General features: G+C 72.4%; 54 protein-coding genes and 1 pseudogene (2 of these 55 cut by a window edge). 41 read left to right on the top strand and 14 right to left on the bottom strand.

Annotated features, from left to right (window positions below; all coding sequences use genetic code 11):
• The 9 genes from ACWDEN_RS16810 to ACWDEN_RS16850 form a co-directional block, all read left to right on the top strand.
• Nucleotides 1-596: the 3' portion of a 6-phosphofructokinase gene (locus ACWDEN_RS16810; protein WP_351607805.1), read on the top strand. It extends 430 nt beyond the left edge of the window; only the last 596 of its 1,026 coding nucleotides appear in the window; its start codon lies beyond the left edge, outside the window; its stop codon occupies nt 594-596.
• 102 nt (nt 597-698) lie between these two features.
• Nucleotides 699-1,649, top strand: a complete 951-nt coding sequence (locus ACWDEN_RS16815; RefSeq protein WP_450859515.1) for a cytochrome c oxidase assembly protein — start codon at nt 699-701, stop codon at nt 1,647-1,649.
• An 89-nt stretch (nt 1,650-1,738) separates the two neighbouring features.
• Nucleotides 1,739-1,906, top strand: coding sequence for a hypothetical protein (locus tag ACWDEN_RS16820; protein WP_351607810.1), 168 nt, complete (start codon nt 1,739-1,741; stop codon nt 1,904-1,906).
• 36 nt (nt 1,907-1,942) lie between these two features.
• The gene (locus ACWDEN_RS16825) at nt 1,943-2,428 is read left to right on the top strand and encodes an Lrp/AsnC family transcriptional regulator (protein WP_351607813.1); all 486 of its coding nucleotides are present in this window, start codon (nt 1,943-1,945) and stop codon (nt 2,426-2,428) included.
• 153 nt (nt 2,429-2,581) lie between these two features.
• Nucleotides 2,582-3,391, top strand: a complete 810-nt coding sequence (gene ddaH, locus ACWDEN_RS16830) for a dimethylargininase (RefSeq protein ID WP_351607816.1) — start codon at nt 2,582-2,584, stop codon at nt 3,389-3,391.
• Nucleotides 3,391-4,611, top strand: a complete 1,221-nt coding sequence (rocD, locus tag ACWDEN_RS16835; RefSeq protein ID WP_351607819.1) for an ornithine--oxo-acid transaminase — start codon at nt 3,391-3,393, stop codon at nt 4,609-4,611. Before ddaH ends, rocD begins: the two co-directional genes overlap by 1 nt.
• A gap of 111 nt (nt 4,612-4,722) precedes the next feature.
• Entirely contained in the window at nt 4,723-7,197 is a 2,475-nt protein-coding gene (locus tag ACWDEN_RS16840; RefSeq protein ID WP_450859516.1) for a SpoIIE family protein phosphatase, read from the top strand.
• A gap of 443 nt (nt 7,198-7,640) precedes the next feature.
• Nucleotides 7,641-8,366: a lysophospholipid acyltransferase family protein gene (locus ACWDEN_RS16845; RefSeq protein ID WP_351607825.1), complete on the top strand. Its 726-nt coding sequence runs from the start codon at nt 7,641-7,643 to the stop codon at nt 8,364-8,366.
• A 62-nt stretch (nt 8,367-8,428) separates the two neighbouring features.
• A complete protein-coding gene (locus ACWDEN_RS16850; protein ID WP_450859517.1) occupies nt 8,429-9,463 on the top strand; it encodes an NAD-dependent epimerase/dehydratase family protein in 1,035 nt (344 codons plus the stop codon).
• Between the two features lie 63 nt (nt 9,464-9,526).
• On the opposite strand, the gene ACWDEN_RS16855 is transcribed toward ACWDEN_RS16850, so the two are convergent.
• The 8 genes from ACWDEN_RS16855 to ACWDEN_RS16890 form a co-directional block, all read right to left on the bottom strand.
• A complete protein-coding gene (locus tag ACWDEN_RS16855; protein WP_351607828.1) occupies nt 9,527-11,125 on the bottom strand; it encodes an alpha/beta hydrolase in 1,599 nt (532 codons plus the stop codon).
• 145 nt (nt 11,126-11,270) lie between these two features.
• Nucleotides 11,271-12,029 carry an urease accessory protein UreD gene (locus tag ACWDEN_RS16860; protein WP_450859518.1) on the bottom strand — a complete coding sequence of 253 codons (759 nt, stop codon included), beginning with the start codon at nt 12,027-12,029 and terminating at the stop codon, nt 11,271-11,273.
• Complete coding sequence (ureG, locus tag ACWDEN_RS16865; protein ID WP_351607832.1) at nt 12,026-12,703, bottom strand: urease accessory protein UreG; 678 nt, start codon at nt 12,701-12,703, stop codon at nt 12,026-12,028. Before ureG ends, ACWDEN_RS16860 begins: the two co-directional genes overlap by 4 nt.
• A gap of 162 nt (nt 12,704-12,865) precedes the next feature.
• Complete coding sequence (locus ACWDEN_RS16870; RefSeq protein WP_450859519.1) at nt 12,866-13,540, bottom strand: urease accessory protein UreF; 675 nt, start codon at nt 13,538-13,540, stop codon at nt 12,866-12,868.
• Nucleotides 13,541-13,550: 10 nt separating this feature from the next.
• Nucleotides 13,551-15,272: an urease subunit alpha gene (locus ACWDEN_RS16875; protein WP_450859520.1), complete on the bottom strand. Its 1,722-nt coding sequence runs from the start codon at nt 15,270-15,272 to the stop codon at nt 13,551-13,553.
• Nucleotides 15,265-15,576 carry an urease subunit beta gene (locus ACWDEN_RS16880; RefSeq protein ID WP_351607838.1) on the bottom strand — a complete coding sequence of 104 codons (312 nt, stop codon included), beginning with the start codon at nt 15,574-15,576 and terminating at the stop codon, nt 15,265-15,267. The genes ACWDEN_RS16875 and ACWDEN_RS16880 overlap by 8 nt, the downstream gene beginning before the upstream one ends.
• A gap of 10 nt (nt 15,577-15,586) precedes the next feature.
• Nucleotides 15,587-15,889, bottom strand: coding sequence for an urease subunit gamma (locus ACWDEN_RS16885; protein ID WP_093479411.1), 303 nt, complete (start codon nt 15,887-15,889; stop codon nt 15,587-15,589).
• 227 nt (nt 15,890-16,116) lie between these two features.
• Nucleotides 16,117-16,395, bottom strand: a complete 279-nt coding sequence (locus ACWDEN_RS16890; protein ID WP_351607841.1) for a type II toxin-antitoxin system Phd/YefM family antitoxin — start codon at nt 16,393-16,395, stop codon at nt 16,117-16,119.
• 92 nt (nt 16,396-16,487) lie between these two features.
• Here ACWDEN_RS16890 and ACWDEN_RS16895 point away from each other — a divergent pair, with 92 nt between their 5' ends.
• The 3 genes from ACWDEN_RS16895 to ACWDEN_RS16905 all read left to right on the top strand — a co-directional run bounded on the left by ACWDEN_RS16895 (nt 16,488) and on the right by ACWDEN_RS16905 (nt 18,486).
• On the top strand, nt 16,488-17,123 hold the full coding sequence (locus ACWDEN_RS16895; protein ID WP_450859583.1) for an ATP-dependent Clp protease proteolytic subunit: 636 nt from the start codon (nt 16,488-16,490) through the stop codon (nt 17,121-17,123).
• A gap of 7 nt (nt 17,124-17,130) precedes the next feature.
• A complete protein-coding gene (locus tag ACWDEN_RS16900; RefSeq protein ID WP_450859521.1) occupies nt 17,131-17,436 on the top strand; it encodes a hypothetical protein in 306 nt (101 codons plus the stop codon).
• A 576-nt stretch (nt 17,437-18,012) separates the two neighbouring features.
• A complete protein-coding gene (locus tag ACWDEN_RS16905; protein ID WP_351607846.1) occupies nt 18,013-18,486 on the top strand; it encodes a C40 family peptidase in 474 nt (157 codons plus the stop codon).
• 114 nt (nt 18,487-18,600) lie between these two features.
• Here the strand turns inward: ACWDEN_RS16905 and ACWDEN_RS16910 are convergent, their stop codons facing one another.
• Nucleotides 18,601-19,263: a LysE family translocator gene (locus ACWDEN_RS16910; protein WP_450859522.1), complete on the bottom strand. Its 663-nt coding sequence runs from the start codon at nt 19,261-19,263 to the stop codon at nt 18,601-18,603.
• Here ACWDEN_RS16910 and ACWDEN_RS16915 point away from each other — a divergent pair.
• Nucleotides 19,262-20,194 carry a LysR family transcriptional regulator gene (locus ACWDEN_RS16915; protein WP_450859523.1) on the top strand — a complete coding sequence of 311 codons (933 nt, stop codon included), beginning with the start codon at nt 19,262-19,264 and terminating at the stop codon, nt 20,192-20,194. The genes ACWDEN_RS16910 and ACWDEN_RS16915 overlap by 2 nt on opposite strands.
• Nucleotides 20,195-21,141: 947 nt before the next feature.
• Here the strand turns inward: ACWDEN_RS16915 and ACWDEN_RS16920 are convergent.
• On the bottom strand, nt 21,142-21,600 hold the full coding sequence (locus tag ACWDEN_RS16920; RefSeq protein ID WP_351607849.1) for an ATP-binding protein: 459 nt from the start codon (nt 21,598-21,600) through the stop codon (nt 21,142-21,144).
• A 213-nt stretch (nt 21,601-21,813) separates the two neighbouring features.
• On the opposite strand from ACWDEN_RS16920, the gene ACWDEN_RS16925 reads away from it, so the two are divergent.
• On the top strand, nt 21,814-22,674 hold the full coding sequence (locus ACWDEN_RS16925) for a helix-turn-helix domain-containing protein (RefSeq protein WP_351607851.1): 861 nt from the start codon (nt 21,814-21,816) through the stop codon (nt 22,672-22,674).
• 9 nt (nt 22,675-22,683) lie between these two features.
• Nucleotides 22,684-22,905, top strand: a complete 222-nt coding sequence (locus ACWDEN_RS16930) for a DUF397 domain-containing protein (RefSeq protein ID WP_351607854.1) — start codon at nt 22,684-22,686, stop codon at nt 22,903-22,905.
• A 42-nt stretch (nt 22,906-22,947) separates the two neighbouring features.
• Here the strand turns inward: ACWDEN_RS16930 and ACWDEN_RS16935 are convergent, their stop codons facing one another.
• Nucleotides 22,948-24,075 carry an 8-amino-7-oxononanoate synthase gene (locus ACWDEN_RS16935; protein WP_450859524.1) on the bottom strand — a complete coding sequence of 376 codons (1,128 nt, stop codon included), beginning with the start codon at nt 24,073-24,075 and terminating at the stop codon, nt 22,948-22,950.
• A 147-nt stretch (nt 24,076-24,222) separates the two neighbouring features.
• On the opposite strand from ACWDEN_RS16935, the gene bioB reads away from it, so the two are divergent.
• The 5 genes from bioB to ACWDEN_RS16960 all read left to right on the top strand — a co-directional run bounded on the left by bioB (nt 24,223) and on the right by ACWDEN_RS16960 (nt 28,657).
• The gene (gene bioB / locus ACWDEN_RS16940; protein ID WP_351607860.1) at nt 24,223-25,422 is read left to right on the top strand and encodes a biotin synthase BioB; all 1,200 of its coding nucleotides are present in this window, start codon (nt 24,223-24,225) and stop codon (nt 25,420-25,422) included.
• Nucleotides 25,415-26,704 (top strand): adenosylmethionine--8-amino-7-oxononanoate transaminase, encoded by a 1,290-nt coding sequence (locus tag ACWDEN_RS16945; protein ID WP_351607863.1) that lies wholly within the window; start codon nt 25,415-25,417, stop codon nt 26,702-26,704. Before bioB ends, ACWDEN_RS16945 begins: the two co-directional genes overlap by 8 nt.
• Nucleotide 26,705: 1 nt before the next feature.
• Entirely contained in the window at nt 26,706-27,422 is a 717-nt protein-coding gene (gene bioD / locus ACWDEN_RS16950) for a dethiobiotin synthase (protein ID WP_351607866.1), read from the top strand.
• A 100-nt stretch (nt 27,423-27,522) separates the two neighbouring features.
• Entirely contained in the window at nt 27,523-27,876 is a 354-nt protein-coding gene (locus tag ACWDEN_RS16955) for a VOC family protein (RefSeq protein ID WP_450859525.1), read from the top strand.
• Nucleotides 27,877-27,967: 91 nt separating this feature from the next.
• Entirely contained in the window at nt 27,968-28,657 is a 690-nt protein-coding gene (locus ACWDEN_RS16960) for a class I SAM-dependent methyltransferase (protein ID WP_351607871.1), read from the top strand.
• On the opposite strand, the gene ACWDEN_RS16965 is transcribed toward ACWDEN_RS16960, so the two are convergent.
• Entirely contained in the window at nt 28,658-29,032 is a 375-nt protein-coding gene (locus ACWDEN_RS16965) for a fic family toxin-antitoxin system, toxin component (protein ID WP_351607872.1), read from the bottom strand. It abuts the gene before it with no gap.
• 4 nt (nt 29,033-29,036) lie between these two features.
• Entirely contained in the window at nt 29,037-29,276 is a 240-nt protein-coding gene (locus ACWDEN_RS16970) for a toxin-antitoxin system HicB family antitoxin (protein ID WP_351607875.1), read from the bottom strand.
• 117 nt (nt 29,277-29,393) lie between these two features.
• Between ACWDEN_RS16970 and ACWDEN_RS16975 the strand changes: the two genes are divergently transcribed.
• The 19 genes from ACWDEN_RS16975 to mug all read left to right on the top strand — a co-directional run bounded on the left by ACWDEN_RS16975 (nt 29,394) and on the right by mug (nt 53,726).
• Nucleotides 29,394-30,200, top strand: a complete 807-nt coding sequence (locus tag ACWDEN_RS16975) for an ABC transporter ATP-binding protein (RefSeq protein ID WP_450859526.1) — start codon at nt 29,394-29,396, stop codon at nt 30,198-30,200.
• 4 nt (nt 30,201-30,204) lie between these two features.
• On the top strand, nt 30,205-32,775 hold the full coding sequence (locus tag ACWDEN_RS16980) for an ABC transporter permease (RefSeq protein WP_450859527.1): 2,571 nt from the start codon (nt 30,205-30,207) through the stop codon (nt 32,773-32,775).
• A gap of 89 nt (nt 32,776-32,864) precedes the next feature.
• Nucleotides 32,865-33,305, top strand: a complete 441-nt coding sequence (locus tag ACWDEN_RS16985; RefSeq protein ID WP_351607882.1) for a GNAT family N-acetyltransferase — start codon at nt 32,865-32,867, stop codon at nt 33,303-33,305.
• Between the two features lie 277 nt (nt 33,306-33,582).
• Entirely contained in the window at nt 33,583-34,281 is a 699-nt protein-coding gene (locus ACWDEN_RS16990; protein ID WP_450859528.1) for a sigma-70 family RNA polymerase sigma factor, read from the top strand.
• Between the two features lie 134 nt (nt 34,282-34,415).
• On the top strand, nt 34,416-35,183 hold the full coding sequence (locus ACWDEN_RS16995; RefSeq protein WP_450859529.1) for a hypothetical protein: 768 nt from the start codon (nt 34,416-34,418) through the stop codon (nt 35,181-35,183).
• Nucleotides 35,180-35,755, top strand: coding sequence for a hypothetical protein (locus tag ACWDEN_RS17000; protein ID WP_351613345.1), 576 nt, complete (start codon nt 35,180-35,182; stop codon nt 35,753-35,755). The genes ACWDEN_RS16995 and ACWDEN_RS17000 overlap by 4 nt, the downstream gene beginning before the upstream one ends.
• Nucleotides 35,745-37,316: a hypothetical protein gene (locus ACWDEN_RS17005; RefSeq protein WP_450859530.1), complete on the top strand. Its 1,572-nt coding sequence runs from the start codon at nt 35,745-35,747 to the stop codon at nt 37,314-37,316. The genes ACWDEN_RS17000 and ACWDEN_RS17005 overlap by 11 nt, the downstream gene beginning before the upstream one ends.
• 107 nt (nt 37,317-37,423) lie before the next feature.
• Nucleotides 37,424-39,469, top strand: coding sequence for a dynamin family protein (locus tag ACWDEN_RS17010; protein ID WP_450859531.1), 2,046 nt, complete (start codon nt 37,424-37,426; stop codon nt 39,467-39,469).
• 5 nt (nt 39,470-39,474) lie between these two features.
• On the top strand, nt 39,475-41,211 hold the full coding sequence (locus ACWDEN_RS17015) for a dynamin family protein (RefSeq protein ID WP_450859532.1): 1,737 nt from the start codon (nt 39,475-39,477) through the stop codon (nt 41,209-41,211).
• Nucleotides 41,208-42,440, top strand: coding sequence for a hypothetical protein (locus tag ACWDEN_RS17020; protein ID WP_450859533.1), 1,233 nt, complete (start codon nt 41,208-41,210; stop codon nt 42,438-42,440). Before ACWDEN_RS17015 ends, ACWDEN_RS17020 begins: the two co-directional genes overlap by 4 nt.
• 283 nt (nt 42,441-42,723) lie before the next feature.
• The gene (locus tag ACWDEN_RS17025; RefSeq protein WP_450859534.1) at nt 42,724-46,257 is read left to right on the top strand and encodes a helicase HerA domain-containing protein; all 3,534 of its coding nucleotides are present in this window, start codon (nt 42,724-42,726) and stop codon (nt 46,255-46,257) included.
• A 213-nt stretch (nt 46,258-46,470) separates the two neighbouring features.
• Nucleotides 46,471-47,004: an NTPase gene (locus tag ACWDEN_RS17030; protein ID WP_450859535.1), complete on the top strand. Its 534-nt coding sequence runs from the start codon at nt 46,471-46,473 to the stop codon at nt 47,002-47,004.
• Between the two features lie 74 nt (nt 47,005-47,078).
• Nucleotides 47,079-47,504, top strand: a complete 426-nt coding sequence (locus ACWDEN_RS17035; RefSeq protein ID WP_450859536.1) for a GNAT family N-acetyltransferase — start codon at nt 47,079-47,081, stop codon at nt 47,502-47,504.
• A gap of 151 nt (nt 47,505-47,655) precedes the next feature.
• Complete coding sequence (locus ACWDEN_RS17040) at nt 47,656-48,999, top strand: hemolysin family protein (protein ID WP_450859537.1); 1,344 nt, start codon at nt 47,656-47,658, stop codon at nt 48,997-48,999.
• Entirely contained in the window at nt 48,996-50,009 is a 1,014-nt protein-coding gene (locus ACWDEN_RS17045) for a hemolysin family protein (RefSeq protein WP_351613370.1), read from the top strand. The genes ACWDEN_RS17040 and ACWDEN_RS17045 overlap by 4 nt, the downstream gene beginning before the upstream one ends.
• A gap of 452 nt (nt 50,010-50,461) precedes the next feature.
• The gene (locus ACWDEN_RS17050) at nt 50,462-51,250 is read left to right on the top strand and encodes an SGNH/GDSL hydrolase family protein (RefSeq protein WP_351613373.1); all 789 of its coding nucleotides are present in this window, start codon (nt 50,462-50,464) and stop codon (nt 51,248-51,250) included.
• Nucleotides 51,251-51,260: 10 nt separating this feature from the next.
• Nucleotides 51,261-51,638: a DUF4326 domain-containing protein gene (locus ACWDEN_RS17055; RefSeq protein WP_351613376.1), complete on the top strand. Its 378-nt coding sequence runs from the start codon at nt 51,261-51,263 to the stop codon at nt 51,636-51,638.
• A 73-nt stretch (nt 51,639-51,711) separates the two neighbouring features.
• Nucleotides 51,712-53,157, top strand: coding sequence for an adenylosuccinate lyase (gene purB / locus ACWDEN_RS17060; protein ID WP_450859538.1), 1,446 nt, complete (start codon nt 51,712-51,714; stop codon nt 53,155-53,157).
• A gap of 47 nt (nt 53,158-53,204) precedes the next feature.
• Complete coding sequence (gene mug / locus ACWDEN_RS17065) at nt 53,205-53,726, top strand: G/U mismatch-specific DNA glycosylase (protein ID WP_450859584.1); 522 nt, start codon at nt 53,205-53,207, stop codon at nt 53,724-53,726.
• 4 nt (nt 53,727-53,730) lie between these two features.
• Here mug and ACWDEN_RS17070 read toward each other — a convergent pair whose 3' ends face one another.
• The gene (locus ACWDEN_RS17070) at nt 53,731-54,174 is read right to left on the bottom strand and encodes a hypothetical protein (RefSeq protein ID WP_450859539.1); all 444 of its coding nucleotides are present in this window, start codon (nt 54,172-54,174) and stop codon (nt 53,731-53,733) included.
• Nucleotides 54,175-54,501: 327 nt separating this feature from the next.
• Between ACWDEN_RS17070 and ACWDEN_RS17075 the strand changes: the two are divergent.
• Both ACWDEN_RS17075 and ACWDEN_RS17080 read left to right on the top strand, forming a co-directional pair.
• Nucleotides 54,502-54,945 (top strand): annotated as a pseudogene (locus tag ACWDEN_RS17075) (response regulator transcription factor); the annotation flags it as partial.
• A 92-nt stretch (nt 54,946-55,037) separates the two neighbouring features.
• A protein-coding gene (locus tag ACWDEN_RS17080) for an ROK family transcriptional regulator (protein WP_351613383.1) crosses the window boundary here: on the top strand, nt 55,038-55,897 show its 5' portion. The gene runs 295 nt beyond the window's last position; only the first 860 of its 1,155 coding nucleotides appear in the window; its start codon is at nt 55,038-55,040; the stop codon falls past the right edge of the window.

The following is a 55,897-nucleotide window of genomic DNA, read 5'->3' on the forward strand; positions in this document are numbered from 1 at the left end:
CGGTGGCGACGGAGGCCCTGGACCGGCTGAAGACCACCGCCGAGTCCCACCAGCGTGTGCTGATCGTGGAGGTCATGGGCCGGCACACCGGCTGGATCGCGCTGCACTCCGGCATGGCGGCCGGCGCCCACGCCATCGTCGTCCCGGAACGGCCCTTCGACATCGACGAGTTGACGCAGAAGGTCGGCGAGCGGTTCGAGGCGGGCAAGCGCTTCGCCATCGTGGTCGCGGCCGAGGGCGCCAAGCCGAAGCCCGGCACGATGGACTTCGACGAGGGCGGCAAGGACATCTACGGCCACGAGCGCTTCGCCGGGATCGCCCGGCAGCTGTCGGTCGAGCTGGAGCACCGGCTCGGCAAGGAGGCGCGGCCGGTGATCCTGGGTCATGTGCAGCGGGGTGGCACGCCGACGGCGTACGACCGGGTGCTGGCGACCCGCTTCGGCTGGCACGCGGTGGAGGCCGTGCACCGGGGTGAGTTCGGGCGGATGACGGCGCTGCGCGGGACCGACATCGTGATGGTGTCGCTGGCGGAGGCGGTCGAGACCCTGAAGACCGTCCCCGTGGAGCGGTACGACGAGGCGGAGTGCGTCCTGTAGTTCACCCCGGAACAACCCGCCCCCGGTCACGGCAGTGACCGGGGGCGGTTCTACTCTTGGGGCGGACAACTCGCACAACCCCCACGAATCAGGAGCCGCCGGATGGATCACAGCGGACACGGCATGATGATGGATCTGCCGCCGTTCACGCTGGGGCGGGGGCTCCAGTGGTCGGCGGATCCGTTCTTCCTCGTGGCCTGCCTGTCCGGGCTCGCCCTGTACGGCTGGGGTGTCGTACGGCTGCGGCGGCGCGGGGACGCCTGGTCCGCGGGCCGTACGGTGTCGTACGTCGTCGGTGTGCTGACCGTCGCCCTGGTGATGTGCACCAAGCTGAACGACTACGGCATGGTGATGTTCAGCGTGCACATGGTGCAGCACATGGTGATCAGCATGCTGTCGCCGATCCTGATCCTGCTCGGCGCCCCGGTCACGCTGGCGCTGCGGGCGCTGCCGACCGCCGGCCGGGGCCGCAAGGGCCCGCGCGAGCTGCTGCTGGCGCTGCTGCACAGCCGCTACACGCGGATCGTCACGCACCCGGCGTTCACGATCCCGATGTTCATCGCGAGCCTGTACGTCCTGTACTTCACCCCGCTGTTCGACTTCCTGATGGGGTCGAAGAGCGGGCACATCGCGATGATGGTGCACTTCTTCGCCGTGGGCATGGTGTTCTTCTGGCCGATCATGGGCGTCGACCCGGGTCCGTACCGCCCGGGATACGTGATGCGGATGCTGGAGCTGTTCGCGGGCATGCCGTTCCACGCGTTCTTCGGTATCGCGCTGATGATGGCCACGGAGCCGATGGTGGACACCTTCAAGCACCCGCCGGCCTCCCTGGGCATCGACGCGCTGTCCGACCAGAACGCGGCCGGCGGGATCGCCTGGGCGTTCAGCGAGATCCCGTCCGTGCTGGTGCTGATCGCGCTGCTGTTCCAGTGGTACGGCTCCGAGCAGCGGCAGGCCAGGCGCAAGGACCGGGCCGCGGACCGGGACGGCGACAAGGAGCTGGAGGCGTACAACGCCTATCTGGCCTCGCTCAACGCACGCGAGAGCTGAGCCGCACGCGAGAGCTGGGGCGGAGCCGTCCCGTCCGGGCGAGAACAGGGGCACCATGGTCATGGACGGACCAAGAGGAGGGTGTCACGATGCCCGGTTCCACGAACGGTTCCACCAAGGCGATGGGGGCTCTCACGGTCGGCGGCCTCGTCGTCGTGACCGCCTACACGGTCGCGCTCGGCAGCAACGGCTGGCTGTGGTTCGGATGGGTGGTGCTGGGACTGCTGACGCTCGCCATGATCGTCACCCAGTCGTGAGGCCGGCCGCCCGGCGCGGCTGACTACAGTGCCCGCATGAACAGCAGGACTACCTCGTTCGACGACCTCGACCGCAAGATCATCACCGCGCTGATGGCGAACGCCCGGACCAGCTTCGCCGAGATCGGCGCGGGCATCGGACTGTCCGCGACCGCGGTCAAGCGGCGGGTGGACCGGCTCCGGGAGACCGGGGTGATCACCGGGTTCACGGCGACGGTGAGGCCCTCCGCGCTCGGCTGGCGCACCGAGGCGTACGTCGAGGTGTACTGCGAGGGCGCGGCCCCGCCCCGGCGGCTGGCGGAGGTGGTGCGCAACCATCCGGAGATCACGGCGGCCATGACGGTCACCGGCGGTGCCGACGCGCTGCTGCACGTGCGGGCGCGGGACGTGGAGCACTTCGAGGAGGTGCTCGAGCGGATCCGGGTCGAGCCGTTCATCCGGAAGACGATCAGTGTGATGGTGCTCTCCCACCTCCTCCCGGAAAGCCCGGAGGCCGGCGCGACCCACGCGGCACCCGAATGAGTCGAGGCATGCGCAGGAGTCATGCGCGTACGTCCTGAAAGACGCAGCGATGCTGCGCATCTACGCAGCTTTCTTTTCTTGTCGGCCGTCTGCCTCCCTTTCTACCGTGGTGTGCACCCCAAGTGACACACAGCAAAGCGGAGGAAACCCTCTGTGTCCGAAAGCCGTGTACAGCGTCCTCGGCGCTTCCTCGTCTGCGAACCCAGACACTTCGCCGTGCAGTACGCGATCAATCCCTGGATGCACCCCGACAGGCCGGTCGACGTGGACCTCGCCCGGGAACAGTGGCAGACGCTGATCCGCGCCTACCGCGACCACGGGCACACCGTCGAGTCGGTCGAGCCGGTACCCGGCCTGCCCGACATGGTCTTCGCCGCCAACGCGGCGTTCGTGGTCGGCGGCCGGGTCTTCGGCTCCCTGTTCCACGCGCCGGAGCGGCGCCCGGAGTCGCTGCACTACGACACCTGGTTCAAGACGGCGGGCTACGACGTGTACCGCCCCGAGTCGGTGACCGAGGGCGAGGGCGACCTGGTGTGGACGGGCCGGTACGTGCTCGCCGGCACCGGGTTCCGCACCACCCGTGAGGCGCACCGGGAGGCGCAGGAGTTCCTCGGCCACCCGGTGATCGGCCTGACCCTGGTGGACCCGTACTTCTACCACCTGGACACGGCGCTGTTCGTCCTCGACGACGACAACATCTGCTACTACCCCGAGGCGTTCTCGGCCGGCAGCCGTGAGGTGCTGCGCCGGCTGTACCCGGACGCGGTGCTCGCCACCCGCGACGACGCGATGGCGTTCGGCCTGAACTCCGTCTCCGACGGACAGAACGTCTTCATAGCCCCCCAGGCCGAGGCGCTCGCCGAGCGCCTCGCCGGCCATGGTTACGCCCCCGTCCCCGTCGACCTGTCCGAGTTCCACAAGGCCGGCGGCGGCATCAAGTGCTGCACCCAGGAGATCCGCTGATGACCGCACCCGCGCGCACCCGTACGTCCGACGACCTGATCCGTGCGGAGGAGCCGGTCCTGGCGCACAACTACCACCCGCTGCCGGTGGTGGTCGCCCGCGCCGAGGGCACCTGGGTGGAGGACGTCGAGGGCCACCGCTACCTGGACATGCTCGCCGGCTACTCGGCCCTGAACTTCGGCCATCGGCACCCCGCGCTGATCGAGGCCGCACACCGCCAGCTCGACCAGCTGACGCTGACCTCCCGCGCCTTCCACAACGACCGGCTCGCCTCCTTCGCCGAGCGGCTCGCGGAGCTGACCGGCCTCGACATGGTGCTGCCGATGAACACCGGCGCGGAGGCGGTGGAGAGCGGCATCAAGGTGGCCCGCAAGTGGGCGTACGACGTGAAGGGCGTCCCCGCCGACCGGGCGACGATCGTGGTGGCGGCGGAGAACTTCCACGGCCGTACGACGACCATCGTCAGCTTCTCCACGGACGAGACGGCGCGGGCGGGCTTCGGCCCCTTCACGCCCGGCTTCCGGATCGTGCCGTACAACGACCTCGCCGCGCTGGAGGAGGCCGTCGACGAGACCACGGCGGCCGTGCTGCTCGAGCCCATCCAGGGCGAGGCGGGTGTCATCATCCCGGACCACGGCTATCTCGCCGGGGTGCGCGAGCTGACCCGCCGCAAGGGCTGTCTGTTCATCGCCGACGAGATCCAGTCGGGCCTCGGCCGCACCGGCCGCACCTTCGCCGTCGAGCACGAGGACGTCGTGCCGGACGTGCTGCTGCTCGGCAAGGCGCTGGGTGGCGGAATCGTGCCGGTGTCGGCGGTGGTGGCCCGGCGCGAGGTGCTGGGGGTGCTGCACCCGGGCGAGCACGGCTCCACGTTCGGCGGCAACCCGCTCGCGGCGGCGGTCGGCACGGCCGTGGTCGAGCTGCTGCGGACCGGTGAGTTCCAGCGCCGGGCCGCCGAACTGGGCGTGATCCTGCGGGACGGACTGACGGAGCTGGCCGGCCGGGGCGTGGTCGGCTTCCGCTCCCGTGGTCTGTGGGCGGGCGTCGACATCGACCCGGCGATCGGCACCGGCCGCGAGATCAGCGAGCGGCTGATGCGGGAGGGGGTCCTGGTGAAGGACACCCACGGTTCCACCATCCGGCTGGCACCGCCGCTGACGATCACGGCGGAGGAGCTGCGCTCCGCGCTGGCGGCACTGGAGAAGGTACTGGGTTCCTGACGCGGGTCGGGGGGTGACCGCGGGCCGCCCCCCACCCGTCACCCGGCTGCCCGAAGGGTGACGATTGAGCCAAGAGGGGGTAGACCACTCTCAGCTACAGAGAGGTCGGCCGTGGGCACTCAAGAGGAGCAGGACGTCACCCGGCAGCGGTTCGACGTGGCCGACGCCGCGCCCCTGCTGCTCGACGCGCAGGGCGTGGTGACGAGCTGGACGCGGGGCGCCCAGCGCCTGCTGGCCTACACGGCTGCCGAGGTGGTGGGCACCAGGGTGACCGGCCTGCTGTCCGCCGAGGACGCCGCGCGAGTGCCCGAACTGGCCGAGCGGTGCCGCAGGGACGGCGGCTGGGCGGGGCTGCTGACCGCACGGCGCAAGGGCGGGCAGCCGATGCGGGTGATGGTGCGGATCACTCCTGCGGTGGAACCCGGTGGCGCCCCGCACTGGCTGGTTCTCGTCTCCGACGTGGCCGGGGCGCGCGGCTGGGACATGAGCCGTGGGGTGCTGGAGCAGATGGTGTCCGACTCCCCGGTCGGCATCGCGATCGTGGACACCGATCTGCGGTGCGTGTGGTCGAACGAGGCCCTGGAGCGGTACGGCGGCGGCTCCCCGCGGGAGCGGCTGGGGCGGCGGCTGGCGGAGATCCAGCCGGGGATCGACTCCGACGGCATCGAGGCGCAGATGCGGCGCGTGCTGCAGACCGGCCGAACCGTCGTCGGCTACGAGCATGTGGGCCAACTGCGGTCGGCGCCGCACCGGGAGACGGCGCACATGATGTCGTTCACCCGCCTCGACGACGACCAGGGCCATCCCATGGGCGTGTACTACACGGTCGTCGACATCACCGAACGGCACCGCGCCCGGCAGCGCCTGGCCCTGCTCGACCGGGCCGGTGAGCAGATCGGCCGCACCCTGGACATCGTGCGGACCGCGCAGGAACTGGCGGACGTGGCCGTACAGGACTTCGCCGACTTCGTCAGCGTGGACCTGCTGGAGTCCGTGCTGCGGGGCGCGGAGCCCGAGCCGGGGCCGGTGCGGGACACGGACGAGGTGCCGCTGCGGCGGGCCGGGCACCAGTCGGTGATTCCCGGGGCTCCGGAAGCCGTCGTGGAGATCGGCGAAGTCGCCACGTACTTCGCCGGTTCGCCCCCGATCCGCAGTCTGACCACGGGCCGGTCCTGGCGCGAGGAACGGCTCGACCCGCTCGCCAAGGAGTGGGCCACCGACATCCCCGGCGGCCGGGCGGCGACGTTCCTGGAGCTCGGCCTGCACAGCGTGATGATCGTGCCCATCCGCGCCCGAGGCATCACGATGGGCGTCACCGCCTTCTTCCGGCGCCACCGTCAGGAGCCGTTCGACGAGGACGACCTGAGTCTCGCCGAGGACCTGGTGTCGCGGGCGGCGGTCTGCGTGGACAACGCCCGCCGCTACACCCGCGAGCGGGACGCGGCCCTGGTCCTGCAGCGCAACCTGCTGCCGCGCCGGCTGCCCGAGCAGGACGCGGTGGAGGTGGCCGCCTGCTACCGGCCGGCCGACGAGCTGACCGGCCTCGGCGGCGACTGGTACGACATCATCCCGCTGTCCGGTGCGCGCGTGGCCCTGATCGTGGGCGAGGTGCCGGGGCACGGGATCGACGCCGCGGCGGCCATGGGGCGGCTGCGCACCGCGGTGCACACGCTCGCGGCGCTCGATCTGCCCCCCGAGGAGGTCCTCGCGCACCTCGATGACCTGGTGTCGCGGATGGCCCGGGAAGAGGGCGTCCGTCCCGAGGACCCGGAGGCCGCCGGTGTCCAGGCCGTGGGGGCGGGCTGCGTGTACGTGGTCTACGACCCCGTCAACGGGCGGTGCACGATGGCCGCCGCGGGCCATCCCGCGCCCGCCGTCGTCCTGCCCGACGGCGTCGTCAGCTTCGTCGACCTGCCGCAGGGGCCGCCGCTCGGTGCGGGCGGTCCGCCCTTCGAGGCGGTCGAACTGACGCTGGCCGAGGGCAGCACGCTGGCCCTGCACACCGACGGGCTACTGGTCCATGGGGACGACACGGACGACGCCGGTGCCGTCGCCGTGGACCGCGACCGGCTGCGCCGCGCCCTGGAACAGCGGGCCCCCACGCTCGACGCGCGCTGCCGGGCCGTGGTGGACGCGCTGGTCCCGGCCCGGCCGTACGACGACGTGGCCCTGCTGATGGCCCGCACCAGGCTGCTCGGCGCCGACCGGGTCGCCGACTGGGAGCTGCCCGCCGACCCGGCCGTGGTCTCCGACGCCCGCAAGGAGGCCATCCGGCAGCTGAGCGAGTGGGGGCTTCAGGAACTGGCGTTCACCACGGAACTGGTCGTGAGCGAGCTGGTCACCAACGCCATCCGGCACGCGGACGGCCCCTTCCGGCTCCGGCTGATCAGGGACCGGGCCGCCGTGATCTGCGAGGTCTCCGACGGCAGCGCCACCGCGCCCCATCTGCGTCATCCGCGCGCCACGGACGAGGGCGGCCGCGGACTGCTGCTGGTCTCCCAGTTCACCGAGCGATGGGGAACCCGCTTCGCCCCCGGCGGGAAGATCATCTGGGCCGAGCAGTCCACGACGAACCGGCCGGCCTGACCGACACGGAACGTTCGGACCGCGGTGAGCGACACCCCCGCGCCGGCGTCAGCCGCTGACGAGGCGAAGGGCTCTCGCGTGAACTCGGCAGTGGCGTCAGGGACTTCGGTGGCGCGGCCTGCCGCTGCGTCCTCGCCGACGTCTCCAGGCCCCGCCCATTGCCCCGTTGCGGCCGGTGACGTAAGGATTGCGGGGGCCACGTGCACCCCGGCTGGCTCGCCCCTGCGAGCACGTCTGACCGCCGAGAGGCTGCTTGTCGACCGGCACCGCATCGACCAAGAATCTGACCTACCGTCAGGCAACTCGGCAAAAGATCAGCATGAGACCGGCAGAACCCGGCTAAGGATGACCACAGGCGCACATGAGCCAACTGCCGGGAAACCAGGGCTGACCTGGGACAGACGCCGGTTCCCGAGGGGAGCCGGTGAAGTGAGGAGTGAGCCGTGTTCTACTACCTGCTCAAGTACGTGCTGCTCGGTCCCCTGCTGAGACTGGTGTTCCGTCCCCGGATCGAGGGCCTGGAGAACGTGCCGGACTCCGGCCCCGCGATCGTCGCCGGGAACCATCTGTCCTTCTCCGACCATTTCCTGATGCCGGCGATGCTCAGGCGCCGTATCACCTTCCTCGCCAAGGCGGAGTACTTCACCGGCCCGGGGCTGAAGGGCCGGCTCACCGCCTTCTTCTTCCGCAGCGCCGGGCAGATCCCGGTGGACCGCTCGGGCAAGGACGCGGGGCAGGCGGCGATCCGCGAGGGCCTGAAGGTGCTGCGCAGGGGTGAGTTGCTGGGGATCTACCCGGAGGGCACCCGTTCGCACGACGGCAGGCTCTACAAGGGCAAGGTCGGCGTCGCGGTGATGGCGCTGAGGGCCGGGGTGCCGGTCGTGCCGTGCGCGATGATCGGCACGTTCGAGGCCCAGCCGCCGGGGAAGGTCATCCCGAGCATCCGCCCGGTCACCATCCGCTTCGGCAAGCCGCTCGACTTCTCCCGCTACGCCGGTATGGAGCAGGAGAAGGCGATCCTGCGGGCCGTCACCGACGAGATCATGTACTCCATCCTGGCGCTGTCGGAGCAGGAGTACGTCGACGAGTACGCGGCCGTCGTCAAGGAGCGGCAGGCCGCCGAGAAGGGCACGAGGGAGCGCAGGTTCCCGCGGGCGCCGCTCGGCTGAACCGCCTCTGCCGACGGCAGAAGGACCGTCGCCCGGGCGGCCCACGTGCCTAGGCTCACCGTATGAAGAGAGCTGTGGTGATCGGGGCGAGCGGGCAGATCGGCCGTCCGACGGTGGACGCGCTGGTGCGGGACGGCTGGGAGGTGACGGCCGCCTCGCGCGGCGGCCGCCGGGACCAGGGGTGGGACGACGGGGTACGGACGGTCCGGCTGGACCGCTCCGACGACACGGCACTGGCCGCGCTGATCGGCGACGGCTGCGACCTGGTGGTCGACATGGTCGCGTACGACGCCGTGCACGCACGGCAGTTGACGTCCCTGGCGGGCCGTGTCGGTTCGGCGGTCGTCATCTCCAGTGTGTCCGTGTACGACGACGGAACGGGCCGGAACTTCGACACGTCGCACGAGCCGGACGGCTTTCCGGCCTACCCGGTGCCGGTCCCCGAGAACCAGCCGACGGTGGCTCCGGGCGAGGCGTCGTACAGCACCCGCAAGGCCGCGCTGGAACACGAACTCCTCACGGCCGCCGACCGGTTGCCGGTGACCGTGCTGCGGCCGGGCGCGGTGCACGGGCCGTACAGTCCGCTGCCCCGTGAGCTGTACTTCGTCAAGCGGAACCTGGACGGCAGGCGCAGGCGGGTGCTGTCGTACAAGGGTGAGAGCCGGTTCCATCCGTCGAGCGCCCGGAACGTCGCCGAGCTGGTCCGGCTGGCGGCGGCCCGGCCCGGTACCCGGGTGCTCAACGCCTGTGACGGCGAGGCGCCGACGGTCGCCGGGATCGGAGCGGCGGTCGACGCGGTGATGGGCGTGGAGACGGAGACGGCGCTGCTCGACGGTCCTCCCGACGGTTCCGTGGGGAGCACGCCGTGGTCGGTTCCGCTGCCGGTCGTCCTCGACATGTCCGCCGCCGAGCGGGAGTTGGGCTACTGGCCGGTGGTCTCGTACGCCCAGAGCCTGCCGGATACGGTCGAATGGCTGACGGACGCCCTCGCCGGGCGGGACTGGCGGGAGAGCTTCCCGCTCCTCGCCCGGGCGTATCCGGACCTGTTCGACTACGCGGCCGAGGACGCCGAGTTCGCCGCATGGGCGGGGGCTTGAGCGAGGACATGAGCGAGGGGCGGCCGGAGAGCCCGGCCGCCCCTCGTCACCGTACGATCCCGGTCACGGCTTGGGCGTGGCGTGCGGGCCGCAGGTCACGTCCGCACCGTCCAGCTTGCCGTCGAGCAGGTAGGCGTCGACGCGCTGGTTGATGCAGGGGTTGACCAGGCCGGTCACACCGTGCGAGCCCGCGTCCTTCTCGGTGATCAGACGGGAGCCCTGGAACCGCTGGTGCAGTTCGACGGCGCCCTCGTACGGGGTGGCCGCGTCCCGGGTGGACTGCACGATCAGCACCTGCGGCAGGCCCTTGTGGGTCTTGACGTCGACCGGGGTCCGCTGCTTGACGGGCCAGGTGGCGCAGGGCAGGTTCATCCAGGCGTTGGCCCAGGTCATGAACGGGTAGTCCGCGTTGAGCCGGGTGTTGTCCCGGTCCCACTTCTTCCAGCTGGTGGGCCACTTGGCGTCGGTGCACTCGACGGCCGTGTAGACGGCGTTGCCGTTCTCGGCGGTGATGTTGCCGGCCGTGTTCGACAGGTTCGGCGCGGCGGCGTCGACCAGTGCCTTGGTGTCACCGGCGAAGTACTTGCCGAACACCGTGGCGACCGGCACCCACGAGGAGTCGTAGTACGGCGCGCTCTGGAAGAAGGAGATCAGCTCGGCCGGGCCGACGACCCCGCCGATGGGGCTCTTCTTGGCGGTGGCGCGCAGCTCGAGCCACTTGGCCTGGACGGCGTCGCGGGTGGTGCCGAGGTGGAATGCGGCGTCGTTCGCGGCGACCCAGTCCTCCCAGTCCTTCCAGCGGCCCTCGAAGGCGATGTCCTGGCCCAGGTTGGCCTGGTACCAGATGTTCTCGCGAGCGGGGTTGACCACGCTGTCCACGATCATGCGGCGCAGGTGGCCCGGGAAGAGGGTGCCGTAGACGGCGCCGAGGTAGGTGCCGTAGGAGACGCCGAGGTAGTTGAGCTTCTTCTCGCCCAGGGCGGCGCGGATGACGTCCAGGTCGCGGGCGGTGTTCGGCGTGGTCATCTGCTGGAGCATCGCGCGGCCGGTGCGGTCCAGGCAGCCGTCGGCGTACTCACGGGCCAGCTTGCGCTGGGCCGTCTTGTCCGCCTCGGTGTCCGGCACCGGGTCCATCTTCGGCGCCTTCACGAACTCCTGCGGGTCCTCGCAGGATATGGGCGCGGAGTGGCCGACGCCGCGCGGGTCGAAGCCGACGAAGTCGTAGGCCTTGGCGACGTTCGCCCAGACGGGGTTCTTGGTGGTGACCCGGCGCGGGAAGCGCAGGCCGGAGCCACCAGGACCGCCCGGGTTGTAGACGAGGGCGCCCTGGCGCTCCTCCTTGGTGCCCGTGTTGCCGATGCGGTCCACGGCGAGCTTGATCTGCTCGCCGTACGGGTGGGCGTAGTCCAGCGGCACGCTGACCCAGCCGCACTGGATGGGCTTCTCCAGCCCCCAGTCGGCCGGGCAGTCCTGCCAGTCGATGCCGGCCTTGGCGGCGCGGGCGGCGGCGATCGCGGCGCCCTGGGCCTCCCGGTCCTGGCCGGTCCGGCCGGCGGCGCTGGCCGCGGGCGCCGTGACGGCACCGGCGATCAGGGTGGCGGTGACGAGTGCTCCGGCCGAACCGAGCGCCAGCAGGCGGCTCTTCGGTCTGTTGTCCCTCAAGTGGGCCCCTCCCCCTACATCAGGATCACTGCGAGTGGTCAGTTCGGGGATCCTCTCGGCTGTGAGCCGTCCGAGAACAGGGGGCGCCCGCCATCTTTACCAATCCGATAAACGGATGGTCATGTCCGGTGGGGAGAAGCGGACTTCAGCCGAGGCGGGTCAGTGCCTCGTCCAGGACTCGACGCAGGCGCAGTGCGTCCGGTGCCACCGCGCTGACCAGGACTGCCGGGCCGGCCAGAGGCATCAGGGCCGCGCACTCGCCCAGCAGCCGGGGCTCGACCGGATGACCCGCGAACTCCGGGCGCACGACGACCAGTTGGCCCACCGCGCGGCGCCCCGCCAGCACCGCCGGTCCGTCCCAGCCCCCCGGCGCCCCGGGCCCGCAGGCCAGTTCCTGGTCCAGCACCGTACGGCCCGCGACCCGTACCGTCAGCCTGCTGGTGAGTCGCCCGGGTTCCTCTCCCGCCCGGCCGAGCACCTGCTCCTCGCGCAGCACGAGCCGGGCTCCGGCGGCGAGTTCGGCGCGGGTGGTGACGTACAGGTCGCTGCCGCGGGCCGAGATCAACTGCTCGGGGAGCCAGTGCAGTTCGGCGTCGTCGGCCACGTCGAGCCGCACGTCGTAGCGGGCCTCTTCCTTGGCCTGCCCGGGCAGGGCGAGGGTGGCGGCGGTGGAGCCGACGCGCAGCCGGGCGCCCTCGGCCACGCTCGCCGTGAGCGAGAACCGGTCGCCGCCGAGCGGGCCGCTCATCGCGCCGACGACCATGACCCTCGCCTCGCGGCCGCCGGACCGGGTCCGGCGCAGGGCCAGCGGGCCGTCGCTGTCCAGTACGGGAAGCACGGTGCCGCCCCGGCCGTCGGCCCGGGCCACGATCCGCGCGTCCGCCCGGACCCCGGTGGCCGTCATGCCGTCCACGCGGCGAGCCGCTCGCGCACCCAGGCGGCCACGGCGGCGACGCCGGGCTCGCCGCGCAACGACTGGAAGACCACCGGGAGTTCGGCCCGCTGGGCCTTGGCGTCGGCGGCCATCCGGGCGAGGTCGGATCCGACGTGGGGCGCGAGGTCGGTCTTGTTGACGACGAGCAGGTCGGCGGTGGTGACACCGGGGCCGCCCTTGCGCGGGATGTCGTCACCGCCGGCCACGTCGATCACGAAGATCTGCGCGTCCACGAGCCCCTTGGAGAAGGTCGCGGTGAGGTTGTCGCCGCCGGACTCGACGAGGATCAGGTCCAGCGGGCCGACGGCGTCCTCCAGGTCCTCCACGGCTTCGAGGTTGGCGGAGATGTCGTCGCGGATCGCGGTGTGCGGGCAGGCGCCGGTCTCCACGGCCGTGATCCGCTCGGGCGGCAGCACGGCCTCGCGGAGCAGGAACTCGGCGTCCTCACGGGTGTAGATGTCGTTGGTGACGACGGCCAGCGACAGTTCGTCGCGCAGGGCCCGGCAGAGCGCCGCGACGGTCGCGGTCTTCCCGGACCCGACGGGCCCGCCGAGCCCGATGCGCAGGGCGCGACGCGAGCCGTCGGGCCGGTGCGCGTCGGCGCTGAGGGCGGCGGGGCCGGAGTGGGTGTGGTCGAGGTGCATGGGTACGGCTCCTGTGGGGGCGAGAGGCCGGATCACGTGTGCGGGAGGGCTTGGGACCGCGAACGGTCACCCTTGAACCAGGCGATCCGGGCGGACGGGTGGACGGGCGGAGAGGGGCGGGCGGACGGGCGGACGGGCGGACGGGCGGACGGGCGGGCAAGATCATGAAGCGAACAGTCGCACCGGCCATGCGGCGTGTTCCTCCGCCATGACCTCCAGCAGCGGTGCCGAACCGGCGGGCAGCGCGTCGCTGCCCTCGGCGGCCGCCTTCCGCGCCGCCTCGACGGCCCGGTCCGCGACGCGGTCCAGCTCCGGCGCCAGCCGGGCCAGTACGCCCGTCGCGTCGAACGGGTCCAGGCTCAGCAGTCGTACCGTGGCCGTGGCCGGTCCGCTGACGCTCTCGTAGAGCGCGCAGTAGGCCGCGTCCTGCGGGGCGAGTCCGGCCGCCCGGGCGGCCATGCCGAGCACGACGGGCTGATGGGCGCCCTTGGGGAACTCCCGTGCCAGCGCGTCGAGTTCGACAGACGGCCAGCTCGCTCGGGCGGCCCGCAGCAGCTGCCGTCCCAGCCTGCGCGCAGCGGTCCGCAGTGTGGGTGACGGCGTACGGGCGTCCGCCGCCGCGTCCAGCTCGCCCGGAACCACGCCGAGTACGGCGGCCGCCGCCAGCGCGCCCGCGACCAGCCCGGCGGTGTGCAGCCGGCCCCGGCAGAAGTCCTCCAGGCCCGCGGCGGAGGTGATCCGGCCCGCCTTGACGGCGGCCTCCGCCCCGCCGGAGTGCGCGTGTCCTCCGGCGGGGAAGCGGCCGTCGGCCAGGACGAGGAGTGCCGCGCGTGACATCACGACACCGTCAGAAGAGGAAGTAGCGCTGGGCCATGGGCAGTTCGGCGGCCGGAGTCGCCTCCACCAGCTCGCCGTCGATGTGCACGGCGAAGCTGTCGGGGTCGATCCGGACGTCGGGCCGGGCGTCGTTCTCCCGCATGTCGGCCTTGGTCACCGCACGCGTGGACGCGATCGCCGTGAACCGTTTGCCGAGCCCGAGCCGCTCCGGCAGCCCGTCCTCGATCGCCAACGGGGCCACGAAGTTCACCGAGTTGGCGGCCGGGGCCCGGCCGGTCGCGCCGTACATCGGGCGGGGCAGGATCGGCTGCGGGGTGGGGATGGAGGCGTTGGCGTCGCCCATCTGCGCGTAGGCGATCTGCCCGCCCTTGAGCACGAGCTGCGGTTTGACGCCGAAGAACGCGGGCTCCCACAGCACCAGGTCGGCGAGTTTGCCGGTCTCGACCGAGCCGATCTCGGCGGCGAGACCCTGGGCGAGCGCGGGGTTGATGGTGTATTTGGCGACATAGCGACGCACGCGCTGGTTGTCCGCGCGTCCGTCACCGGGCAGCGCGCCACGCCTGCGCTTCATCACATGAGCCGTCTGCCAGGTGCGCAGGATGACCTCGCCGACGCGCCCCATGGCCTGGGAGTCGGAGGAGATGATCGAGATCGCGCCGAGGTCGTGCAGGACGTCCTCCGCGCCGATGGTGGACGGCCGGATCCGGGACTCGGCGAACGCCAGGTCCTCGGGGACGGCGGGGTTGAGGTGGTGGCACACCATCAGCATGTCGAGGTGTTCCTCGGCGGTGTTGACGGTGTAGGGCCGGGTCGGGTTGGTGGAGCTGGGCAGCACGTTGGGCTGCGAGACCACGGTCATGATGTCCGGCGCGTGCCCGCCGCCGGCACCCTCGGTGTGGTACGAGTGGATGCCCCGGCCCGCGATCGCGGCGAGGGTGTCGCCGACGAAACCGGCCTCGTTCAGGGTGTCCGTGTGGATGGCGACCTGGATGCCCGTGCGGTCCGCGACGGTCAGCGCGGCGTCGATGACGGCCGGGGTGGAGCCCCAGTCCTCGTGCAGCTTCAGGCCGGCCGCGCCGCCCCGGATCTGGGAGAGCATCGCCTCCTGGGAGACGGTGTTGCCCTTGCCGAGGAAGCCCACGTTGACCGGGTAGGCCTCCATCGCCTCGAACATCCGGGCGAGGTGCCAGGGACCGGGCGTGACGGTGGTGGCCTTGGAGCCCTCGGCGGGGCCGGTGCCGCCGCCGACCAGCGTGGTGATGCCGGAGGCCAGCGCCTCGTCGGCGATCTGGGGGCAGATGAAGTGGACGTGCGCGTCGATGGCGCCGGCGGTGAGGATCCGCCCGTTGCCGGCGATGATCTCGGTCTCGGGGCCGATGACCAGGTCGGGGTGGACGCCGTCCATGGTGTCCGGGTTGCCGGCCTTGCCGATCGCGGTGATGCGGCCGTCACGGATGCCGACATCGGCCTTGACGACGCCCCAGTGGTCGACGACGACGGCACCGGTGATCACCGTGTCGGGGGTGCCGTCGGCGCGGGTGGCGCGGGACTGGCCCATGGACTCGCGGATGACCTTGCCGCCGCCGAACACCGCCTCGTCGCCGGAGATGCCGGGTCCGCCGGAGCGGTCCTCCTCGATCTCGATCAGCAGGTCGGTGTCGGCGAGCCGGATACGGTCACCGGTGGTGGGCCCGAACAGATCGGCGTAGGCGCCACGCGAGATCTCAGGCATCGAGGGCACCTCCGGTCTCCCCGCGCAGCCCCGGCACGATCCGGGCGCCGGCGAGGGGGACGAGCTCGACGTCGACGGGGATGCCGGGCTCGAAGCGCACGGCGGTGCCCGCGGCGACGTTCAGCCGCTTGCCGCGGGCGGCGGCACGGTCGAACTCCAGGCCTGGGTTCGCCTCGGCGAAGTGGTAGTGGGAGCCGACCTGGACCGGCCGGTCGGCGGCGTTGAGGACGGTGAGGCGGGTGATCGCGCGGCCCTCGTTGACGAGGACGGGATCGTCCGCGAACAGGATCTCTCCGGGAATCATCGCGGCCCCCTCAGATGATCGGCTCGTGGACGGTGACGAGCTTGGTGCCGTCCGGGAAGGTGGCCTCGACCTGGACGTCGTGGATCATCTCGGGGACCCCGTCCATGACGTCGTCCCTGGTGAGGAGCTTGCGACCGGAGGACATGAGCTCGGCGACCGTACGGCCGTCACGCGCGCCCTCGAGGATGTGCGACGTGATGAGGGCGACCGCCTCCGGGTGGTTGAGCCTGAGCCCACGGGCCCTGCGCTTCTCGGCCACGTCGGCCGCCACGTGGATCAGCAGCCTTTCTTGCTCGTGCGGGGTCAGTTGCACGTCCCACCTCACAGTCCTTGCTCCGGACCGTGCGGGGTCCGGTTGCCGCAGCCATCGCAACGGGGATAGGTGTAACACGCAGACAAATCCCCGGATCGTCCTCAATCCGGGCAGAAAAGCCCCTGATGGCGTGGATCGGCAGGCTAGAACGCCGGAGTTTCAGCCACGTTAACCAGACCTTGATCCACCGATGACCCGCGCGACGGGATCGCCGATACGCGGCGCGGTCAGGACACGCCGGGACCGCGATGCTCGGCGGCGATCCCGAACCGCCGCTGTTCGCGCGCGGCGGAACCGGCCTCACGGATACCCGAGACCGAGCTGACGACCTGCTCCCCGGCCGGCTCCTCGAGGGCGTCCAGCCGCTCCAGGTCGGCGGCCGAGACCAGCGCGACCAGCGGCTTGCCGTGCCGCGTCACGACGACGCGCTCACCGCCGTACACGACGCGGTTGATCAGGTCGGCGAGCTCAGCCCTGGCTTGCGTCACCGGAATCTCGTAGGACATGCCCCCATCATAACGTCACGTACATCCTGTACATTTTTTACAGAAGCCGAGCCCGTCAGAGGCCGTGCGATGAGAAGGGGTGCCCTATGTCCCTGTCCCGAGCGTTCGCCCGTCACGTCCTGCCCGAGTTCACCGAGCGCACCAGCGGCGGTGTCCGCACGCTCGACCCCTACGGCAAGCTCTTCGAGGACCGGATCGTCTTCCTCGGCACCCCGCTGGACGACGCGGCCGCGAACGACGTGATGGCACAGTTCATGTACCTCGAACACGCGGCCCCGGACCGGGACATCACGCTGTACGTCAACTCCCCCGGTGGCTCGTTCAGCGCACTGACGGCGGTCTACGACACGATGCGGTACGTCAGTTGCGACGTGGCCACCTACTGCCTGGGGCAGGCCGCCTCCCACGCCGCGCTGCTGCTCGCGGCCGGCACGCCGGGCAAGCGGTTCGCCCTGCCCGGCGCGCGCATGGTCCTCTCCCAGCCCCAGCTCGCCGAGCCGGTGCAGGGCCACACCAGCGACCTGCTCATCCAGGCCGACGAGTTGGCCCGGGTCCGCGCGCTGACGGAGGAGATGCTGGTACGGCACACCGGGCGCACGGCCGAGCGGGTACGCCGCGACCTGGCGCGGGACTTGGTCCTGGACGCCCCCGCGGCGGTGGCCTACGGCCTGGTGGACGCCGTCGTTCCCGGTCGGCGGAGCACCCCCGGCGCACCGGACGCGAGGTGAGCCGCCGATGCTGCCGGACCTGCCGCCACTGCCCGCACTGACGCGGGCCGAGGGCGATCTGATCGATCGTTACCTGGAGGCCGCCGACCTGCTGGGCCGCGTCAATCCCGCGCACGGCGGGGACACCTATCGCGGGCTGCGGGCCGCCCAGGCCCTGGTGCGCAAGGCCGCAGAGCTGCGTGACGCCCTCGCGTTGATGCACCGGCGAGGCGAGACGGAGCTGCACGGGGACACGCTGGCACGGGCCTTGCGGGTGCTGGACGGTGAACGCCGTACCGCGCGCGTCGCGCTCCCGCCCGACGACGTGGGCTGATCCGGACGCCGGACCGGCCGGACGGGACCCGGATGTCGACAGGCGCCGCTCGGACCGGACTTGAAACGGCCCGAACGATGTACCGCCGACCGGTGTATATCCAGATCGTTCTCGGCGCCTTCCGAGTTGCGCTCCACGCGGGTTCGCCGTTCACGGGAAAGCGCTTCGCCCCAGGTCCGGGGCTACGTCCGGGACCTGACGATGCCTCGAACGCCACACTGTCCACCCGAACGGGTGAGTGGTGAGTAACGCCACAAATCTCCTCAGGTATTGGGATTTTCGGACCGGTGTGCGTGAAGATCCCTGACTGACGACAAGCCCCCGCCACCGCGGCGGGGCGGTCCGGGCGGACGCCGAGTCCTGCCGCCGCCCGGACGACCGGTCGACAGGAGTGGATCGGCAGGAGTGGAGGACCCGAGCAAGGCGGGTCGCCGGAACGGATGTTCGTCTGTTCGTCGCAGACGGCCGGACGTTCCGAGCAGCCCTTGGGGTGAAGCCGCGGTAACGCGGCCGGGCAACTTCGCCAGCCCGAATCCGACAGGTCATCCTTCACAGGCGGCTGACGAAGGGTTGCGCATGACTGCGCCTAATCGTGTCCCGTCGCTCATGGCCCGGGCCGGCACGGCCTCGGCCCTCACCCTCGCCGCCGTCGGCGGCTCGATCGCGGTACCCGGTCTCGCCACCGATGCCTCGGCCGCGACGCTCGCGACAAAAGCACTGCAGGTCGCGGCCTCCAAGGAGGGGTCCCCGTACCAGTACGGGGCCACCGGGCCGCGCAGGTTCGACTGCTCGGGGCTGACGCTCTACTCGTTCAAGAAGGCGGGCAAGACCCTGCCGCGTACCGCCGCCCAGCAGTACAACAAGACGCACCACATTTCCGCCGGCCAACGCAAGGCCGGTGACCTGGTGTTCTTCCACTCGGGTTCCTACGTCTACCACGTCGGCATCTACGCCGGGCACGGAAAGCTCTGGCACGCGCCGAGGACCGGGGACGTGGTGCGGCTCCAGAAGATCTGGACCAACAGCGTCTGGTACGGCCGGGTGAGCTGACCCGGTCCGCTACGGCAGGCAGGCAGGCCGGCCGGTCTGCCTGATGGCCGGCTGACCTGCTTGCTGGAACAGGTCGGCTGACTCGCCTGCCGGGACAGGCCGGCTGACTCACCGTCAGCGCAGGAGCGGCTCCAGCAGCAGGGCCGCTCCCAGTACCGTCAGAGCCACCCCGGTGCCCGCCTGGAGCCCACGGGCGGCCCGGGGCCGGCGCAGCCATCTGCCCAGCCGGTCGACCAGCAGCGCGACCACCTGGAACCACACCAGTGCCAGCGCGCACACGATGAGCGCGAGCAGCAGTGTCCGGGGCAGCACGGGACTGCCGACGGGCACGAACTGCGGCAGCAGGCTGAGGAAGGTCAGCGAGGCCTTCGGATTGAGGACGTTGGTGACGAAGCCCTGCCGGAGGGGGTGCGTCGGCTCGGCCGCCCTCTCCTCGGCCGCCCTCTCCTCGGCCGCCCTCTCCTCGGCCAGCCTCTCCTCGGGCGCCTGGACGACCCCGCGCAGTGACCACAGCCTGCGCACCCCGAGCTGCAGCACATAGGCGCCGCCCAGCAGCTGCAACGCCCGGAACGGTGCGGGCACGGCCACCGGCACGGCCGCGACACCGGCCACCGCCAGGGTGGTGTGCACCAGGAGTCCGCCCGCGATGCCGAGTGCGCAGACCGCGCCGGCCCGGCGCGAGACCAACGCGTTGCGTACGACCACGGTGAAGTCGGCGCCCGGCATGGCGACCAGTCCGGCGGCGATCCCGGTGAAGGCGATGAGCTGTCCGTCCATGCGCCAGACTGCCCCGGCCAAGCCACTGGCCGTGGTGGTGGCCGTCGCGGAGGCCGGCTCCATCACCCGGGCCGCCGACCGGCTCGGCTACACGCCGCCCGCCCTCTCCCAGCAATTGGCCGAACCGGAGCGGGAGGCCGGTACCGCACTGCTGGTCCGGCACCATCGCGGGGCCCGGCTGACCGAGGCGGGCGAGATGCTCGTGGCACGGGCCCGCCGGGTGCTGGACGAACTGGAGCGGGCCCGGCACGAGCTGGCCCGGCTGACCGGCCTCACCGGCGGCGCCCTGCGGCTCGGCACCTTCCCGACCGCCGGGGTGCATCTGCTGCCGCCGGCGCTGAGCGCGTTCCGCCGGGCGCATCCGGACGTGACACTGTCGGTCGCGGACTACGACCCGCCGACCGGGGTCACAGCCGTGGCGGCCGGCGAGGTGGACCTGGCCCTGACCCACACCTACCACCCGGCCGAGCCCTCCCCCGTACCGTCGTCGGTGCGTCTGGAGCCGGTCCTGGTGGAGGAACTGGTGCTGGTGACCGCGCCCGGACACGCCCTGAGCAGCACCTCGTCCCGGCTGCCCCTGGCGGAGCCGGCCGGCCGGCCACTGATCAGCACGGCCCCGCACCATCCGGCCCGCCGGGAGATCGAGGCCCAACTGTCCGACGCGGGCGCCACACCGGCCCTGCTGGTACCCACCCCCGGATACGCCGTGGTCTGCGCCCTCGTCAGCGCCGGGCTCGGGGTGACCGTCGTCCCCGAGATGGTGGCTCGCACGGCATCCACACCGGTCGGAGTACGCCCGTTGGAAGCGGGCCGCCTGCACCGCACCATCTCGGTGGCCTACCGCCCCGACGAGTCCACACCGGCGGCGGACGCCTTCCGCGCCCCGCTACGGGGGGCCTTCGGCCGGGCGGGACGGTCACCGGGGGCTTGAGCGCCCAGGCAGCCAGGGGCTCATGGCGTCCCACGACGGGTTTGCGTCCGGCTGGCGCGGCCCTGGGTGGCTTGATCTGCGCCAAGTCGGCCGACCCCGGGGTCTTGAGCGCGGCCACGGAGTCGGCCACTTTCCGGGCGACGAGGGGCTGAGGGCGTCAGGTGCCGGGGCTGGGCCAGTAGGTGAGGGGCGGGGCCGACGCGACTCGGGTACTTCGGGGGTGGGCGAGGCGGCCGCAGCCGAGGAGGTGCAGCGGTGCCGGGACTTCCGCGGTTCGCCCGGCGCGGCCGGCTGGAGCGGTCGCGAGGCGGCGCTCGGACGGCGTGGCGACCCGCGGCTCCCGGATGACCGCTCCGCCGGGCCGCCGGCCACAGCAGGGCCAGGTCCGGGACAGGCGGCCTCGGAGCGATTCGGCCACGCCGGCTCCCAGCCCGCCGCCACCACGCGCCCCGTCATCCCCCGCGGCCCAGCCCCCTCCGGCCCCTGGCCGCCCACGAGCCAGTCGCACCCACACCCCTCAGCCCCGTCACCCCCGCCCGACGCCCCCAACCCCGCTCCATAGCCCACCGCCCCCGACGACCCACCCAGCCCGTCATCCCCGACGACCCAGCCGCTCCGGCCCCTCGCCGCCCACGAGCTCATCGCACCCACCCACACACACCCGCACCCGACCTCCCGCCCCGTCACCCCCGCCCGACGCCCCCCGCTCCATAGCCCACCGTCCCCGACCCGTTGCTCCCAGCCCGTCGCCACCACCCGGCCCGTCATCCCGGACGCCCCGGAGACCCAGCCCCCTCCGGCTCCTCGCCGCCCAAGGTCTCGTCGCACCCACACCCCTCGCTCCCGCCTCCTTCGCCGCCCCGAGCTCTTCCGCGCCCCCGAGCTCCCGACCTGGCTCGAAGTGGCCCGGAGAGAGCACTCTCCCCACCGCACCCCCGCTGAGAGGGCTACGGTTCCTGTGGGACCGCTGCCGGGACCGGCTCGGGCGGGAGGATCCACGGGAGTTCGATGGAGACCGTCTTGCCACCCTCGCGGGTCGGGCGGACCCGGAGTTTGCCGCCGCACTCCGCGGTGAGCCAGCGGATGATGACCATGCCGCGGCCGTTGTCCTGCTGGACGGCGGCGGGCAGTCTCTTCGGAAAGCGCGGATGACTGTCCGTGACGCCGATGCGCAGATGTTCGTCACGGTCCAGCGCGATGTCGACCGTGAAGGTGGGTGACTGACCGAAGGTGTGCTGTACGGCGTTCGTGGCGAGTTCGGAGACGATGAGCCGCACGGTGTCGGCCACGTCGGTGTCCGACGGCAGGCCCCACTCCGCGAGCGTGCCCACGACATACGTGCGGGCGGCGGAGACCGAGGCGGGATCGCTCGGCAGAGTGACGGATGCTTCCAGATGGTCTGCCATGGCGAGGTCGTCCCTTTCCGGCGGGACCGCAGTCCGACACGGAGCCGGATGGTCGAGTACGGTCCCGGACTGGTGCTCGCTCGTCAGACTGCCATCACGGGACCGGTCACGGGGAGCGATCCACCAGGATATGCATATATCTGTCGCCCAAAGCGGTGAACTCTACGACGAGAGACCGTATTTGGGCGGCCCGGAAGGAGTAAGGAGGAGCCCATGCAGAACGGGCCGGCAGTGCGCCGTCGCAAACTGGGCGCCGAACTGCGCACGCTGCGTACCGGCGCTGGGCTCACGAGCGGTGAGGCGGCCCGGCTGGTCGGCTGGCACCAGTCGAAGGTCAGCCGTATCGAGACCGGTGCCAGCGGTGTGAAGCCGGCCGATGTGCGGTTACTCCTCGACGCCTACGAGGTGCGGGACGGGCAACTGCGCGAGTTGCTGCTGATGCTGGCGGGTTCCGAGGAGACGGGCGACCGGCACTGCTGGTGGCACGCCTATCGCGGGGTGCTGCCGCCCACGTACCGGGACTTCATCAGCCTGGAGTCGCAGGCGAGCACGATGCGCACCCTGGAGACCACGGTCGTACCCGGCCTGCTGCAGACGCCCGAGTACGCCCGCGCGGTGACCCGGGCGGCCGTGAAGGACCTGGACGAGGACGGCCTGGACGCGCTGGTGGAGGTGCGCCTGGCCAGGCAGGACGTGCTTCGCGTCGACCCGCCGCTGGAGCTGAGCGCGGTGCTGGACGAGGCGGTGCTGCGGCGCGAGGTCGGCGGCCCCGAGGTGATGGCCCGGCAGCTGGAGCGGCTGACGGAGGCGGCCCGGCTGCCCCAAGTCCGGATCCAGGTACTGCCGTTCACCGCGGGAGCGCATGTCGGCCTCACCGGGCCTTTCGTTATCTTCTCATTTCCGAGCACTTCTGATCTGGACGTGGTTGTTCTCGACCAGTTGACGAGTAGCCTCTACCTGGAGCGGAAAGAAGACCTCATGGCCTACTCGGAGGCCTTCGACACCCTTCGGATGCACGCCCTCTCACCCGAGGACACGTTGGACTACATCGCCGGGATAGGTGACGGCGCGTAAGGAGGCACCATGCCAGCACTGCCTCGGAACGTCCCTGCCAGTACCGACCTGCACGACGTGCGCTGGCTGCGCAGCAGCTACAGCACGGGAGCCAACAACTGCGTGGAGACGGCCCGGCCGCGCTCCGGCCCGGGGGCCGGGCTGCTCGCCGTGCGCGACTCGAAGAACCCGGCCGGACCCGCGCTGCTCGTCTCCGCCGAGAGCTGGGCCGGTTTCCTCACCGCCCTCTGACCGAAGACGACCGGGCGCGAAGCACGGCCGTGTCACGCCGACTCATGGTCGCGTTTCGCCGATCACACGTACAGCGCGTTCGATCTCGGCCCCGGACAGGTCCGCGCGGGCGGTCAGCCGCAGCCGTGAGATGCCGTCGGGCACGGAAGGAGGACGGAAACAGCCCACGGCCAGCCCCGCGGTACGGCAGTCGGCCGCCCAGCGCACCGCCTGTTCCGGGGACGGAGCCCGCACGGAGACCACCGCCGCGTCCGGACGCACTGCGTCCAGACCCGCGGCCGTCAGCCGTGCGTGCAGGTCCGCGGCCACCCCACGGGCACGCGCCGCGCGCTCCGGTTCGCGCAGGAGCAGCCGCAGTGCGGCGAGCGCCGCGCCGGCCGCCGCCGGGGCCAGCCCCGTGTCGAAGATGAAGGTCCGGGCCGCGTTGACCAGATGGTCGATCACCCGCGCCGGGCCGAGCACCACTCCGCCCTGGCTGCCCAGCGACTTGGACAGGGTGGCCGTGGCCACCACGTCCGCCGCGCCCGAGAGACCGGCGGCGTGCGGTGCGCCCCGGCCGCCGTCGCCCAGCACCCCGAGCCCGTGCGCGTCGTCCAGGACCAGTCCCGCGCCGCGCTCCCGGCACGCCTCGGCCAGCTCGGCCAGCGGGGCCTTGTCCCCGTCGACGGAGAACACGGTGTCGGACACGACGATCGCCGGCCCCTGATGGCCGGCCAGAGCCTTGCGCACCGCCTCGGGGTCGGCGTGCCCCACGACCTGCCGCGCGCCCCGGGCGAGCCGGCAGCCGTCGATGAGGGAGGCGTGGTTGCCGGCGTCGGAGACGATCAGCGAGCCGTGCGGGCCGAGCGCGGTGACCGCGGCCAGGTTGGCTGCGTAGCCGGAGGAGAAGACCAGCGCCGCCTCGAAGCCGCAGAAGGCGGCCAGCTCGCGCTCCAGCTCGGTGTGGAGCTCGGTGGTGCCGGTGACGAGCCGGGAGCCGGTCGAGCCGCCGCCCCAGGTCCGGGCGGCCCGGGCGGCCCCCTCGGTGACCTCGGGGTGGTGGGCGAGGCCCAGGTAGTCGTTGCCGGCCAGGTCCAGCAGGGGTGAGACGGCGGGGCGTGGGCGCAGGGTGCGTACGAGTCCGGCGCGGCGGCGCGCCTCGGCCTGGTCGTCGATCCAGCCGAACGCCATGGGTCCTCCGGGGCTTTTGTAGGTAGCGGACAGACCCTAGCGGCACGACCAGCCGCCCAGGGTGTGGCAATACCCACACGGTGAACCGTCTCCGTTGTGCAAACTCTCCTTGGCCCGGGGCGGTCCCGTAGGACAGGATCGGACCTCATGGACCTGCTGAACACGCTGGTGGACAAGGGGCTTCGGCGCGAGCTGCCGACCCGCGAGGAAGCGCTCGCCGTTCTGGCCACCTCCGACGACGACGTACTCGATGTGGTGGCCGCGGCCGGAAAGGTGCGCCGGCACTGGTTCGGGCGACGCGTGAAACTCAACTATCTGGTGAACCTCAAGTCGGGCCTGTGCCCGGAGGACTGCTCCTACTGTTCCCAGCGGCTCGGCTCGAAGGCCGGCATCCTGAAGTACACCTGGCTCAAGCCCGACGAGGCCTCCCGGGCGGCCGCCGCGGGCCTCGCGGGAGGCGCCAAGCGGGTCTGTCTGGTGGCCAGCGGGCGCGGTCCGACGGACCGGGACGTGGACCGGGTCTCGGAGACCATCCGGACCATCAAGGAGGAGAACGAGCACGTCGAGGTGTGCGCCTGCCTCGGGCTGCTCTCCGACGGCCAGGCCGAGCGGCTGCGCGAGGCGGGCGCGGACGCCTACAACCACAACCTCAACACGTCCGAGGGGACGTACGCGGACATCACGACCACGCACACGTACGCCGACCGGGTGGACACGGTGCAGAAGGCGCACGCGGCCGGTCTGTCCGCCTGTTCCGGTCTGATCGCGGGCATGGGCGAGAGTGACGAGGACCTGGTCGACGTGGTCTTCTCGCTGCGCGAACTGGATCCGGACTCGGTGCCGGTGAACTTCCTCATCCCGTTCGAGGGCACTCCGCTGGCCAAGGAGTGGAACCTCACCCCGCAGCGCTGTCTGCGGATCCTCGCGATGGTCCGGTTCGTCTGCCCGGACGTGGAGGTCCGTATCGCGGGCGGCCGTGAGGTCCACCTGCGCACGATGCAGCCCCTCGCGCTGCACCTCGCCAACTCCATCTTCCTCGGCGACTACCTGACCAGCGAGGGCCAGGCCGGCAAGGCCGACCTGGAGATGATCGCGGACGCCGGGTTCGAGGTGGAGGGCGCCGGCGAGGTGACGCTGCCGGAGCACCGGGTCGAGGCCGCGGCCGGCTGCGGATCGGTCTGCGGCTCGCACGAGGGCTGCGGCTCGCACGAGGGCACGGACGCGTGCGGTCACGAGGGCGGGGACGTGTGCGGCACGGCGGCCGCGCCCGTCGCGCAGGAGCCGCGCACCGACCTCGTGGCCGTGCGTCGCCGGGGCGCCGGAACGGACCTCGCGCCCAATGCCTGAGCTGCCCGGCCTGAGCGTGCCCGAGCTGCTGGAGCTGGACCGACGGCATGTGTGGCATCCGTACGGCCCGATGCCCGGACGCGCCGAACCGCTCGTCGTGGAGTCGGCGAGCGGGGTCCGGCTGCGGCTCGCCGACGGCTCGGGCGAGTTGGTGGACGGCATGTCCTCCTGGTGGTCGGCGATCCACGGCTACAACCACCCGGTCCTCAACGAGGCGGCGCACGACCAGCTCGGACGGATGAGCCATGTGATGTTCGGCGGGCTCACGCACGAGCCCGCCGTACGGCTGGCGAAGCATCTTGTCGACATGTCACCAAAGGGTCTGGAGCACGTCTTCCTGGCCGACTCCGGTTCGGTGTCGGTCGAGGTCGCGGTGAAGATGTGCCTGCAGTACTGGCGCTCGCTCGGCCGGCCCGGCAAGCAGCGGCTGCTGACCTGGCGGGGCGGCTACCACGGCGACACCTGGAACCCGATGTCCGTGTGCGACCCCGAGGGCGGGATGCACGCGCTGTGGTCGGGCGTACTGCAGCGTCAGGTCTTCGCGGACGCGCCGCCGACGGAGTACGAGGAGTCGTACGCGGAGCATCTGCGCGAACTGATCGCCCGGCACTCGGACGAGCTGGCCGCGGTGATCGTGGAGCCGGTGGTGCAGGGCGCGGGCGGGATGCGCTTCCACTCCCCCGCGTATCTCCGGGTGCTGCGCGAGGCCTGCGACGCGCACGACGTGCTGCTCGTCCTCGACGAGATCGCCACCGGCTTCGGCCGTACCGGAGCGCTGTTCGCGGCGGAGCACGCGGGCGTCACCCCGGATGTGATGTGCGTGGGCAAGGCGCTGACCGGGGGCTATCTGACGCTGGCGGCCACGCTGTGCACCGCGCGGATCGCCGACGGCATCTCGCGGGGCGAGGTGCCGGTGCTCGCGCACGGACCGACGTTCATGGGCAACCCGCTGGCGGCGGCCGTGGCCTGCGCGTCCATCGAACTCCTGCTGGGCCAGGACTGGCGGGCGGAGGTCAAGCGGATCGAGGCGGGCCTGTGGGAAGGCCTCACGCCTGCTCGTGAGCTGCCGGGCGTCCGCGATGTCCGCGTCCTCGGGGCGATCGGTGTCGTCCAGCTCGACCACGAGGTGGACATGGCCGCGGCCACCGCGGCCGCCGTCCGGGAGGGCGTCTGGCTGCGCCCCTTCCGCGACCTGGTCTACACGATGCCGCCGTACATCTCCTCGGACGAGGACGTGGCGAGGATCGCGCGTGCGGTGTGCGCCGCGGCGCGGGAGGGATGACATGCCGGTACTGGTGATCACGGGCACGGGCACGGAGGTCGGCAAGACCGTCACCACCGCCGCCGTCGCCGCCGCGGCGCTCGCGGCCGGGCGCTCGGTGGCCGTGCTGAAGGCCGCACAGACGGGTGTACGGCCGGACGAGCGCGGGGACGCCGACGAGGTCGCGCGGCTCGCGGGGCCGGTCACGACCGCCGAACTGGCCCGCTACCCCGAGCCGTTGGCGCCGGGCACGGCGGCCCGGCGGGCGGGCATGGCCCCCGTCCACCCGCACGAGGTGGCCGAGCGGGCGGCCAAGCTGGCCACCGAGCACGATCTGGTGCTGGTCGAGGGGGCGGGCGGGCTGCTCGTCCGCTTCGACGCGGCCGGCGGCACTCTGGCCGACGCTGCCGGGCTGCTCGGCGCACCGGTGCTGGTGGTCGCCCAGGCGGGCCTGGGCACCCTCAACACCACCGAGCTGACGGCACTCGAACTACGGCGCCGGAACCTGGAGTTGGCCGGTGTGGTGATCGGCAGCTGGCCCGACTCCCCCGACCTCGCCACCCGCTGCAACGTGACGGACCTGCCGGAGGTCGCCGGAGCCCCCCTCCTCGGCGCGATCCCCGCCGGGGCCGGTGCGCTGCCACCGCTCGCCTTCCGCGGGACGGCCCCCGAGTGGCTGGGTCCCCGCCTGGACGGCACATGGGACGCGGAGGCGTTCCGGGTGCGGGTGGCAGCGTAGACCGGGCCGGTGTACGGGGCCGGTGCCGGGCAGCACCGGATCCCGGCCCGTCCCCCGCCTCCGGCCGACCGCCGGATCGGTGTCCTGGCAAGATGGCGGCATGGAACGTGTGCTTGGAATCGGCGGATACTTCATGCGGGCCGCCGACCCGGCTGCCCTGAACGCGTGGTATCGCGACTGCCTGGGCCTGGACGCCGATGAGAACGGCCTGTGGCGTCAGGGAGCCGGGCCGACGGTGTTCGCGACCTTCGAGTCCGGGACCGACTACTTCGGGTCCCGCGCCCAGCAGACCATGCTCAACTTCCGGGTCCGCGACCTGGATGCGATGCTCGCGCAATTGCGCGCCAGGGGAGCGGACGTGGCCGAAGAGACGCAGGACATGGAGGGTGTCGGCCGATTCGGCTGGGTCACCGACCCCGAGGGCAATCGGGTCGAGCTGTGGCAGCCCGCCTGACCGCGTCTTCGCGCGGGGGAACGCGCGGTGGGGGTGCGGTGGCCCTCTCCGGGGGACACTCTTCCTAGGCCGTCCGTCCGGGAGGTTCGCCATGCGGCTGCTGTCCGGCTCCGACAAGGTGGCGCGGAGCCCCGTCCACCACCCCCTGTTCGCCCGTTTCTACGCCCGGTACAGCGTGAGCGCCGAGACCCGGATGGGCATGGCCGGAATACGGGAGCGGCTGCTCGCCGGGCTGTCCGGGCGGGTGATCGAGATCGGCGCGGGCAACGGACTGAACTTCGCGCACTACCCGGGCACCGTCGCCGAGGTCGTCGCGATCGAACCGGAGCCGCTGCTGCGGCAGTTGGCGCTGGAGTCGGCCCTGCGCGCCCAGGTCCCGGTCGACGTGGTGCCGGGCGCGGCGGAGGCGCTGCCGGTCAAGAGCGAGGCCTTCGACGCGGCCGTGCTGTCCCTGGTGCTGTGCAGCGTGCGGGATGTGACCCGAGCGCTGGGCGAGGTACGACGGGTGCTCAAACCCGGCGGTCAGGTGCGGTTCTTCGAGCACGGCCAGGGCGGCGGCCGCCTGATGACGCTGACCCAGGCCACCTTGGACCGGACGGTGTGGCCCACCCTGACCGGCGGCTGCCATCTGGCCCGGCAGCCGGTGGCCGCGCTGCGCGAGGCCGGGTTCACGCTCGGCCCGCAGCGGCAGGTGCTGATGCCGGAGAACGGCCCGGCACTGCCGTCCTCGTACTGCGCGCTCGGGGTCGCCTGGCGGCCGGACGAGCCGGACGCGCGCTGATCACAGACTCCAGCGGCGCAGCTCGCGCGCGATGTCGTCCACGCCGGGCGCGCCCTGCTTCACCAGCCGGGCGAGGTCCCGCACCTGCTCGGGTGAGGTGGCCACCTTCTCGCCGCTGGCGACCAGGTAGGCGTAGGCGACCGCCGAGGCGAACAGCGCGTTGGAGCGCTCCAGCGCCGGCAGGTGGATCAGCAGTTGGAGCAGGGAGGCGGCGCGGGTGTGCGGGTCGTCGTAGACGGGCACGCCGAATATCTCGGCACGGTGCCGGGCGACGGCGGCGACCAGCGCGCCCCAGTCGGTGACCTGCGGGTCCCCGGGCGTCTTCTGTTCGGCGAGCATGAGGAGCCAGGCGAGGTCGATGCTGAGCTCGTTCAAGGGATCAGCGGCCGTCCCCGGCCCCGGTGCCGCGGGTCTCGGTGAACTCCTCGGCGAACACGGACTCGTACTGCTTCATGAAGTCGGCGGCGGCCTCGACGAACGTACGGCCGGCCTCGCCGGTGTCCTGTCTGACCAGTTCTTCGATATAGCGGTTGACGCTGATACCGCGGGCCAGGGCGCGTTCGCGGGCCGCTCGGGCGGTGCCCTCGTCCACGCGCACGTTCAGCTGGGTCTTCGCCATGCCTCGACGCTAGCGCCGCCGTGCTAGCAAAGCAAGGGCGCACCGAATCGGTGCGCCGGGCCGGCTTGTCGCCTACGCTCGCCCGGGACGGGCGGTTCAGGCGACCGGGAGGCGGCCTTGTCCACACCAGCAGCGCAGCACGCGCCGGACGGCGCCGTCGCGGCCCGCGCCCGCGGACTGACCAAGGCGTACGGCTCCGGCGAGACGGCCGTCATCGCCCTGGACTCGGTGGACGTCGGCATAGCGCGCGGCCGATTCACCGCCGTGATGGGGCCCTCGGGGTCCGGGAAGTCCACGCTGATGCACTGTCTGGCGGGGCTCGACACCGTGTCGGCGGGCCAGGTGTGGCTGGGCGACACCGAGATCACCGGGCTGCGGGAACGCGAGCTGACCCGGCTCAGGCGGGACCGGGTCGGGTTCATGTTCCAGTCGTTCAACCTCATTCCGACGCTGACGGCCGCCGAGAACATCACCCTGCCCATGGACATCGCGGGCCGCAAACCCGACCCGCGCTGGCTGGACCAGGTCATCGACACGCTCGGCCTGCGCGACCGCCTCACACACCGGCCCGCCCAGCTCTCCGGCGGCCAGCAGCAGCGGGTGGCGTGCGCGCGGGCGCTGGCCTCCCGGCCGGAGCTGATCTTCGCCGACGAGCCGACCGGCAACCTCGACTCGCGAGCCGGACTCGAGGTGCTGGGCTTCCTGCGCGAGGCGGTGGACGATCTGGGGCAGACGGTGGTCATGGTCACCCACGACCCCGGCGCCGCCGCCCACTCCGATCTGGTGCTCTTCCTCGCCGACGGGCGCATCGTGGACGACATGGAACGGCCGACGGCGGACGCCGTACTGGAACGCATGAAACGGTTCGACGTGGTCCGGGGCCGGCTCGGCGACGGCTACGACGACACCGCCCGAGAGGACTGACCGGGTGCTCAAGGCGACCCTGAGGAGCTTCCTCGCGCACAAGGGGCGGCTCGCGCTGTCCGCGCTGGCCGTGATCCTGTCCGTGGCGTTCGTCGCGGGCAGTCTGATCTTCTCCGACACCGTCACGCGCACGTTCGACCGGCTGTTCGCCTCCACCGCCGCCGATGTGACGGTCCAGCCGAAACAGCTGGACCTGAGGTCGGCCCGGGTGAGCGGTTCGGTGCAGACGCTGCCGGCCGCGCTGCGGGACCGCGTGGCGAGGGTCGACGGGGTCGCGGCGGCCCGCGCCGAGGTGTCGGTGCAGAACGCCGTCGTGGTCGACGGCCGCAACCGGTCCGTCGGCCCGACCACCGGCGCGCCGACCATCGCGCTGGCCTGGTACGTCACCCAGCGCAGCCCGGTGAGACTCACCTCCGGGCACGCCCCGCACGGGGCGGGTGAGGCGCTGCTGGACGCCGACACGGCACGCAAGAAGCACGTACGGATCGGCGACACGCTGAGTGTGGAGGCCCAGCCGGGCACGTTCCGGGTGCGGGTCGTCGGCATCGCCACGTTCACCACCACCAACCCCGGCGCGGCCCTGGTCTTCCTGGACCCGGCCGTGGCGGGCCGCGAACTGCTCGGTTCCGCCGCGAAGGCGACCAGCATCGCGGTGGACGCGGCCAAGGGCGTGTCCGACGCCGAGCTCAAACGGCGAGTCGGCCGGGCGATCGACACCGGCACCTACGACCTGAAGACCGCGAACGAGCAGGCCAAGTCGGCGGCGGCCAGCCTCGGCACGTTCCTGGACGTGATCAAGTACGTGATGCTCGGCTTCGCGGGTGTCGCCCTCCTCGTCGGCGTGTTCCTCATCGTCAACACCTTCTCCATGCTGATCGCCCAGCGCACCCGCGAACTGGGCCTGCTGCGGGCGCTCGGCGCGGACCGGCGGCAGGTGCGGCGCTCGGTGCTCACCGAGGCGATGCTGCTCGGGCTGGTCGGTTCCACGCTCGGCCTCGCGGCCGGGATCGGGCTGGCGCTGGGGCTGATCCGGCTGATGAGCGCGTTCGGGATGAACCTGAAGGCCACGGAGATGGTCATCGGCTGGGGCACGCCCGTCGCGGCGTACGTCGTCGGTGTCGGCGTGACGTTCGTGGCCGCCTATCTGCCCGCGCGGCGCGCGGCAGCCGTCTCGCCGATGGCGGCACTCGTGGATGCCGAGGTCGCGGGTGTCGGAAAGCCGCTGCGGACGCGGGCGATCGTGGGTGCCGTGATCGGGGTGGTCGGCGCCGCGGCGCTGGCCGGGTGCGCGGCGGCCACGAAGACCGCCCAGGCCGCCTCGCTGCTCGGGGTCGGCGTGGCCCTGACCCTGATCGCGACCGTGGTCGCCGGTCCGCTGCTGGTGCGGCCGGTGATCCGGGTGCTGGGCGCGGCCTTCCCCGCACTGTTCGGCCCGGTCGGCCTGATGAGCCAGCGCAACGCCCTGCGCAACCCGCGTCGTACGGGCGCCACCGCCGCCGCGCTCATGGTGGGCCTGGCTCTGGTCGGAGGGATGTCGGTGGCGAGCGCGTCGATGTCCGCGTCGTTCGACCGGCAGATCGACAAAACGCTCGGCGCCGACTTCATCGTCCAGAACAGCAACTTCACCCCGTTCACCAGACAGGTGCGGGACACCGTCGCCCGCACCCGCGGCGTCGGGCTGGTCGTGGAGCAGCGGCTCACCCAGGTCGCCGTACAACTGCCGCACGGCGGCCGGGTCACGACGGCGGCCGCCGCGTACGGCCCCCGGCTCGACGACGTCGTGCACATCACCTACGCGCGGGGCGGTTCGGCCGCGGCGCTGGCGGACGGTCACCTCGCCATGGACGCCGACTTCGCCAGGGACCACGGCGTGCGCGTCGGCAGCGTCCTCCCGGTCGAGTTCCCCGGCGGGCGGCACACCGACCTGACCGTCGCCGCGCTCACCAAGCAGGAGACGGCCGAGGGCTTCGGCGCCCAGGGCGGCCTGTACTTCGGCCTCGCCACCCTGGAGAAGTACGGGCCGCAGGCACAGGACGCCGCGCTCTACGTCAACGCGGCCACCGGAACCGCACCCCAGGACCTGCGCCCGCGACTGGAGCGGGCGCTGAGGTCGTTCCCGCAGGTCCAGGTGCGCAACCAGAGCGACTACAAGCAGCTCGTCCACGACCAGATCGCCGTCCTGCTCTACCTGGTGTACGCGCTGCTCGGGCTGGCGATCGTCATCGCCGTGCTCGGTGTGGTCAACACCCTCGCCCTGTCGGTGGTGGAGCGCACCCGTGAGATCGGGCTGCTGCGCGCGATCGGGCTGGGGAGACGGCAGTTGCGCCGGATGATCCGGCTGGAGTCGGTGGTGATCGCGGTGTTCGGCGCGGTCCTCGGGCTGGCGCTGGGGCTCGTGTGGGGCGTGTGCATGCAGCAGGTGCTGGCCCTGCGCGGGCTGACGGCGCTGGCGTTCCCCTGGAGCACGATCGTCGCCGTCGTGATCGGCTCGGCGGTGGTGGGCGTCGTGGCGGCCCTGCTGCCGGCGCTGCGCGCTTCGCGGTTGAACGTGCTGGCGGCGATCGCGCACGAGTGATGGAACCCGGTCCTGCCGAGCACGACGCCGGGCCCCGTTACAGGACAGACGGAGTTGACGTCCGAGGCGTACTCGGGTCTTCTGCTGCGATGTCTGAACTTCGTATCCAGCAGCCGGGCGATGACGTCACGCTCAGGGACTGGCAGTACGTCCACAACGCGATCATCCCCACGCACCTGCTGTCCATGGACCAGGTACGGGAACGCGCACAGCGCCACCACCTGGAGGTCGCGTACCTCGGTGACGTCCTCGTGGGCTGCAGCACGGTGCGCCCTCCGTCGAACGACACACTGACGGCCACGGTGATCGCCCGAGTGCTCGCAACTCACCGTGGGCGGGGGTTCGGTGAGGAGCTCTATGCGCGCGGGCTCAGCCGGGCACGAGAGCTGGGCGCCAAGCTGATCGAAACGGTGGTCCTTTCCTCCAACGAGGACGGTCTGCGGTTCGCACACAAGCACGGGTTCGTCGAGATCGAGCGGTACCTGCTGCCGGGGGAAACCATTCCTTGGATCGATCTGCGCCTTTCCTGACCCGAATGGCACAGGACGCCCCATCCCGCACAGAGCCACTGCCGGACTTCATTTACTGTCACCCCGCGCGAACGAATGTTCCCTTTCCCTGGATTCCGGATGGAACGCATGGTCGAGTAAGCGCGAGGTGACCTCACGTGCGCCGCCAAATTCCGGGAACAGTCCGCGGAACCATTCCTTACGCATATGCGTGTACGGCACTCTGCTGCTCGCGAGAAGGCGGGGCGCGTGGGGGTGGGCGATGCCGGCAAAGGCGGTTTCGCAGCGGGAGTTCGCCGTGGCCTGGAGTGAGGCGCGGCTGGTGGTCGGGGCGTACTGCCGCCGAGCCACACACAACAGGCAGGATGCCGAGGATCTGTTACAGCGGGTGGCTCTGCGGGCCTGGCGTGGGTATCCGGCCTTCCGGGGCGATGCCCAGTTCCTGACCTGGGTGATGGCGATAGCCCGGCGCGAGGCGGCCCGGATGGCCGGCGAGGCCGCCGCGGAGCGGGTTCGGCAGGCCGGGTGGGACGACACGGCCGCGGCACTGCTCGTCGCCGACCCGGCCACGGGTGGCGCCGACACCTCGTGGATCGGCGATGCGGTCCTGGAGGCCCGACGCGCCGGTGTGCTCGGGGAGTTGGAGTACCAGGTGGTGCGGCACCGCCTGGTCCGCCCCGATGACGGCTGGGAGCTGCTCGCCGAACGGCTCGGGGTCGGTGCCGTCAACTGCGCCGTGGCACACACCCGGGCCGTGCCCAAGCTCCGTGTGTTCCTTCTGCTGGGCCGGCCCGAGCAGTGCGGTGGGGCCGAGGCGCTCGCCGCCGCCTGCGCGGCAGCGGCCGCGCAGGCGCCCGATCCGCTGAGCCCCGCCGAGGAGGCGGCCTTCCGTGCCCTGGTACTGCGCGAGCAGCCCGGCTACCGGGCCCGAGGCTGGCGCAGCGCCCTGCGGGGCGCCTGCGGGAAGGTCGTCGCGCACCTCAGGATCCTGGAGTAGTCCGCCGCCTCGAGTTCCACAGGACGGTTCACTTCGGGGCGGGGGACGAATTTCCTGATGATTCGTCATATGTGTAAGGCGGGCTGCTCGTTCGGGTCTGAACAAGTGATTCTTCCGGCCGATGGGAGGAGCACATGGAAACGGGCATCCCGGCCCGCCTGTGGGAGGCCGACACCCCAGGTGGCCCCGAGGTGGCTTTCGTCCGAGACAGCGATGTCCCGCGCCACCTGGACACCCTGCCGGACGGCAGCGAGACGCTGGTCATCGGCGATGTGGAGGGTGCCGCCGAGTCGGGACACCGCCAGGGCCAGAACGACTACGGCTTCCTCGGCACCTGCGGGCTGTGCGCCTGCGAGGGCGTACTGCGCTGGTTCGGTGTCGAGGTCACCGAGCACGACGTGGTCGACCACGCGGTCCGCAACGGCCTGTGCCACGTCTCCGACGTCGCCGCGGAGTGCGGCGGCACCACCATGGAGCAGCAGGCCCGGATCCTCAGTGATCTCGGGGTGCCTGCGGCCGTCGTGGAGTACCGCTCCTTGGAGGAGCTCGCGATGATGCTCGAAGAGGGCCGCGCCGCGATCATCGCCGCGAACGCCGGTGTGCTGTGGAACGACGCCGACTACTGGGACTACGGGCAGGCCAACCATGCCGTGCGGGTCACCGGTGTCGCCAGGGCCCCGGCCACCGGGGGGATCCAGGGGTTCTACATCAACGACAGCGGCACCGGTCAGGACGCCCGCTTCGTCAGCGCCGCCGACCTGACGGGGGGCTGGCTGGAGGCCGGGGGGCTCGCCGTCGTCACGGATCTGGTCGGCACCGGGCGCGGTGACACGATCGGCACGGCCACGGATGTGGCGGAGACAGCAGAACAGCATCAGCGAGCGACGAGGACGACACCGTGAACAGCTCCCGCCCCGAGCAGCCGGCCGCAGGCCGTTCCACGCCGTACGGCCAGGTGCGCAAGGAGTTCACCACGCACCGGCTCACCCGTGACGAGGTGCCGGTCGGGCACACCGTCTCGCTTCCGCTGCCCACCCTCCGCTGGGCACGCCCCGGTTACGCCGCCTTCGCCGCGCCATCCCGCCGGGAGCCGGGCCGCCCGCAGATCCTCGGCGCCCCCGACCGCTGGTGGGTCATCGACGCTGAACGGCACGCCCTGCTCACCTACAACCTCACCGCCGTGGCGAGCTTCACCGGCGCCCCGCTCACCGGTCCCCTCACCCTGGCCCCCGTCGGCCGCCCGGTCGCCTCCGTACGGGAGGAACTGCGCATGTTCGACGAGGTGATGGCGCAGGCCGCCCCCCGGTTCCTGTACGGCGAGGCAGCCTCCCGCGCCGAGCGGGACGAGCTGGGTGAGCTGCTGCCGCTCGTGCTCCGCGCCGAACTGCTGCCCTGGTACGCGGCGCTCACCCCGGACTTCTTCGGCTGGCTCGGCATCGACCCGTCGCAGGAGGTGCACCCCGATGACCGATGACAAGCCCGTGCCCGCCGAGCGGATCATCGCCGACGCGCTCGCGCTGGCCCAGGAGTGCGGCTGGCGCCCCGCCGTGGAGTTCGCCGCCGCTCTGCCCGCCGCCGACGATCAGGCCGTACGGTTCTTCGCCGCCGCCGGCGACAGCGGGGCCGAGAAGCTGCGCTGCCGCCTGGCCGAACGGCCCGGCGCGGCGCAGATCAGCGTAACCCCGCTGGAGGACATCGACGCCGACGCCGGGCTCGCCCTGTACCCCAACCGCGCCCTGGCCGTGCTGCGTTGCGGTGAGCTGCTCACGCCCGCCGCCGTCGAGGCCGCCGCGGCCATTGTGCGCAGGCCCGCCGGCAGCGGCCTCGCAGTACTGAGCCACGCCGAGGTCCTGACCGGCCCCGACGACCTCGACCTCGTCCAGCGCGGCATCTGGCGCACCCTGTTCGCCGACGCACCGCTCGCCTGGGCCGGACAGGACCTCGCCGAGTACGGGGTGCTGCTGTGGGCCGATCCGTCGGCCGAGCCCGCCGCGTTCCTGGCCGCGCGACTCGCCCGCGACGCGGACCGGCTGACCACATGGTCGGACGGCCCCGGCGCGGCGGGTGCCGAGCTCCAGGCCCGCCGCGCGGCGCACCTGCTGGACCTCATGGAACACGCCGCCGACACCACCGAGCACCAGCAGCCCGCCACCGAAGCCCGAACGGCCGCCCGCCGGCTCACCCGGGCGCGCACGCAGGCCGGGGAACTGCGCCGGCGCTGGCTCAAACGGCTCGACGAGGACCGCGCCACACTGACCCGGCAACTGGAGGCCTCCCTGGACGTCTTGGAGCAGGAACTGCTCAGCGCCCTGCGCGAGGCCGCCCGGCGCCAGCCGCGCCACGCCCAGCCGGTGCGAGACCGGTTGGACCGGGAGCTGCGCAGATGGGCCGCGGCCACGAGCGAACTGGCCGCGCGCCGCACAGCCGAGCACCACCGCGACCTCGTGCGCCTCGCCGACGAGCTCGACTGGGAAGTGATCGACGGCGTCACAGAGGGCGAAACGCCCTGCAGGGAACGTCTGTTGAGCGGTGGACGCTTTGCCGTCGGCTTCGAAGGACTCGGCGCCGCGGCGCACCCCACCGCTGATCGCCCGGCTCAGGGCGGCCTTTCCGCATGGCCGTCGCGCGCCGCGGTGGGCGCCGCGATCGGTGTCGGCGCGGCCATCCTGGCGAGCGACGACCCGCAGCTCGCCCTCGCCCTCGCGCTCGGGACGGCCGGCGCGGCAGGCGGTGCGGCCAGCACCTACTTCGCGGGACAGGAGAGCGGACGGCGGGCGGCGGCCGAGGCCCGACGGGTCGTCGCCCAGCGCGTCGGAGAGATCCGTGACACCGTCCGCGACCGGCTGCGCGGCGCGGCCGAGTCGGCCCGCACGGAGGCCGCCGCCACATTCGACGCCCTCGACCGGCAACTCGCCGCCGCCGTACGCCGTGCCGAGCAGCACGCGGCCGGGGCACCCTCCGACACAGCCCTTGCGACACCACGCCAACGCCTCACCGAGCTGCGGGACCGCCTGCGGGCGGCGACCGGAACCTGAACGGGCCGGACCGCCCGTTCTTGCTCCCCTCTCCCCGGGCCCGGCCTGCTCGCTCCGCACACCGCGAGCGCCTCCGGTGCCCCGCTCACCGTGAAAGGAACGTCCCCATGCCGCAGCCAGAGGAGAGCGTCGTGCCCAAGACGCCCGCCAGGAGCACGCTCGGTGACAAACTCCGCCCCGCCGTCGAAGCCGCCCGGACCAAGGCCGGTGGCGCGATCGACGGCCTGACCGGGATCGCCCAGGCGCTCAGCATGACCGAGACGGCGGCCGGGCTGCGGGAGACCGCCCAGCAGCTGCGCGCCGACACGTTCAAGATCCTCATCATGGGCCGCTTCAAGAACGGCAAGTCGACCCTGCTCAACGCCCTGCTCGGCGGCACGACCAGGCCGGTCGAGCTGCACGGGCACCAGGGGCCCATGATCGTGGACGATCTGCCGGCGACCGCGGTCCTCACCGAGGTGCGCTACGCCGATGAGCCGTACGTGCGCGTCTGGTCGAAGGAGGGCAAGAGCGAGACCTGGACGCTCGGCCGCTATCTCAACGAGTCCGCGCTCGGCGTGGACCGGGAGGAGAACAAGGAGCGGTTCGAGGTGATACGCCAGTTCGAGATGGGTTTTCCCGCACTGCTGTGCGCCGACGGGTTCACGATCTACGACTCGCCGGGCCTGGAGGACGAGGGCGAACTCGACGTGATCACCCTGGAAGCCGTACGTCGCTGCGATGTCGCGATCGTCGTCTACAGCACCAGCGCCGCCATGGGCAAGGGCGAGCGGATGAACGCCGCCAAGGCCGTCGACGGCGGCGCCAGGGTCTTCTCGGTGGTGAACCTGTGGGACGGCCGCCCCGTCGACGAACGGCTGCGGGCGTTCATCTGGAACCGGTACGTGCACGAGGAGCTCGGCGGCCCCAAGTACACCCCCGAGCGGGACCTCACCGCACAGGGCCTCTTCTTCGTCGACGCCCGGGCCGCCCGCAAGGCCCGCTACGGAGGCGACGAGACGGACGCCGTACGCTCCGGACTCACCGACTTCGAGCAGTATCTGGGTGCCTATCTGCAGCGCGAGCGGCTCCAGATCCACCTGAGCAAGTTCGCCACCCAGGCCGGGGGCCTCGCCGACGGCATCGAACAGCACATCGGGCAGCGGCGGGCCGCGGTGGCCGCCGACCAGCAGCAGCTGCTCGCCGCGTACCAGACCGTGCAGCCGCGCCTCGACGAACTGTCCACGCGCCCCGGCAAGCTGGCCCCGGTGTTCCGGCGGGCGCGCCGCGAGGCGGAGGCGACCTTGTCCGCGAGTTTCCAGTCGCTGCACGCCCGTATCCTCCAGGACCTGCCCGGCCATCTCGAGACCGTGCAGCCGCCCACGGGCGACAATTTCCTGAAGGTCTTCCAGCAGAAGCAGCTGGTGAAGGAGCTCTACCAGGAGGTGGGCAGCTACCTCGACAACCAGGTCATGCAGTGGGCGACGGAGCAGGCGCTGGACGAGATCGGGCCGGTGCTCGAGAACCTGACCGAGGAGATCGAGGCCGAGGCGACGCTCATCAGCGCCAAACTGGAGGACATCCACCTGGAGCTGACCGGCTGGCGCCCCGAGGCCAGCGGGAAGGGTGTGGTCACCACCAAGGAGAGGCTGCTGACCGCGGTCGGCTCGGTCCTCCTCGGTGACCTCCCCAGCGCCCTCGGCGGCGGTGCGGGCGGACTGCGCGGCGCGGTGGGCGCGGCCGTCGGCGGCCTGACCGCGGGGTTCGTCCTGGCCGTGGCGGGGCTTGTGGGCACGGCGGTGTTCTGGCCGGTGGCGCTGGCGGTGGCCGCGCTGGGCAGCATCCTCGGCGGCGGTTCGGGACTGGTGAAGAGGGCCAGGAGGAAGGTGCTGGCCGACGCCGAGGCACAACTGCCGAAGATGCGGGCGGCGCTGCTCCCGAAGATCGCCGAGGAGCTGGGGCGCAACTTCGACGCGATGGAGTCGGCCGTCACCGCCGAGTTCCGCAAGGTCGTGGACGAGGAGCGGCGCAACGTCGAGGACATCATCAAGCTCAACCAGGCCGATCGCGCCGCACGCGCCAAGACCCTCACCGAGCTGGAGGCCTTCGCCGGGAAACTCGCCGAGCACCGGACGACCCTCAAAGCGGCCCTCACGGTCGCCAAACAGGGGTGAGCGCGATGACGTACCCCTGGGACGGCATCCCCACGCCCGAGCTACCCGCGGCGCTGCGGCGGCAACTCGCCGAGCAGCATGGCGAGGCGTACGCGGCCGAGGTGGAGCGGACCGTGCTCGCGGGCGTGCGGAGGGCGCAGGCGCCGGGCGCGACCGTCGTGTTCGGCGGGCACTTCAGCTGCGGCAAGTCGACGCTGCTCAACGCGCTGCTGGGCCGCGACCTCCTGCCGACCGACGATTTTCCCGAGACCGGCGTGGCCTGCCGGATCATCAGCGGTCCACGCGAGCGTGCCGTCGCCGAGACGGTCGACGGCGACGTCGAACTCGCCTTCGGGCGTGCTGCGCTCTCCGGTGTCGTCTCCCTCGTCGGCGCGGACGGCGAGTACCGCGAGGCCGTCCATGCCGTGCGTGAGGTCCGCGTGACGGTCACGGACGGCGGACCGGCCGCGCAAGGGTGCTGCTGGATCGACTCGCCCGGCATCGACGACACACCCGCCGTGCACGAGCGGGCCGTGCGGATCGCCGATACCGCCGACGCGCTGGTGTGGGTGGTGGACTCACGGCGGCCGCTGTCGGTCGGTGAGGCCGAGTTCCTGCGCGAACACCGGGAGCGCACCGGGACGGGCGCGGCGCTGTTCGTCGTCAACGCCTTTCTGCCCGAGGACACCGCGGCGGGCTGGGGGCGGTTCCTGAGCCGCGCCGACTATTTCCGCGCGCGGATCGCCGCGCTCGACGACGCGGCCGCCGAGGTCGTGTTCGTCTCGGCTCGGGCGGCATCCGGCGGCGCGGACCGCGGGCCGGACTTCGGCCTCAGCGAGGTACGTCAGCACCTGGACGCCCTCGGCCTGCGCACACACCCTCAGGTGCGTGCGGTACGACTGTGCCGAGCCGCCCTGGTGCTCGACCGGCTCGCCGACGAGACCGCGGACCGGCGCACCCGGCTGCACCGGGAGAACCGGGCGAGCGAGCGCCGCAGGGCCGAGCTGGAGCGGAAGGCGGCGACGGTACGCGCCGAACGGATGCGGGACGGGACAGCGCGGCTCATCGCGAAGTGCTTCGAGCGGCGCGGGTGCGAGGTGCGGCGGTGCGGGCCCGCAGTCGCCGCCGAAATGGGCGACAGCGGCCCCCTGTCACGCGACGGACGGTACGCCGCCTCGCTCAACCAGCGCGTCGAGAAGATCTGCGAGGCCCTCGCCGACGACCTCATGACCGCCGTCACGAAGGTGGCGCAGGAGGAGCAGCACCGCCTGCCCGGCACCGACGTACGGACCGCGCTCGGCCGCACGCTCCACCCCGGCACCCTGACCCTCAACGTGCCCGACACCCCGCTCGGTGTGGCCCGCGGGGGAGCGGGCGGGGCGCTCGGGGCCGCCCTCGGCACCCTGCTGCTGCCCGGGGTCGGCACGGTCCTCGGCGCGCTCGCCGGGTCGTTCACCGGGGCCGCATCCGCCGCCGAAGTCGCCGTGGGCCGCGACCGCGAGGGCGCGAAGGCCGACGCCCTGCGCGCGGCCGAGGACGCGGCGCGGGTCCTCGAGGCCAGAAGGCCCGCCGTGACCCGCCTGTTCACCAAGGCCTGCACCCCGTTGCCGGTGCCCGCGCCCGCCACCGACCCCGGGCCGACGGCCGCGCTCGGCCGGCTGCACGACCATCTGCGGGCGCAGGCGGAGCGGCTGACGGCAGCCGCTGCGCAGGTGCCCGCACCACGGGCCGGCGGGACGGTCGTGTCGGAGGACATGAGATGAACGGTGTGGTCGGAGTCATCGGGGTCGACCCGCAGCATCTGAGGACCACGGTGGTGCTCCGCGAGGGCGACGGGCCGGCCGCCCGGCTGGCTCCGGTCGGGGACGGCGTGCGCCGCTGTGTCCCCAACGCGGCCGACGCGGACGGGCGTTGGGGCAGCGAGGCCGCGGCGCAGCGGCTGGCCGGGGCACGGCCCACGGACGCGGACACCGAACTGTACGGGTGGCGGTGCGATGCCTGGTCCCCCGAGTTCCGGGCCGGACTCCACCGCCGCCTCACCCGCTACCTCGGGGAGGTGCCACCGGTTCCGCTGCACGGCTACCGCACCTGCGTGGCGGTCCCGCCGTCCGGCCCGGCCGAGGCGGACGAGTGCTGGCCGGAGGCCGAACCGGTCGGCCCGACGGATGCGCTGCTGTGCCGCTGGCTCGCGGGCGGCCCGGGTGCGCGGGCGGTCGTGGCTGTTGCCGTGGGGGACACGTGGAGCCTCACCGGCGCGTACCGCCTGGAGGACACAGCGGACGGGCCGCGAGTCACCCGCGTGGGCACCCTGCGGCGCGCCGACGGGACCGGCACCTGGCGCAGCGCACTGCTGCGGCGCGTGCTCGACCGCTGCCCCCCGGCCGCCCTCGGGCCGCTGGTCCTCGCGGTGCTGGACGGCGTCGAGGACTTCGCGACCGGGCTCCGGCTCGGCGACCCGGACCGCCAGGTGACCTGGGCGGGGCCGCTGGCCGACATCCTCTACACCCCCTTGAAATTGACGCCACGTCAGTTCATGGCGGGCCCCGAGACCGGGCCCGCCGTAGCCGGTCTCACCCTGGCGGTGCAGAGCGCGGTACGGGACCTCGGCGCGGGCGCCGGCGACGCGGAGGCGCCGGTGATCGTGCTCGGCGGCCCGGGTGCCGTGTGGCCGCTGCGCTTGGTGCTCTCGCCCCGCCTCGGCATCCTGTGGCAGAGCACGGATCCCTGCCTGGACCTGGCATGCGGCGCGAGCTGGTGGCCGAGCCTGCGGGGACGGTTCCGGGGGAGATCCGACGGGAGCGGACAGGCGGTGCCGGCGGCCGGTGGGGCAGGGGCGACGAGCGCTGCCGGCGGGCTCGGCACCGCCGGCGGCCCTGACGGTGCGCAGGGCATCTCCGGTCCCGGTGAATTCGTCGGCCCCGGCAGCCTTGCGGGCACCGCTTCCTGCGGCACCTCCCCGTACGACGACATCCCGCCCTGGCAACGCCCGTAGTGCGCAGGCAGCACACACTCGTGGATCCGCGCTCCTGCCTGCCGTGACCGGCGCCGCCGAACCCTTCGTCCCCGAACCCACGCCGCCACGCGCCGACGTGAAGCATCCGTACGAGGCCGACACGGAATCCCGAGCGCCTCGTACCCCGGTAGTCCCCTCCTCCAGTAGTCCCGTCCCCCGGTGCTCCCGCGGCACCGCTGCCGCACGCGGCATCGCCCCGCCCGCGGCCCGGCGCCCGCCGAACCGTCCGCCCTGCCTGCCCCGTCATCCGCCGGAGGCCCCGATGACCACGCTCCCCGACCCTCCCGCCCTGCCCGCCGTCACCCCCGCCGGGGCCGTGCCGGCCGACGCCCTCGGCCCCACCGAGGCGTTCGACGCGGCCTGGGCCGCCGAAGACCTGCCCGAACTCCTGCTCGCGTTGCTGGAACGCCGCCACCTGACCGCCTTCGAGCCGTCCCGCTGGCACGTCACCCCCGCCTCCGACGGTGACGCCCGGCCCCTGCTGCACGAGGTGCTGGGCCTGGGCCGCCCCCGCGCCCAGGTGCCGCCCGGCCCCGCGATGACCCAGGTCCTGACGGCCTGTCACACTCCGGGCCAGGCAACTGTCTCCGTTCTGTTCGGCGACGGCACCGGCCACCGGATCTTCTTCGGCGGGCGGCGCACCGCCGGTGCGGGCGGCGGCAGCGCCACCGACTTCCTCGCCGGACAGGCAGGCGCACTGCAGGCGCACTTTCCCGGACTGCGCCTCGGCCCCGCCCTCCCGCTGAACGGCACCGGCGGCCCGGACCGGACCGCCCTGTCCGATGTGACGTCCTTCCTGTACTCCGCGCCCGCCCTCGCCGTCGTCACCGGCATCCCGTCGGCCCGCACCGACGTCGCCGGACGAGCGCTGCAGAGCATGGACCGGCTGGCCGCGGCGCTCGGCGGCCGCCGCTACGCGCTGGTGACGGTGGCCGAACCGCTCGGCGCCGACGTGCTCGACGAGACGCTGGACCGCACCCGCAGACTCCGCGGTGACACCCACGCCCATGCGCGGCGCACCCTGACCGTCAACCGGGCCGACGGCGTCTCGGCGTCCCACGGCGAGTCCCGCGCGGAAGGCGGAGCACAGGGTGCTCTCGCGGACGCGGCCGGATATCTCGCGGTGCTGGGCGCGTTCTGCACCGCGGCCGGCAGTCTCGTCGTGTCCGTGTCGCGGCGCCGTGCGATGGGCCTCGGCGGTGCCGCCATGACGGGGCTCAGCGGACTGCCCGCCGCCATGGCAGGACCGTCCCGCTCGACGACGAGCGAGACCGGGACGAGCCGCACCGTGACACGCGGCGCCGGCATGGAGGTCCTCGACGCGAACGCACAGGCCTGCGAGGAAGTGCTCCAGCGCCACCTCGACCGGATGACCGGGGCCAGAGGCGACGGCTGGTGGCGGCTTTCGGTGTACGTGGCCGCCGACGGCGACACCACCCTCGCCGCGGTCACCGGCGCCCTGCGCGGCATCTGCACGGGCCCTGGTACCGAGCTCGACCCGATCCGCGTTCTGCGTGCCGACCCGTGGGCCGTCCGCGCCGCCATGACCGGCGCCCGCTCCCTGCACCTGCGCTCCGCCCTGGGCGGACCCGCGCATCCGCTCGGCGCGGCCTTCGACTCCCTCGGCACCTGCGTCACCTCCGCGGAACTGGCCGTCCTGACCGGTCCGCCGCAACGCGAGATCGCCGGGGTGCCGATGCGGGAGGCCGGCGAGTTCGCCCTCACCGCACCGCCTGGGCCCGACGACCCCGGTGCCGCCGTACACCTCGGACAGCTGCTCGACACGCTCGGCCGGCCACTGCAGCCCGTCACCCTCACCGCCGAGGCCCTCAACCGGCACGTCCTCATCGCCGGGATGACCGGCTACGGCAAGACGACCACGGCCAAGGGCATCCTCATCCAGGCCCACACCCGCCTCGACGTGCCGTTCCTCGTCATCGAACCGGTCAAGGCCGAGTACCGCGCCCTGGCCGCCCACCCCGAACTCCGCGGCCGCCTGCGCGTCTACGCGATCGGCACCGACGGCGTGCTCCCGCTGCGTCTCAACCCCCTCGCCCCCGTCGACTCCGTTCCCCTGCTGCGCCACATCGACTTGCTCAAAGCGGTCTTCAACGCGGCCTTCCCGATGTTCTCCGGCATGTCCTACGTCCTGGAGGAAGCGCTCCTGGAGGTGTACGAGGAGCGCGGCTGGAACCTGCACACCTCCCTCAACGACGCCCTCGGCACCAACCCCTCGGCCGAGGACCGCGCCGCCCTCACCCCCCGCCTGCGCGACCTGCACGACAAGATCGAGGAAGTGCTGCAACGCCGCGGGTACGGCCCCGAGGTGCACCAGAACCTGGGCGCCGCGCTGCGCTCCCGTATCGGCAGCCTCCTCGTCGGCGCCAAGGGCCTGGCCCTGGACACCCGGCGCAGCCTCGACCCACGCGACCTGTTCGAACGGCCCTGCGTGGTCGAACTGCGCAACCTCGGCGACGACGAGGAGAAGGCCTTCGTCATGGCCCTGCTCCTCAGCCTCCTGTACGAACACGCCGAGTCGCGTCAGCGTCTGCCCCGCCCCGACGCGCCGAGCAGCCTGCGCCATCTGACCCTGATCGAGGAGGCGCACCGCCTGCTGCGGGCCGGGCGCGGCGCGGCCGGTACCGAATCACCCGACGCCCAGGCCAAGGCCGTCACCCTGTTCACCGACCTGCTCGCCGAGATGCGCGCCTATGGAGAGGGCTTCATCGTCGCCGACCAGATCCCGTCCAAACTCGCCCCCGAGACGCTCAAGAACTCCAACGTCAAGATCCTGCACCGGCTCACCGCCCATGACGACCGCGCGGCCGTCGCCGCCGCCACCAACCTCGACGACGCCCAGAGCCGCCACCTCGCCGCCCTTCCGCCCGGCGAGGCCGTGGTCCACGACGACCGCATGCACGCGGCGGCGCTGACCGCCATCACCGCGCAGCATCCCGACACGGTGCCCGGCACCGTCCCCGACAGCGCCGCCGACCGCACGTACCTCCACCGCAACGCCGCCTGCGTGAAGTGCCCCCGCCCCTGCACCTACCGCCCGACCGCCCGCCACCGTGCCCCCGCCGACCCCGCACTCCTGGCCTTCTTCGAGGCGGTGCTACGGGAGACCGATCCGGAGCAGGCCTGGCACGCCTGGACCGGCTGGCGCGACGCCTGGCGGACCAGCACCCGTGTCCAGGACGAGGAAACCCGTACGGGCCGCCTCTACTGCACCGCCACCCAGGCCGGCCACCGCTGGCTGCGCACCCGCGAGGACGACCGAGCCGGGGCCGCCGACGGCACCGTCCGCCTCCCTGCCCCCGACCGCCTCCTCGCCGTGGACCACGCATCCCGCGCCCTGGCCCGCCTCTGCGCCGCCTGGCTGGCCGCCGACACCCTCGACGAGAGCGCCCGCACGCGCTACACCGACACCGGCCGCTCCCTGCGCACGCTCGTCGCCGACCACCCGGTGAACCCCCGCCCCGGCTGCGTCCACTGCCCGGCCCGCTGCCTGTACGAACCCCAGGCGGCCCGGCACCTGCCGGCTCTGGCCGAGAAACTCGCGGCCCGGGCCACCGCCCCCACCACCGCGTCCCAGCGCGCCCGCGCCCTGGAACGCGCCGCCGCCGAGGACCCGGCCCTGCACCCCACCTGGACCGCGCTCCCCGACGCCACAGCCCGCCGCGACCTGCTGTACTGCCTGGTCGCCCAGTCCGTGTCCCATGAAAACCAGCCGACCCCCGACGACGTCCTGCAGGCCCTGAGCGCCGACCCTGCCGTCCCGGCCCCACGAGACTGAGCGCCGACCTGCTCCGGTACCCACGGGGTCGCGGCATGTCATGGCCGCGTGCCCATCCCCGGCGAACTGGGCGATTCCCCCGGCACACACCATCGCCAGGAGGCCCTGGAAGCCTGGCCGAGAGCACACGGGAACACGGCATACCCCCCGTTGGCCGAGTACGCCGACCAGCGCACCGGGAACCTGTAGGACGGACCCGACATGGAGCACGCGATGCCGACGAGAATCCTGCTGGAGGGACGCCCCGGTGTGGGCAAAACGACCATCGTTCGCCGATTGGCGGGGCTCCTGCGCACCCGGAGGGCTGTCGGCTTCACCACGGAGGAGATCCGGCACGGCGGTGCCCGGAGCGGTTTCGCGCTGGAGACACTGGAGGGCGGTCTGCGAGCCGTGCTCGCCCATGTCGACTTCCCCGGTCCACCGCGGGTGGGCCGGTACGGCGTCGACCTGAGCGTCATGGAGCGGCTCGCGCTGCCGCCGCTCAGGTCGGCTGCGGCGGATCCTGCTCCTGGGGATCTCGTGCTGATCGACGAGCTCGGGCGTATGGAGGTGGCGTGCACCGAGTTCCAGGACACGGTCCGGCGCCTGTTCGAGTCCGACATCGACATCGTCGCCACGGTCCATGCACACCGTGACCCGTTCACCGACGCCCTCAAGCAGCGCCCCGACATCACCCTCGTCCACGTGACCCGGACCAATCGGGACGCCCTCCCCGAGGATCTGGCAGCACAGCTCGAGCGGCCATGACAACCGTCACTCCCTCGTTCCCTCGGCGCCAAAACCGTTCGCCAGACGGGGCGGCGCCCTGCTTGGCTCATCCCATGAGCGATCTCCACATCCGCTTCGCCGGCCTCGCGGACATCGACACCGTGCTGCAGTTCTGGCGCGAAGCCGCGGAAGGAACGAGCATCAGCGACGACCACGACGGCGTCGCCCGGCTCATCACACGAGACCCCGAAGCCCTGCTCCTCGCAGAGCGCGACGGCATCCTCGCCGGAACCGTCATAGCCGGCTTCGACGGATGGCGGTGCTCCGCCTACCGACTGGCCGTACACCCCGACCACCGGCGGCGAGGCGTCGCCACCGCCCTGCTGGAAGCCGCAGAACAACGCTTCACCGCCCTGGGCGGACGACGCGTCGACGCCATGGTCCTGGAGGCCAACGAACAGGCCCACCACACATGGGCCGCCACCGGCTACCACCGCCAGGACCACTGGCGGCGCTGGGTGAAGCCGCTCACCGAGTGAGACACCGAGCCGTCTTTGCCCATCCTTTACCATAGAGGGAGCACTCGGCCCTCTGTGAAAGGTGTGAGCGTCCGCCCATGGGCGAGCCCCCCGGTCCGCGCCACCGCGCGCCCCGTCCTGCCCTGTCCGATCATGGGACGGGGGTGACCCGATGACCGAAGTGCTGCTCCTTCTGGTGGCCATCCTGCTGTCGATGGCCTGCGGCGCCTTCGTGGCGGCGGAGTTCTCGCTGACCACGGTGTCGCGCGGCGAGCTGCAGCGGGCCGCCGAGCGCGGCGAGCGCGGCGCCGCCGGTGCCCTGAAGGCCGTCCGGAACCTGACCTTCCAGCTCTCCGGCGCCCAGCTCGGCATCACCGTCACCAACCTGGTCGTCGGTATGCTCGCCGAGCCCTCCATCGCCAAGCTGCTCGCCGGGCCGTTCCGGGCGATGGGCCTCTCCGCCGGGACGGCGAGTTCGGTCGCCCTGGTGCTCGGCACCGCGCTGTCGACGGTGTTCCTGATGGTCGTCGGCGAGCTGGTGCCGAAGAACTGGGCGATCTCCTCGCCGCTGGCCATGGCCAAGCGGGTCGGCAACCCGCAGCGCTGGTTCAGCGCGACCTTCCGGCCCTTCATCACGCACCTGAACAACACCGCCAACCATGTCGTGCGCCGGTTCGGCATCGAGCCCGCCGAGGAGCTGGCCTCGGCACGCGGTCCGCAGGAGCTGGCCGCGCTCGCCCGGCACTCCGCCAAGGAGGGCGCGCTGGAGCCGGACACCGCCGAGCTGTTCGTACGGACGCTGAACCTGGCCGACCTGACGGCGGTGAACGTGATGACCCCGCGCGTCCAGGTCGTCGCCCTCGACGCGCAGGCGACCTGCGAGGACGTGGCGAACGCGACCCGGGCCACCGGTCTGTCCCGGTTCCCCGTCTACCAGGGCGGCCTGGACTCGGTCGTCGGCGTCGCCCACATCAAGGACATCCTGGCCATGCCGGCCGAGCAGCGCCGCCACCGCCGCGTCTCCCAGGTGATGCGCGAGCCGCTGATGGTCCCCGAGTCCCTGACCGTCGACCGGCTGCTCGACCGGCTGGGCGGCAAGCGCACCATGGCCGTCGTCATCGACGAGTACGGCGGCACGGCCGGCGTGGCGACCCTGGAGGACATCGTCGAGGAGGTCGTCGGCGAGGTGCGGGACGAGCACGACCCGCACGAGACGCCCGACCTCGCCCCCGCCGGGGCGGACGAGCAGGGCCGGGCCCTGTACTCGGCCGACGGCTACGCTCGCACCGACCAGCTCGCGCGCGTGGGGCTGCGGATGCCCGAGGGGCCGTACGAGACGCTGGCCGGCCTGGTCGCGACCCTGCTGGGGCGGATACCGGTGACCGGTGACACGGTCGAGGTCGCGCGCTGGCGGCTGGACGTGGTGGACGCCACGGGCCGCCGGGCGGCGCGGGTGCTGCTGCACGCACCCCTGGACGACGAGCAGGCCCACGAGACCGCGGAGGGGGCGCGATGACCGCCGTACAGCTGCTGATCGGTCTGGCGACCCTAGTCGTCAACGCCTTCTTCGTCGGCGCCGAGTTCGCGCTGATCTCCGTGCGCCGCTCGCAGGTCGAACCGCTGGCCCAGGAGGGCGACCGGCGCGCGAAGAGCGTGCTGTGGGGCCTGGAGCACGTCTCCGCGCTGCTGGCAGCCGCCCAGCTCGGCATCACGTTGTGCACGCTGGTCCTGGGTGTGGTCGCCGAGCCGGCGATCGCGCATCTGCTGGAGCCGGTGTTCCACGCGGTCGGCGTGCCCGTGAGCGCGGGTCACGCGGTGTCCTTCGTGATCGCCCTGACCCTGGCGACCTATCTGCACATGCTGCTGGGCGAGATGGTCCCGAAGAACATCGCGCTGGCCGAACCGGTGCGCAGCGCGCTGCTGCTCGGCCCGCCGCTCGTCACGCTGTCCCGGACGCTGCGTCCGGTGATCTTCACGGTCAACGCCTTCGCGAACGGACTGCTGAAGCTGCTCAGGGTCGAGGCGAAGAACGAGGTCTCGGCCACCTTCACGGACACCGAACTCGCCGAGATCGTCAAGGACGCCAGCCAGGCCGGGCTCATCGACGACCGGGCGCAAGAGCGGCTGCACGACGCCCTGGAGCTGGGCAGCCGGCCCGTGCGCGATGTCGTCGTGCCGCTGAAGCGGGTGGTGTACGCACACATGGGCGTCACCCCGGAGCAGCTGGAGCGGCTGTCGGCCGACTCCGGCTTCTCCCGGTTCCCCGTGGTCGACGTGGGACGCCGGATCGTGGGCTATCTGCACGTCAAGGACGCGCTGGACGCCTCGCCGCGGGACGTGCCGTTCCGGCTGCGGGACATGCGGCCCATCGCGCGCGTACGGGAGCGGACCCCGCTGGACGACGTCCTCACCGCGATGCGCGGCAGCCGTACGCACCTCGCGGCGGTGCTCGGCGACGACGGCCGACTGGCCGGCCTGGTGACCATGGAGGACGTGCTGCGAGAGCTCTTCGGGCAGCCTGCGTGAGCCTCCGGCGGCTCGGACGGAGCCCGACCGGCCGGGGTGCCGTCGTTCCGGGTCCGGGGTGAGACCTTCGTCCGACCCTGGGCGCGGCCGGCCATACCCGGAGGTCTGGTCCGAGCCGGGTGAGGTCCGGTCCGAGCCGGGGTGCGGCCTGGCCACGCCCCGGGGTGGGCCTCGTCCGACCCGGAGTACGGCCTCGTCCGACCCGGGTGTGGCCTGGTACGACCCGGGGCGGGACTGGTCCGGACACCGGGTGGGCCTGGGTGCTCCTGGTCCGACCTGCGGTGCGCCTGGTCCCGGCCCGTGGTGCGCCTGGTCATCCGGAACCAGGGTGAGGCCGGGCGTTTCTGAGGTGGGCCGGGCGATTCCGGGGGCCGGGCGATTCCGGGGTGAGGCCGGGTTTTTGCGGGGTGACCGACCGGTGGGTATGGAGCCGGGATACCATCGCTCACGCCATGCACACGAATCCCACATCTCCCCCGTACAGCAGCCTGGTCGCGGTCGGCGACTCCTTCACCGAGGGCATGTCGGACGTGCTGCCCGACGGCTCCTACCGGGGCTGGGCCGACCTGCTCGCCGCGCGGATGGCCACCCGCACGCCGGACTTCCGGTACGCCAACCTGGCCGTGCGCGGGAAGCTGATCGGGCAGATCGTCGACGAGCAGGTCGACGTGGCGGCGGCCATGAACGCCGATGTGATCACGCTGGTCGGCGGCCTCAACGACACCCTGCGGCCCAAGTGCGACATGGGCCGGGTCAAGGGCCTGCTGACCGAGGCCGTGGAGCGCCTCGCACCGTCCTGCAGGCAACTCGTACTGATGCGCAGCCCCGGCCGCCAGGGCCCGGTGCTGGAGCGGTTCCGGCCCCGCATGGAGGAGCTGTTCGCATGCGTGGAGGACCTGGCGGGCAGGCACGGCGCGGTCGTGGTCGACCTGTACGGGGCCCCCGCCCTGGGCGACCCCCGGCTGTGGGACGTGGACCGGCTGCATCTGACGGCGGAGGGGCATCGCCGGGTCGCCGAGGCGGTCTGGCAGACGCTGGGGTACGAGCCGGAGGACACCGAGTGGCACGTGCCGATGCCGGCCACGGAGCCGCCGGGCTGGGTGACGCGCCGGGCGGCGGACGTGCGGTTCGCCCGGGAGCACCTGCTGCCCTGGATAGGCCGCCGCCTGACCGGCCGCTCCTCCGGGGACGGCCGCCCGCCGAAGCGCCCGGAACTGCTGCCGTACGAGGCGCAGGCGTAGCCTCTCCGTCATGACCACGCGGGTGATCAACATCCGGGGCCGGATCCACGAGCTCGGCCCTCGGCTGGAACACGCGCCCGCCGACGTGGTCTACGTCGGCCGCCGCTGGACGCTGGGAGGCTGGGACCTCCCCCGGCACCCCCTGTACAACCCGTTCGCGTACGACACCCCGAAGAAGAAGCGGGACGGCACCCGCGCCGAGGTCATGGCCATGTACCGGGCCCATCTGCTGGAGCGGCCGGAGCTGCTCGAACTGGTCGACGAGCTGCGGGGAAAGACGCTGGCGTGCTGGTGCGCGCCGCAGCTGTGCCACGCGGACGTGCTGGCCGAACTGGCCGACGCCGACAGGCCGCCGGAGCCGGCCGAGCCTACGGACGCCGCCCAGTGACGCGGCTCTCGTAGCTTCCGCCGAACAGGGCTGTGGCGCTGGCCTGCACAAACCGCCAGTAGAATCTGGTCACGTGACTTCTGCCGCGCCCGCCAAGCCCCGCATCCCGAACGTCCTCGCCGGACGCTACGCCTCCGCCGAGCTCGCCACGCTCTGGTCCCCCGAGCAGAAGGTGAAGCTGGAGCGGCAGCTCTGGCTCGCCGTGCTGCGGGCCCAGAAGGACCTCGGCATCGAGGTGCCGGACGAGGCGATCGCCGACTACGAGCGTGTCCTCGACACCGTCGACCTGGCCTCGATCGCCGAGCGCGAGAAGGTCACCCGGCACGATGTGAAGGCGCGGATCGAGGAGTTCAACGACCTCGCCGGGCACGAGCACGTGCACAAGGGCATGACCTCCCGCGACCTCACCGAGAACGTCGAGCAGCTGCAGATCCGGCTCTCGCTGGAGCTGATGCGCGACCGTACGGTCGCCGTGCTGGCCCGTCTCGGCAAGCTGGCCGGCGAGTACGCCGAGCTGGTCATGGCCGGCCGCTCGCACAACGTGGCCGCGCAGGCCACGACGCTGGGCAAGCGTTTCGCAACGGCCGCCGACGAGCTGCTCGTGGCCTACGGCAGGGTCGAGGAGCTCCTCGCCCGCTACCCGCTGCGCGGCATCAAGGGCCCGGTCGGCACCGCGCAGGACATGCTGGACCTGCTCGGCGGCGACGCGGCCAAGCTGGCCGAGCTGGAGACCCGGATCGCGCGGCACCTGGGCTTCTCGCAGGCGTTCACCTCGGTCGGCCAGGTCTACCCGCGCTCGCTGGACTACGAGGTCGTCACCGCCTTGGTGCAGCTGGCGGCGGCGCCGTCCTCGCTGGCCAAGACGATCCGGCTGATGGCCGGGCACGAGCTGGTCACCGAGGGCTTCAAGCCGGGACAGGTCGGCTCCTCCGCGATGCCGCACAAGATGAACACCCGCTCCTGTGAGCGCGTCAACGGCCTCATGGTCATCCTGCGCGGCTACGCCTCGATGACCGGCGAGCTGGCGGGCGACCAGTGGAACGAGGGCGACGTCTCCTGCTCGGTGGTGCGCCGGGTGGCCCTGCCGGACGCCTTCTTCGCGCTGGACGGCCTGTTGGAGACCTTCCTGACCGTGCTGGACGAGTTCGGTGCCTTCCCGGCGGTCATCGCCCGCGAACTGGACCGCTATCTGCCGTTCCTGGCCACCACCAAGGTGCTCATGGGCGCGGTGCGGGCCGGGGTCGGCCGTGAGGTCGGGCACGAGGCGATCAAGGAGAACGCCGTCGCCACCGCGCTCGCGATGCGTGAGCAGGGCGCCGAGCGCAACGACCTGCTCGACAAGCTCGCCGCCGACGACCGCCTGCCGCTCGACCGCGACCAGCTGGCCGCCCTGATGGCCGACAAGCTGTCCTTCACCGGCGCCGCCGCCGACCAGGTCGGCGCGGTCGTCGGCCGGATCGAGGAGCTCGTCAAGCAGCACCCGGAGGCGGCCGGATACACCCCCGGAGCGATCCTCTGACCCGCTCACCCCGCTCTCCCCGCTCGCCCCGCTTCACCAGGGCGGAACTGGAGGCCGCCCGCGACCGTCTCGTACCGGACGTCGTCGCGGACGGCCTCCGGGTGCTCTTCTGCGGCATCAACCCGGGGCTCATGACGGCGGCGACCGGTCACCACTTCGCCCGTCCCGGCAACCGATTCTGGCCGGTCCTGCACCTGTCCGGCTTCACCCCGCGCATGCTGAAGCCGGCCGAACAGCAGGAGCTGCCGGCGTACGGGCTGGGCATCACGAACGTCGTGGCGCGGGCGACCGCGCGGGCCGACGAGCTGTCCGCCGAGGAGTACGTCGAGGGCGGGCGGCTGCTGACCGAGAAGGTGATGCGGCTGAGGCCGCAGTGGCTGGCCGTGGTCGGGGTGACCGCGTACCGGGCCGCCTTCGGCGACCGCACCGCGCAGGTGGGACCACAGGAGCGGACCATCGGGGACAGCCGGGTGTGGGTGCTGCCCAATCCCAGCGGGCTGAACGCGCACTGGACGGCGGCGACCATGGCGGAGGAGTTCGCCCGGCTGCGGGCCGCGACGCGGGCCTAGGCGGTCACGGCGGGTCGACCTCGGTCACTATGCCGAGGAGCCGGAACGGAAGCTCCTTGTACCCGTGGGACACACCGAGGGCGAACCACCTGTCGCGCACGGGTGCCTTCCACAGGTGGACGTCCGGTACGTGCTCGCTCAGTCCGGCCCAGGGCTCCTCGATGGTCTCGCCGTCCATCGTCCGCACGAAGACGCTGCGCAGGCTGATGCGCTGCGGTAGGCCCCACCGGCTGGTGAGCCGCTCCGTGAGGCCGTCCCGGTCGGCCTCGTACTGTGCCGCCGTCTCCTCCCATTCCGTGCCGTCGTCCTCCCAGAAGTCACCGCTGGTGTGTAAGGCGGCTATGTGGAATCCGGGCCCGCTCTCGCCGTGTTCCGTCCTGCTGTGCTCCGCGGGGAACTCCCGGGCGCACAACAGGTCGATGACGGTCAGGCAGTTCGCGATGTCCATGTGATCCAGTAAAGCGGGCACCACTGACAATTGGCGGGCTGTCAGGCACCCCTGCGGTCCAGGCGTCCACGCGCCCGCGAGCAGCCGAGGGGCCGTCCCAGGCGCTGTGCAGGGCGACTTGGCCGGCCCGGTCGTACAGGAAGTCGGCGATGCCGGCGGACAGTTCGCCGATGGCGAAGACCACGCTCGGCAGGAACGGGATCAACACGGACAGGGTCGCGACACCGCTGCGCGGTACGGCAGCGAGTCCGGCGGCGAACAGCGCCATCAGCCGAGGCGGGGCCGGGCATCTCCGAGGCGCCGTAGGCGAATTGGCGCGACCGGTGGCGCACGGTGGCCGAGCCACCGAAGATCGTCGTCGTCACGACCTTCGAGGACGACGAGTACGAGTACGAGGCCCTCCGCGCGGGCGCCCACGGCTTCCTGCTGAAGCGCGCCCGTCCGGCCGAGATCGTGCACGCGGTACGGCCGGTCGCGGAGGGCGGGTCGCTGCTGTTCCCGGCCTCCGTACGAGGCTTCGCCGCCCGGTGCGGCGACGGCGACCGGCCGGCAGGTGCCGCACTGGAGCGGGCCCGGCTGACGGAGCGGGAGGCGGAGGTGCTGCGGCTCATGGCGCGCGGGCTGTCGGACGCGGAGATCGCCGCTCCGCTGGTCGCGGGCACGTAGACGGTCAAGTCGCATGTGAGCGCCGTGCTGGCCGAGCTCGGCGCGCGCGACCGCACCCAGGCGGTGATCGCGGCGTACGAGCCGGGGTTCGTCGAGCCGGGGTGAGCCCGGCCGGCCGTGCGGAAGCCGGCACTCGCCGGGGCGCGCCGGGCCGAGTACGATCCGCCCAACACGCCCGCGAGCTGGAAGGACGGACGGTGGGGCAGCTGACCGGCGGCGATCCCTCGCTGCTGCGAAGGATCAATTCCGCGGTGGTGCTGCACGCACTGCGTGCCACGGACTGCGCGACGCTCACCGAGATCACCCGGGTCACCGGACTGTCCCGGCCGACCGTCGAGGGTGTGGTCGAAGGGCTCATCGAGGGCGGGCTGGTCGTGGAGACCGCGGCCGACGAGGGCACCGCGCGCCGTCAGGGGCGGCCCGCGCGGCGGTTCCGGTTCCGGGCCGAGGCCGGACATCTGCTGGGCCTGGAGGTCGGACCGCACCGGGTCGCCGCGCTGCTGTCCGACCTGGACGGGCGGGTGCTGGGCGCGCAGGCCAAGGAAGTCGACGCGACGGCACCGGCGGACGAGCGGCTCGACCGGCTGCGCGGCGCGGTCGCCGAGCTGCTGCGCCGGTCCGGGGTCGCGCGCAGCTCGCTGCGGGCCGTGGGCGTGGGCACGCCGGGGATCGTGGAGGCCGACGGTACGGTCCGGCTGAGCACGGCTCTGCCGCAGTGGACCGGCCTGAACCTGGGTGAGCGGCTCAGCCGCTCCTTCAGGTGCCCGGTGCTGGTGGAGAACGACGCCAACGCGGCGGCCGTCGCCGAGCACTGGAAGGGCGCGGCCACCGAGTCGGACGACGTGGTGTTCGTGCTGGCCGGGCTGAGCCCGGGCGCGGGCTCGCTGATCGGCGGGCGGCTGCACCGTGGCTACGGCGGGGCGGCCGGGGAGATCGGCGCGCTGCATCTGCTGGGCCGGGAGGCGACTCCGGAGGCGCTGCTGTCCACCACCGACGAGCCGCTGCATCCGCTGGACGAGCAGGCGGTCGCCGGGGTGTTCACGCTGGCCCGGAAGGG

The sequence above is a fragment of the Streptomyces sp. NPDC001153 genome, from assembly GCF_053598315.1.

What these genes read in the sequence shown, in the direction of transcription:
- ACWDEN_RS16815 (WP_450859515.1), top strand. Translation starts at nt 699, where the DNA reads ATGGATCACAGCGGACACGGCATGATGATGGATCTGCCGCCGTTCACG.
- ACWDEN_RS16820 (WP_351607810.1), top strand. Translation starts at nt 1,739, where the DNA reads ATGCCCGGTTCCACGAACGGTTCCACCAAGGCGATGGGGGCTCTCACG.
- ACWDEN_RS16825 (WP_351607813.1), top strand. Translation starts at nt 1,943, where the DNA reads ATGAACAGCAGGACTACCTCGTTCGACGACCTCGACCGCAAGATCATC.
- rocD (WP_351607819.1), top strand. Translation starts at nt 3,391, where the DNA reads ATGACCGCACCCGCGCGCACCCGTACGTCCGACGACCTGATCCGTGCG.
- ACWDEN_RS16850 (WP_450859517.1), top strand. Translation starts at nt 8,429, where the DNA reads ATGAAGAGAGCTGTGGTGATCGGGGCGAGCGGGCAGATCGGCCGTCCG.
- ACWDEN_RS16860 (WP_450859518.1), bottom strand. Translation starts at nt 12,029, where the DNA reads ATGACGGCCACCGGGGTCCGGGCGGACGCGCGGATCGTGGCCCGGGCC.
- ureG (WP_351607832.1), bottom strand. Translation starts at nt 12,703, where the DNA reads ATGCACCTCGACCACACCCACTCCGGCCCCGCCGCCCTCAGCGCCGAC.
- ACWDEN_RS16870 (WP_450859519.1), bottom strand. Translation starts at nt 13,540, where the DNA reads ATGTCACGCGCGGCACTCCTCGTCCTGGCCGACGGCCGCTTCCCCGCC.
- ACWDEN_RS16875 (WP_450859520.1), bottom strand. Translation starts at nt 15,272, where the DNA reads ATGCCTGAGATCTCGCGTGGCGCCTACGCCGATCTGTTCGGGCCCACC.
- ACWDEN_RS16880 (WP_351607838.1), bottom strand. Translation starts at nt 15,576, where the DNA reads ATGATTCCCGGAGAGATCCTGTTCGCGGACGATCCCGTCCTCGTCAAC.
- ACWDEN_RS16890 (WP_351607841.1), bottom strand. Translation starts at nt 16,395, where the DNA reads ATGTCCTACGAGATTCCGGTGACGCAAGCCAGGGCTGAGCTCGCCGAC.
- ACWDEN_RS16900 (WP_450859521.1), top strand. Translation starts at nt 17,131, where the DNA reads ATGCTGCCGGACCTGCCGCCACTGCCCGCACTGACGCGGGCCGAGGGC.
- ACWDEN_RS16905 (WP_351607846.1), top strand. Translation starts at nt 18,013, where the DNA reads ATGACTGCGCCTAATCGTGTCCCGTCGCTCATGGCCCGGGCCGGCACG.
- ACWDEN_RS16915 (WP_450859523.1), top strand. Translation starts at nt 19,262, where the DNA reads ATGCGCCAGACTGCCCCGGCCAAGCCACTGGCCGTGGTGGTGGCCGTC.
- ACWDEN_RS16910 (WP_450859522.1), bottom strand. Translation starts at nt 19,263, where the DNA reads ATGGACGGACAGCTCATCGCCTTCACCGGGATCGCCGCCGGACTGGTC.
- ACWDEN_RS16920 (WP_351607849.1), bottom strand. Translation starts at nt 21,600, where the DNA reads ATGGCAGACCATCTGGAAGCATCCGTCACTCTGCCGAGCGATCCCGCC.
- ACWDEN_RS16925 (WP_351607851.1), top strand. Translation starts at nt 21,814, where the DNA reads ATGCAGAACGGGCCGGCAGTGCGCCGTCGCAAACTGGGCGCCGAACTG.
- ACWDEN_RS16930 (WP_351607854.1), top strand. Translation starts at nt 22,684, where the DNA reads ATGCCAGCACTGCCTCGGAACGTCCCTGCCAGTACCGACCTGCACGAC.
- ACWDEN_RS16935 (WP_450859524.1), bottom strand. Translation starts at nt 24,075, where the DNA reads ATGGCGTTCGGCTGGATCGACGACCAGGCCGAGGCGCGCCGCCGCGCC.
- bioB (WP_351607860.1), top strand. Translation starts at nt 24,223, where the DNA reads ATGGACCTGCTGAACACGCTGGTGGACAAGGGGCTTCGGCGCGAGCTG.
- ACWDEN_RS16945 (WP_351607863.1), top strand. Translation starts at nt 25,415, where the DNA reads ATGCCTGAGCTGCCCGGCCTGAGCGTGCCCGAGCTGCTGGAGCTGGAC.
- bioD (WP_351607866.1), top strand. Translation starts at nt 26,706, where the DNA reads ATGCCGGTACTGGTGATCACGGGCACGGGCACGGAGGTCGGCAAGACC.
- ACWDEN_RS16955 (WP_450859525.1), top strand. Translation starts at nt 27,523, where the DNA reads ATGGAACGTGTGCTTGGAATCGGCGGATACTTCATGCGGGCCGCCGAC.
- ACWDEN_RS16960 (WP_351607871.1), top strand. Translation starts at nt 27,968, where the DNA reads ATGCGGCTGCTGTCCGGCTCCGACAAGGTGGCGCGGAGCCCCGTCCAC.
- ACWDEN_RS16970 (WP_351607875.1), bottom strand. Translation starts at nt 29,276, where the DNA reads ATGGCGAAGACCCAGCTGAACGTGCGCGTGGACGAGGGCACCGCCCGA.
- ACWDEN_RS16985 (WP_351607882.1), top strand. Translation starts at nt 32,865, where the DNA reads ATGTCTGAACTTCGTATCCAGCAGCCGGGCGATGACGTCACGCTCAGG.
- ACWDEN_RS16995 (WP_450859529.1), top strand. Translation starts at nt 34,416, where the DNA reads ATGGAAACGGGCATCCCGGCCCGCCTGTGGGAGGCCGACACCCCAGGT.
- ACWDEN_RS17005 (WP_450859530.1), top strand. Translation starts at nt 35,745, where the DNA reads ATGACCGATGACAAGCCCGTGCCCGCCGAGCGGATCATCGCCGACGCG.
- ACWDEN_RS17010 (WP_450859531.1), top strand. Translation starts at nt 37,424, where the DNA reads ATGCCGCAGCCAGAGGAGAGCGTCGTGCCCAAGACGCCCGCCAGGAGC.
- ACWDEN_RS17015 (WP_450859532.1), top strand. Translation starts at nt 39,475, where the DNA reads ATGACGTACCCCTGGGACGGCATCCCCACGCCCGAGCTACCCGCGGCG.
- ACWDEN_RS17020 (WP_450859533.1), top strand. Translation starts at nt 41,208, where the DNA reads ATGAACGGTGTGGTCGGAGTCATCGGGGTCGACCCGCAGCATCTGAGG.
- ACWDEN_RS17025 (WP_450859534.1), top strand. Translation starts at nt 42,724, where the DNA reads ATGACCACGCTCCCCGACCCTCCCGCCCTGCCCGCCGTCACCCCCGCC.
- ACWDEN_RS17030 (WP_450859535.1), top strand. Translation starts at nt 46,471, where the DNA reads ATGCCGACGAGAATCCTGCTGGAGGGACGCCCCGGTGTGGGCAAAACG.
- ACWDEN_RS17035 (WP_450859536.1), top strand. Translation starts at nt 47,079, where the DNA reads ATGAGCGATCTCCACATCCGCTTCGCCGGCCTCGCGGACATCGACACC.
- ACWDEN_RS17040 (WP_450859537.1), top strand. Translation starts at nt 47,656, where the DNA reads ATGACCGAAGTGCTGCTCCTTCTGGTGGCCATCCTGCTGTCGATGGCC.
- ACWDEN_RS17045 (WP_351613370.1), top strand. Translation starts at nt 48,996, where the DNA reads ATGACCGCCGTACAGCTGCTGATCGGTCTGGCGACCCTAGTCGTCAAC.
- ACWDEN_RS17050 (WP_351613373.1), top strand. Translation starts at nt 50,462, where the DNA reads ATGCACACGAATCCCACATCTCCCCCGTACAGCAGCCTGGTCGCGGTC.
- ACWDEN_RS17055 (WP_351613376.1), top strand. Translation starts at nt 51,261, where the DNA reads ATGACCACGCGGGTGATCAACATCCGGGGCCGGATCCACGAGCTCGGC.
- ACWDEN_RS17070 (WP_450859539.1), bottom strand. Translation starts at nt 54,174, where the DNA reads ATGGACATCGCGAACTGCCTGACCGTCATCGACCTGTTGTGCGCCCGG.